We start from the raw sequence: 57,671 nt of genomic DNA, 5'->3' as shown, positions 1-57,671 counted from the left end.
TCCGCAGCATCGGCGTGCCTATGCCGTTCTTGAATTCGGGGTGCTGTCACGCGCGCCGATAACATTGCTGACGGGCGAGATCGGGTCCGGCAAGACCACCTTGCTGCAGAATCTTCTGGCCCAGATCGACGAGGACGTGACGATCGGCCTCGTGTCCAACGCACAGGGAAACCGGGGCGAGTTGCTGCAATGGGTTCTGAATGCCCTGGATGTTCCCATCGATGCCGATGCCACCTACGTTCAGGGCTTTCAGAAACTACAGGATTTCCTGATCACGGAATATGCGCAAGGACGGCGGGTCGTTCTCGTCTTTGACGAAGCGCAGAACATTTCGCGCGAAGGGCTGGAAGAACTCCGGATGCTCACCAATATCAATTCCAATAAGGACGAGCTGGTGCAGTTGATACTCGTCGGGCAGCCGGAGCTGCGGGACATGGTTCGCCACCCCAGCATGAGCCAGATCGCACAACGGGTCTCTGCGAGCTTTCATCTGAACCGCATGGACCTGGAAACCACGCAGGGCTACATCGGGCACAGAATGAAACTGGCCGGCGGAACGGGGGAAGAGTTTACTCCGGAAGCATGCCATCTGATCCACGACGTAACGGGCGGCGTTCCCCGTCTGGTCAATCAGATTTGCGACTTCGCGCTCCTCTATTGCTGGTCCGAGGAATCCGGCAAAACGGTAACCGCCTGCATGGTTCAATCCGTGGTCGACGACGGAGTTTTCTTCTATCAGCAGAGAATCGAGAAGGAGGCGCAAGCCTAGATGCCCAACGTCGGTTATTACCTGTCCCTGTTCATTCGGCGGCTGCCGGCATTCCTGCTGGTCGCGGCAAGCGTCGCGACGGTTTCCATCGTCGTCGCCTTCACCCTGCCGCCAGCCTATGAATCCCGGATGGTCCTGATCGTCGAGGCGCCGCAGATCCCGGATGCCCTCGCCCCGAGCACGGTGAGAATGCCGGGGCCGCAGCGGCTGCAGATCATAGAGCAAAGGCTTCTGACACGCGCGAATCTGCTGGATATCGCGCGCCGCCTTGACGTGTTGGAAGACCAGAGCAAAATGAACCCCGATGAAATCGTGCTTGGCATGCAGGCCAGGACAAGGGTCGAATCGACGCGCAGAACGACCGAAGCCAGTATCATGACCGTGACCTTCGAGGCGCGGACGCCGCGGCTGGCCGCCGGTGTCCTGAACGAATACCTGACGCTGATCCAGGCGGACGATGCGACGTTCCGCAAGGGCAGGGCCGGCCAGACGCTCGACTTCTTCGAGCAGGAGGTCGCCCGCCTGAACGCCGAACTGGAAGAACGCGCCGGGCTTATTCTGGAATTCAAGAATGCCAACGCCGGGGCCTTGCCGGATACGCTGGCATTCCGCCAGCAGCAGCAGGCGGAGCGCCAGCTGCGGCTGGAAGAGGTCGGACGCGAGATTTTCTCGCTCAAGTCCCAGCGGCAGCAGTTGATGGCGATGTTCGAAGCCACGGGCGGCGTGGGAGGAAGCCTGAGTCCCGCCCAGCAGGATCTGGCCGACGCAGAGAAGGAACTGGAAAACGCCCTCATCGTCTATTCGCCGAACAATCCGCGCGTGAAGGTGCTGCAGGGGCGCGTCGACCAGTTGCGGCAAATTGCTGAAGCGGAAGTGCCGCAAGAGAATGATGAGCCGCAGACAGGCACCGGAAACCTCGCCTTGGACTTTCAACTGGCGGGTATAGATAACCGGATCATCGCGCTGGAACGCCAGGAAGAGAAGCTGACGCAGGAGGTGGAACGGCTGGAAGAGGGCATTCTCAAGACGGCGAACAACGCGAATATTCTCGAAGATCTGCAGCGCGATTACGACAACACGCTGAGCCAGTACATGCCTGCGGTGCAGCGCCTCGCGGACGCGGATACCGGCGAACGGATCGAGCTGCTGTCGCGGGGCGAACGCATTTCGGTCATCGAACAGCCTGCGGTGCCAAGCGAGCCTACGAAACCCAATCGTATCATGATCGCGGGGGGCGGGACTGCGCTCGGCATCGGTCTCGGGGCCGCCCTCGTTTTCCTCATGGTTTTTTCGAGCGGAGCGCCCAGGCGTCCCGAGGATCTGATCAAGAAGCTCGATGTCTGGCCCATCGCGACGCTTCCCTATATTCGGACCCGGCGAGAAATGATCATCCAGCGCGGTATCAAGATCGCCATGATCGTCGTGATCCTGGTCGGCGTGCCGGTGGTGGTGTGGCTCGTCCACACATACTATCAGCCGCTGGATCTGATCGCCGATCGTGTCATGAACAAACTGGGCGTAAGATGGTGACAGACGTGATGAGAAACAGAAATCTTGTGAGGGCGCGGTGACCGATCGGCTGCAACAGGCAATCAGGAAAGCCCGGTCCGAACGGCTTGGCCGGCAAATGGTGTCCGCAGGAGAAGCGCCTGGCACGGTTCCGGAACGGGTGAAGAACGCGGCCCCCGTTCCCGGAAAGGTTCAGGCGGCGTGGAGCGCGCTTCCGCCCTTGACGGTCGATCCGAAAGCAGTGGTGCGCAACCGTCTGGTGGCGCAATCCAGCGGCGAAACCGCGATTCCCTTCGACATGCTTCGCACGAAAGTCCTGCAACAGGCCAAGAAGAACAACTGGCGCAGGATTGCCCTGGTATCTCCCCGCAGCGGATGCGGAAAGTCCACGATCGCGGCCAATCTCGGGTTCAGTTTCAGCCGGATGAACGAAATGCGCACCATTGTCATGGATTTCGATCTGCGCCGCATGGGGCTGGGACGGGTCCTGGGTCAGAAGCGCGAGAAAGGCATGCCCGATGTCCTGCGGCGCGAGGTCAGCTTTGCGGAGGCAGCGGTCTGTCTCAACGGAAATGTCGCATTCGGCCTCAATGCCCGGTCCGGTCAGAACCCTTCGGAAATTCTGCAAAGCCAGCAAACGGCCCAGGTTCTGGACGAGATCGAAGCCACCTATCAACCGAACGTGATGATCTTTGACATGCCGCCGCTCATGGCGAACGACGACAGCCACGGCTTCTTGCGGTCGGTGGACTGCGCCTTGCTGATCGTCGTCGCAGAACAAACCCCGATGGACCAGATCGACGTTGCCGAGCGGACTTTGGCGGAACTGACGAACGTCATGGGGATCGTCCTGAACCGATGCCGATACACCACCGGCGCGCATGGATATGAAAACGAATACTATTGAATCCCGTTTGGCGGCTGCGGTCATCATTCCGCATTACAACGATGTGACCCGGCTTGGCCGGTGTCTCGAGGAACTGACCCGCAACGACCTGGCCGACGTGGACGTCCTGATTGTCGACAACGGATCGACGGTGCCCTTGAATGGAATCCAGGCAAGGTTTCCGGATTTCCGCTTTGTCACCGAACCGGAAAAGGGGGCGGCGGCGGCGCGCAACCGCGGGATAGCGGAAACCGCAGCACCCCTGTTGCTGTTCATCGACGCGGATTGCGTTCCCGATCAGGACTGGGTCAGCGTGGCCCGCGAAATCGCACCGAAAGCGGATCTGACCGGCGGGCGGGTGTCGGTGTTCGACGAAACCCCGCCCCCCCGCAGCGGGGCGGAAGCCTTCGAAGCCGTTTTCGCCTTTGACTTCAAGACCTATGTCGAAAAGGGCGGGTTTTCCGGTGCCGGAAACCTGGTGACGCGCCGCGATGTGTTCGACGCGATCGGAGGATTCACGAACGGTGTATCCGAAGATCGGGAATGGACAATGCGGGCGGTGGCGCGCGGCTACAGCCTTGCCTACGAGGATCGGTTGCGGGTCAGTCATCCGTCACGACAGGATTGGCCCGCGCTACGCCAGAAGTGGCGCCGGATGACAAACGAGATGTATCAGTTGAACGGGACCGATTTCCGGGCCAGGGCGCGCTGGATCGCAAAAGCGCTCGCCATGCCGATCAGTGCCGTCGTGCATGTTCCCAAGGTGTTGCGGAGCGGGCGGCTGAACGGTCCCGGCGAACATCTGCGCGCGATCGGAACCCTGTTCCGGATCAGATTGCTCCGGATGGTCTGGATGCTGAAGCAGGCTGCCGGCTTGAGCATCTGACTGGCGATGAATCCGGTCAAGCACCCGGAAATGAAAAGGGGCCCGAAGGCCCCAAATCAAAGTCTCATGTCCTGAATTCAGGCTGCCTTGCGGCGGCGGCGGGCAATGCCCAAACCCCCCAGCGCTGTCAGCAGCAGGATACCCGCCGCCGGAACCGGGACCGGCGCGATATAACGCGCATTCCCGTCGATCTGGGAAGGGCTTGTGGTTTGCAGGTTGATCACATGCGTGATGGAATAGATGGTCGCGTTCACATTCCCGCCTGTGTTTTTCGACGTCGACTCGTTCAACGACGTAAGGTCGGAGAGCAGGATATCCTTGTCGAATTCCTGGGCGCCCGCTCCGATAGCGGCATAGGAAGTAACGTGGCCCAGACCTTCCAGCGTATTGAGCGTCTGAGTCAGGGATGCCGCCATCTGTCCGGGCTGAGTCACGGTGTTGTCGAACACATGCGAAACCTCAAGCGTGATGTTGCCCGCGGCTTCCGTCAGGAAGGCAGCGGAAAGCGACGCATTCAGGCGGTCCTTGGCGTTGGGCCCCGGATCACCGACAGAGGTTTCTGTCGCCAGCACCAAGGTCACATTAAACCCGCCGAACGCACCGATAAAGCTCTCGATCCCGTTGTTATCCCCGTCGGATTGAGTAATCGTCCCGCCGCCGTTGATGTTGTCCGTCAGCTTGAACGTCAGGGCGTTGGCGCCAAAGGCGGCGACGGAAAACGCCGCCGTCGCAGCGACCATCGCAAATTTCTTCATATTCATCATGATATAATCCTACTGTTACCTTGTTTCACCGCGAACTCCGAATCCACATTTGCGAGTCCTCAATCGAAACGATACCCGGAAACGAGAAATTTTCAAGTGTTTGTTCATAGTTTGTAAAGAATTACCCCGGATGATACAGGTTTCGGACGGGTGTTTGGCGAACGGTTTCCGGCTGCATTCGGGATTGCTCAGAAAACGTGCACAATCGGTCCGGGCGGTTCATCCAGCAGGTGAATCGTGGCGCGGAACAATCAACGTTGCGGCGAGCCAGCCGGTCAGAAAGCCGCCCAGATGCGCCTCCCATGCCAGTTGCCCATCCTGCGCCGCCCACATCAGGGCATTCAGGACGATCAGGCCAAGAACGTCGAGGATCAGCGCCCTGCGGCTGACGCCCTGAGCGGAATTGAAGAACCAGTCCTGCCATTTCCAGGCCCCGACCAGCCCGAACAGGGCACCGGACGCACCCACCATGGGCTGCGCACTGTCCGAAAGAAGGGCGAAGCCGATCCCGCCGCCGATTCCGGAAACTACATAGAGAAACAGGAACCAGCCCTGTCCGACCCGCACAACGAGTATGCGCGCGACCAGGTAGAGGACGACCATGTTGCCAAAAAGATGCGTGATGCTGGCGTGCAGGAACTGGTAGGTCAGGAACATCGTCCAGGGCTGCGCCGGATAGTTGGGCCGCCAGTTGTCCAGCAACCCGGTCCAGAAGGCACCGTTCTGATAGGCGAGCGCGCGCAGTCTCGGGGTTCCGATCATCCCGTGGTCCGCGGCCCATAGGGCCAGTTCCACGCCGCAGGTCAGAAGTATGACGATCGCCACGACCGGCGCTGGCCGCCAACTCCGTTCAGGCTGGGCCTCGGGGCGAATCGTGTTCTGGTCCTGCCTGTCCATCGCATTTGTTTGCCGCGCGGTCGCACAAACAACAAGGGGTTGGATTGAAAAGCGAAAGACGGAAATGCTGTCCCGGCTTGTTCCGCCCCGCAGAGATGTGGCAAGTCAGAAACGGCGATGAAGAGGGCAGGGGCGAATATGACCGGGGGCGGGCAAGATCAAGGGCATCCCGACCTATTCCAGCCCGGCGCTGTCCAGGGTGGCGCGCGGCGCATAGTGCGCTGGATGCGGCGGCTGCGCCCTGGTCGCTCCGGAAAGGATTGCGATGTCGGTGCAGCCGCCGGGGTATCTGCGACCGGTGCAATCCGGCCCTCTGAACGATGCCGAAGAGAACCGGATCGCCTCGATCTGCCCCGGATTGGGACAGAGCGCGGCCGCGGGCGAGGGCGAGGATCATCCGATGTGGGGGGCCTTTGTTGCTATGCGAACGGGCCACGCGACGGACGCGGGCCTGCGTTTCGCTGCGTCCTCGGGTGGGGCCTTGTCGGCCATTTTGACAAGCCTTCTGGACAGTGGGCGGATTGATGCGGTTCTGCACACCGGGGCTGATCCGGGCTTGCCGATCGGAAATGTCGCGGTCCTGTCCCGGACCGTATCCGGGATCAGGGCCGGAGCGGGATCGAGATACGCGCCATCCGCGCCGATGGAAGCGCTCGCGCCGCACCTGGACTCGGAAACCCGGTTCGTCTTTGTGGGAAAACCTTGCGACGTGGCCGCGCTGCGCACTTTGTCCAAGCTGGATGATCGCGTGGCGGAACGCGTCCCGGAGACGGCGGCTTTTCGATACCGTGGTCACGGATGGCCGGGCGCGGCGACTGCGACCCTTTCGGACGGTTCGACCCGGTCAGTCGAACCGCCGAAAGTCGCTTCTGGCGCGGCTGGCCGGTTTGGCGCTGTGCGGTCTCCCGATCCCGCGGTATTCGGGTTTGCATATTTTGCAGGTCGCGCGGCAAAACAGTGTGAAAAGCAACGCGATCAATTTCCTTGGCATGGTGCGCCGGGTCGTGCAGGGCAGGATTGGCTGATGTGATCGGGGCAGGGGGCAAATTTCCGAGCGGCGGAGGATCGTGGCGGCGTTGCGCAACCATCGCCGCAGCCTTGACGCTGTTGCCCCTTTCCGTTTGGGCCAGGGAGTTGACGATCGGGGAGAAGGATCTCCGCCGGATCGGAAACGGCCCGTTGATCGGACGGGACGTCAAGGGTTTGCCCGCCAACCCCGACCTGCCGACCGTCGATCCGGCCGAAACGGATCCGGCTACGCGGCAGTTGCAGGGCCTCGTGGCGCGCGGCATTTCCCAGGGCTTTGGCGGCATACTCTACGAGAACCGGGATCGCGGCCACTCGATCCTTCCGGAAACGCTGTTCCCGAACCTGACTTTCCTGAAATACGATGAAGCCCTGAAGAACCAGTGGCTCGACTACGGTCTGGCTGGCCCGATCCTCTATCCGGAACTGGTGTTCGGCAATTCATCCACCGCGCAGAAGCACGGCAAGGCGCCCAGGAGCCTTGCCCGCATCGCCATGACCACGCCAGGGGGCGCCGCGCGAGCCTACCGGGATTATGCCGCGAACAGCATCTATATCTATCCCGAACACAAGGATCACGACGAAGTCGATCTCTATCCGGCGAATTGGCCATACATGATCGTCAGCCAGGGATCGTCCTACACCGACATGCCGTTCATGAAGGCGGTGGCGCTGACCTTGGCGGCGTTTCCGCAGGACACGAGAGACGCACTGCTTGAAGCGGGGCTGATCGCGCCGACCATCCAGATGATCCTGAGGCGAAACCTCACCATGGTGCGCACCCGCGAGCATTACTTGTCCGCCGCGGCCCATCCGACTGTATTTTCATCGAAATGGCTTCAGGTGGGCCGTATGATCGGCCAGGCCGCCGCTCTGCGTCCCGAGGATATACCGCCTTTGGTGCGGCTTCGGGTGATCGAGGACGGATTTCTTCGAAGAGCCGGACTGGCAAATCGTGACGAACATCTGTTCACGACACCGTCATCGATTGCCCGGATCTGGCGAGACTTCGCCTGGGAACGGCAGATGGTCATCTCCACCGAACCGACCAGCGATCCGAATGGGCGGGATCTGACCTTCGACTGGGTTCTGCTGTGCGGCGACCCCGCGCGCGTCCGTATCGAACCATTGGACGCATCCGGGCGGTCCGCGCGCATCACCGTCAATTGGCACGATGCATTCGCGGTGCGGCCGCGCGATCCGGAAAGCGACATCCTGCGCAGTTCTTCGCGCGTAGATATCGGCGTTTTCGCGTGGAACGGGCGCACCGACAGCGCCCCGGCGATGGTGTCGATCAGTTTTCCGACACACCAGAAACGCGACTATGCGCCGGACCACGACGGGATCCGGCGTCTTGTGTCCGTGGATTATGACGCCGAAAAACGAGGTGCTGAATTCGACCCGCTTCTGCATTGGTCCGCCGGGTGGAGCGATCATTTTACCTATTCCGAGGCAGGGCGATTGTCAGGTTGGGAAAGGATCGCGGACGGTGGACGCAGTCAATTCTCTACGGATGGGCTGCGGAGTGACGGTATGAAAGTAAGCTATCAGCTTCTCGAATCGGATGGCGGAAAGCCGGTCCTTCAGGCGGCCCCGGCCGACCCAACAGATTAGAGGGCAGCCGGGTCGACGTGCTCCGCCGATCGAACAGCGAGATCGGCGGTTGGCGACAAGCGCCCTTGCCTGTCGAAAGGCAAGGGCGCTCATGTCTCACGCGGCGGCGGTCAACAGGTCAGGTGACATCAATGACTTCGATGTATCGAACCTTGAAACTGCCGACCCCGGTGCCCCGGACCCGCCCTTGTCGTCGGCATTTCCCGCCAGCATCGACCCCATGGAAAAGTCCGCGACACCGGAAGACAGGGTGTTCTCTATGTACACGTTGATCTGATACGAATGTCCTGTTTCCAACGCGATTGCCGGAGAGACCACCCCGCCCCATGCGGCCGTCGGTGTGATCGTCATGGTCCTGGAAGCCCCGTCGTAGCCTTTGGTTGCATCCTGCTGAGTGTAGCCGGCAGTCGTATCGGTGGCGAAATCGTCGCGCCATTCGCCGGAGGGCGAAGCGGCATCGGCGGTAATCGCGAATCCGCTTGCCGACCATGCGCCTTGCCCCACCGCGTTGACGGCCCGCGTTTGCACATGATGCAGCGTTGACCGCACGAGCCCTCCGATGCTTTGGGGGTCGCCGATACCGGATATTGTAGTCCATGCACCGCCATTTGGCTGCCAGCGCAGATCGTAGGATGTGATGGCCGAACCACCATCATCCGGTGCCGCTGCCCGATCGACGCTGATCGAGGTTTCGCCGCTTGTGGTGACGATCGGCGCGCTCATCGCGGAGGGAATGCTTTGCGCGTCCGCGAACCGCGGAATGGCGCGGACTTCGGTCACGTCGATCCACGATCCCAAGGGCGGCATCCCGCGGAACCGGACGGACAGATACATCGTGGGCGCGGCCGCCACTCCGGTGATCGTGAGCGTTCCGGTGAGTTGCCCCCCAAGTTCGTTCTCCGTGGTCGGATTCGCCCCGGTCAGCGTCGTTGTATCGCCCAATTGCCCGTCAATCGTGCCGACACCCACGTCGCGCGCTGAAATGACCGCCTGGAAGGTGTATTCCTGACCGATGATCAGGCCGTCGATGCGGTTCAATGCACCTGCAAAGGTATCCGCCTGGTTGGGATAGATCCGCAGCACGCCTTCGGTTTGACGCCATTCCGCTGCTCCGCCCCTCAATCCGACAATCGGGCTGGGGTCATTGGAATAGTCATTGATGACAGCGGAGGGGATCGGCATCGTGATCCAGTTCGTCGCTATGGACGTGGCGTTGCCGTTGCCGTCATCCGCGGTCACGACGCAGCAGATCTCGCGCGTCGCGGTGATGCTCGACAAGACTTCGTGTGTGCGGATGTATTCCTGTTTCGTTGCGCCCGGAATGTCGGTCGGTGCGCCGGCATTGGTCCGAACCTGCCATTGATAGGATATCCCGACGATCCCGTCGACCCACAGACCGGAACCCGCGATCAGTTTCGTCTGTTCCGGAACCATCGCGGAAGGCTGTTCGTCAAAGAGCCAGAATCCGGGCGTGGCATTGTCGCGGCCTTGTCCATAGCGGTATTTGTAGACTTTGGGTGCCTCTGCGTTGATCGGTGCTCCGACTGGAATTGTCCCGCCGGTGAAGATGTTGCGCAGATCGGCCGGCACCAGGTCGCGACCGTTGAGTTGCGGCCAGTTTCCGGACCAGGGCGACCAGCCTTCGCTGTTCCGGCGTCGCTCGCGTAGCCAGCGCTTGCAGGAAAAGGTCAGCGATCCGGTTACTCCGATATCGACGGGCGCGGCCCATTGAATTCCGTCGTGCGACAGGGAAATCTGTCGACCGCTGAGCGGCAAAATCGAGCCTGTGAAGGGCGATCCATCGTTCATGATCCTGGTGAAGTCAAAATCCACCCCGGTTGCGGAATTCGCGATGGCGTTGACACCGGCAAGCCCGAAATCTTCCTGATAGGCCGCAACCCGATTGCTGAACTCACCGGCGAATTGCATGGGAGGTTGCGGTGCTACAGGCACCGGCATTCCGCCTTCGGGCATGGTCGGACGATGCGCGTCCCACAATTGCCGGACCCAGTCCGGAGCGTCATCGACAGGGCGGATCTTCGACCCGTTGATCGTGTAGCCCTGTTCGATGACGCCCAGTGTCGCGAATTTGTTGTTGGTCTGATCCCAGGTGCTCTGAGGCCCCCAAAGCGCTTCCCAGCCACCCTCCGCGAGGCCGGTGACAACCGCGCCGATCAGGGCCATCTGATAGATCGAGGAACGGTACCGCGCCAGTATGTCGCTGTTGTTGATCGGCGATAGCCGTCCGTTCTTCGCGGCATTGCTTTCGACGACCCAATGCGGATAACCGACCATTTCTGGCAGAAGCGGTTGATGGTTGTGTTTGCCGGGGCCGACACTGGTCGCCAGGTTCGGAAAATCGCTGTCATGCCCGACATCGGCCGCATTCGGCCAAAGCGCCAGGTCATTGAGGTTGCTCAAACGTTGATGTGACGCCGTGCGCAGCGCTGCATTGGACGGGAAGATGGTCGAAACCACGGCCATGGCGAACTGGTCCACGCCAGTTTGCCCGGCACCGCCACCGGGGGCGGCGCCTGCGCTTTGGGTGCCGTAGGCATCAGTCGCCTTGCGCAGGAACCCTGCGATCAGAGCCTTGCGATCGGCTTCGCTGATGCTCGGATGATACAGATACAAGGCCGCAGGCGCCATGTAGGTCGACAGAATGTTGCGCGCGTAGTCCGAAGGTCCGACGCACAGGCCGCGACGGCGTTCGCCTTCGTAGATGTTGAAAAGCTGGTCGCTCGCCAGGTAGCTCTTGCAGGTGGAAATATCTGTCAGCCCGCTCGGCAGGACAAAGTCTCGAACGCCCGACAGCCGCATCCTCGGCGCTCAGGCCCAGGTCGACGCCCATGATCGGCGGTCTGACGCTTCCGATCGGCGGAGCCGCTGGAACCGCGTGAACGATCATGACCTTTTCCAGAACGGCGGCGTTTTCGTATTTCCCATTGCTCACCGGAAGGCTGGCGCGCCGCTTCACCTTGACCACGCTGCCAGTCCCGCCGGCGGTGGCCATCAACAGGCTGGCACCGGTGCTGGACGGGGCCTTGTTCAGGGCCGCACTGTAGCCGGTGCTGAATGTCGGCTTTATGAGCTTGGGCTGATCGCTCATCATTTCGTCCCAGCCCTGATGGATGGCGCTGGTATCTTCGATGATCCGGATATCGTCCGTATGCATCATGCCATGGGCGACATATCCATCGCCGGGCTGTGCCACGGACGCGGGGGAGTCCGCCGTGATGATCACGTCGCCTCCTACCGAAATCACGCCGAACGAACCATCGGCATACTGGAATACCTCGCGGGGTTCGCTCAGGGAAATGGTGTCCCCGTCACCAAAGTCGATCACGTTGGTCCGGACGGTCGGTATCGTGGCAGGGGGGGCTGCGGTTTCGACAGTCGCGTTGAAATTCGTGCTGGCGCTGCCGCTGCTGTTGGCGCCCGTGACCGTGATGGTGCCACTGGCGCTCGAACCGGTCGGGATGGTGACGACGCCGGTCGCCGTGTCGATCGAGACACCCGGGATGCCCGGCGCACTGACGCTGTAGGAAATGCCCGCACCGGTGCAATCCGACGTCGCATCGATGGGCTTGCTGCCGGAACCCGTCAGCGCGACTGAAACGAATTATAGCGCTTCGACCACAAGGTTGAATGCATGCGACACGGATCCGCCGCTGTTGGTCGCGGTCAGCCGGACGGTGGTGCCCGCGGTAAGATCCGTCGGATCGATGATCAAAGACTTCCCATCCAGCCGGGCACCGGCGTATCCGGAAACGCTGAAGGTCAATCCGTCGCCCGTGAAACGATTGCGGGCGTTCTGAATGATCGTTTTCTCGTCGCCGAGATACGTCAGGTTCTTGCTGGAAATACCCGACCCAGGAATGGGCGGGGCATGGCGAACGGTATAGGACGTGCTGTTCTGCTGGGCATAGATCTCCGAAGGCACCGCGACGGCATAGATGCTTTCCAGGTCGTCGCTCGCCTGTGGCGTGTAGGTCGCACCAGTGCCGATCGGACCGGAACTGTCGAGCCACTGCCAGGCAACCGATCCCGGCGCGTCCCCCGACCAGTTCACAGCCGTTGCAGTCAAGGGCACACCGATCTGGGCCGTCAGTCCGAAATCCGGATTTTCGGTCAACCCGGAAACCGAAACCTCGAAATGGCCGGTCCGATCCTTCGGCTTCTTGCCGCTGAACCGCCCGTCGCTAAATCGTCCTGCATTGAAACGTGTGTCATCCTTCATGATCAAATACCTCCGACTGCAAGCGAAGCAGACGTCGTGCAGATCGAAACCGCATCGGCCTCTACCCGATGGCGCGGAGAAAATGCGACAGGGACCGAAGGTCGCCGCCCCCCGACATGGGGCGAGGTTTCGGGTTCCGTCGCTTTGGAATTCGAGGCATTTGCCATTTCTGGCTCCTTTTCGGGTGGCATGCCTGATTTCAGATCAGGATCAGCCCACCAGATACCGCCAACGAAAAGAAGCTGAGGTAAATGCACCGTACGGTGCATCCTGCGGTTTTGTTTTCAAACAATATTGCAAGATCTCGACGCGGCGGGCCGAAATCAGGCGAACCCGCTATCTACGGTAGTAATCCCTGTACCAGGCGACAAATTCACGAATACCTTCGCGAAAATCGGTCTGCGGAGCATAGCCTGTCAGCCGTTTCAGCAGGTCTGCATTGGCCCAGGTCGCGGGCACATCGCCCTTCTGCATCCCGAGGTAGTTGCGTTCGGCTTTCATGCCCAGTGCGTCTTCTATGGCTTCGATGAAATCGAGAAGGCGGACCTTCTCGGAGTTGCCGATGTTGACGACGCGGTAAGGGGCGACCGGGGACAGGCTGTCACCTGGCAGGATGTCCTTGGCGGTTGCCGGACGCTCCGGAACGACGTCGATCAGAAGCCGGATACCCCGGACCAGGTCGCCCACATAGGTAAAATCCCGATACATGTCGCCATGATTGTAAACGTCGATCGGCCGACCATTCAGAATTGCGTCCGTAAATTTGAAAAAGGCCAGATCCGGCCGTCCCCAGGGTCCGTAGACGGTGAAGAACCGGAACATGGTGGTCGGCAGACCCCACAAATGTGCATAGGAATGTCCCATGCTTTCGTTGGCTTTCTTGGTCGCGGCGTAAATTGTCAGCTGCGCGTCGGCTTTGTCGGTTTCCCGGAAGGGCATGTCCTCATTTGCGCCGTAGATCGAAGAGGTCGATGCCATCAACAGGTGGTCGACCTGCAAGCGTCGCGCGGCCTCCATCACGTTGAAAGTGCCGATCACGTTGCTGTCGAGGTAGGATCGCGGGTTCTCCAGCGAATACCGGACGCCGGCCTGCCCGGCCAGATGCACAATCACATCCGGCTGAAACCGCTCAGCGACGGCCCAAAGTTTGTTTTCATCCTCCAGCATGCCCTCTGTCGCCGCAAAACCCTGTGTTTGCAACAGGATCTGGTGCCGACGCTGTTTCAGGGTGACGTCGTAATAGTCGGTCATCCCGTCATATCCGTGAACCTCGAAACCTTGCTTCAGCAAGAGCCGTGCAAGATGAAACCCGATGAAACCGGCAGTGCCCGTGATCAGGACGCGGCGTCTCGCAGGTTCAGGAGTCATGGCAAAGAACTTTCGGGTTTTGTATTTGAGGGTCTTGGATACCAGGCTTCGCCTACAGGCGCGAGATTGCGAAAGGAAGAATAACGAGGCTGGTCATTGTCCAGATATCCCGGTCTTCTACGTTTCATTGATGCAGCATGCGGCCAAACCCGGATGTATTGCCGGTGCCACTCCCTTTCGGTCACCGTCGGGTCTTTTCGGGCGGATCGTGCCGCGTCAGTTGATCACCGAGAACTCGATCCGCCGGTTCCTGGCCTTGTTGTCGCCGGACGTGTTGGCGACGAGCGGCTGCGCTTCGCCGTATCCGACGACTTTCATGCGTGCCGGCGGGATCCCCTTGGATTGCAGATACTCCGCGACAGAGGCGGCGCGGCGTTCACTCAGGCGCTGGTTGGCGACATCGCTACCGTCGGAATCAGTGTGACCACCGATTTCGATATCCAGGTCGGGACAGCGATCGACGACATCGTGAAGCTTGTCCAGCAGCGGCATGCTCTTCGCATCCAGCCGGGCACTGCCGGTATTGAAATAGATGTTGCCGGTGCGCGACAGGATCTCGAACCGCCCGACGCAGGCTTCACGATCCATGTTGCCCTTGGTTTCAAGGGCCGCATCGCCCGCCGCGGCGACGGCGGTCAGCATCGAGACGTCCGGCGGCGTGCCCGGACTGGATCGGTCGAAGGTGAAGTCGAAGCTCACGATGCCGAGCGGAGCTATATCCACATTCGCGGCTTCCTGCAGTTTGCCGCGTCCCTCTTCCAGGTTGTGTTCCGCCAGGGTCACGGCAATCGGGGTCGTCGCGGATACCGTGATGCGATCGTTGCTGATCAGTGTGACGGCGACTTCCGCAGACTTGTTCACCGTCACGCCATGCAGGCTCAACGTATAGTCCACAGTGACCATTTTGTGTCGCGTCTGATGCAGGTCGGTCAACTGTTCGGGGTCAAGCTGCACCGTGATGGTGGCTTCCGGGTGCAGAAAGGTTTCAAAGAACAGAAACCGCATCCTGACGTTCCGAAGGTCGACCTTCGTATCCACGGAATCCATCAGAATCCTGATCTGCGCCTTGCCGTCCTCGGTGATGAGACCGCTGATCGTTGCGAACCTGTTGGTTTCGGCCACGTTGCCTTTCTTGATTGACATGAACCGCAATTCGGACGTCGCCGGGTCCAGGGTCCATCCGTTTTCGAACGGGTCGATGGTTTGTGCCCGGGCCCCGGATACGGCGGACATCGCCATCCAGACACCTGCGATGGCCGAAACAAGAAGGTTGCGGGTCATGTGTTTCATCAGAACGATCCTCGTTTGTTCATGACGCTAAAGGTCACAAAGAAATTTTTTGTAAATGAAAGAGCATCATGATGGTCCGACACTAACAGGAAACTTGCGCCAATGAAGAAGAAAAGCGATAGTTGCATCGGAAATGCCGAATTGGGGCCAAAGGACTTTGCCACCGTTCCTTGAGGATGGCGGACGCAGCAAAAAAATGGCTGAACGGCACAATGAATGCAGGTATTTCGTGTGAAACTTATTCTCCGGCTTTGGTGTTTTCTTCTTTTGGTGGCTGCTCCGGTCTCTGCTCAGGACAGGTTGGCGCTGGTGATCGGAAACTCCGGCTACGGAACCGTGTCGCCACTGGATAACCCGTCTCACGATGCGCGTCTGATCGCCGGCACGCTCGAAGATCTGGGCTTCACGGTCATGTTGCTGCTGGACGGCACACAAAATGACATGAAACGCAGCATTTCACAATTCGGCCGCGACCTGCGTGATGCCGGCCCGGATGCGACGGGGTTGTTCTACTATGCCGGGCATGGGGTGCAGTCTTTTGGAACCAACTACCTGTTGCCCGTCGATGTCGCCCTGAGCAACGCGGCGGATCTCGATCTCGTCGCGGTCGAAGCCCAGTCTGTCTTGCGACAGATGTTTTCTGCGCGCAACAAGACCAATATCGTGATCCTCGATGCGTGCCGCAACAACCCCTTCAGCGACATCCTCGAATTCAATGACAATGGCCTGGCCGAGATGCAGGCCCCAACGGGTACGTTCCTGGCCTACGCGACCGCACCGGGCGGCGTCGCGTTGGACGGCACCGAAGGAAACAGCCCGTTCACCCGTTCCATGGCAACGCAGATGACCACGCCCGGTTTGCGGATCGAGCAGATGTTCAAGAATGTCAGGGTCGAGGTGATCGAGAAAACGAAAGGACAACAGACACCCTGGGATGCATCGTCCCTGACCAGCGACTTTGTCTTTGCAGAAGAAGAACCCATGTCGCCGGAACAATTGCAGGAACTCCAGCTTTGGAAATCGGTGCAGGCCTCGGGAGATCCGGTTCAGATCATGTTGTTTCTGCGCGGGTATCCAGAAGGCGCCTATGCGCAGGACGCCCGCGCCTTGCTGGCGGTGCTGATGGAAAAGGAACTGACGGATCCATCTGCTCCGAAACCTGTGCCAGTGGCCAAGGGCCCGTCAGAAGCAGAACGGAAGATGTTCGAAACGGCGCAGGCAGAGGCCAGCATCGCAGGATACGAAAGTTTTCTGAAGGCGTTTCCCGACGGCGTGTTCGCGGAATTCGCGGCCGGGGAAATCGTCGCGCTGCGCAAGAAGAACGGAACCGACCCGATCGGAGAAGGCGTAACGCCCGCGCCGGACACCGCGCTTGCCGCAACGCCGCCACTCACCGTGCAACCGGCAGAAACCGTCACTTTCACTTCGGCCATTTCTTCGGAACTCTCCGATCTATCCGGCAAATCCATCGCGGATATCATCAAGATGTCACCGCTTTTTCCCCCGGTCGATGGGCTTCCGGACGAATACTGGAAAGACAAGTCCTGTTCAAACTGCCATCAATGGACGCAGGATCGCCTGTGCACCCAGGCCAACTCCTATCTCAGTCTCAACATGCAGCGATCGCTGGACAAGAAACACCCCTTCGGTGGCGCTCTGAAGCGCAACCTGAAAATCTGGGCCGCCGGTGGCTGCCCCTAGGTCGCTGTCGTTACAACAAGGAAGTAGACCCATTCGCCCTTGAAGCCGGGGTCGCTCCGGCGGGCGCGGGCGACGCGATCTTTGAGCCATGCCAGATAATCCGCGGCAGGTTCCACCAGGGGGCGTGTTTCGTCATAAAGTAGGCTCGATGCCGCAAAGGCGACAACGATCTCCTGCCCATAGGGCGGCCCCACGAAGATCTGCAACCCCGTATCGTTTTCGTCTCTGGCACCCACCCGAAAAGGCGTTTCCGCTGGCACGAGGCTGATGGAGGACTGTTCGTTTGGTACGAGGTGCAGGACATTTCCGCCGGCGTCGAAATAGTCCACATACACATAGGCGTCGTAGTCCGGCGCTGTCAGGTCGAAGAACAGTCGGTCGTCCTTGACGAATGTCAGCACCCTGGCCTGCGCGTCCGCGCCGATGACCAGCGGGTTGGTGTTCTGATCCGTGGACTGGGCCAGCCCCACGTTCGAAATACCCGCGAGTGCGCCACATTGCGGCCTCGGAAGGATCCGGATACTGTCCGACAGGGCGATGTCCGTTCCCATCTGCGTTTGCAGGGCTGCCAGAACGGGGCCACGCAGGTCAGCGTCCGGAACATGCCCGTTCACTTGCAGGGTCGCGGAATCTGGATCGAACGAAACCTGGAGCCGTGAACACGGAACCTGCGACAGCAGGGCGCCGACCCCGTCGCGCAGCGTGTCGCCCTGAAGGCCGCTGTCCTCGGGGCGCGTGAAACTCTGGAAGGCCGCCAGCGATTTCGGATCGATCTGGTCCGATCCTTCGCCGGAAAACGCCAGGGCAGCGGTGAGGGAAACAGCATCCTGTTCCAGTGAGACGGCTGGCGTCAGGTCGGGATCGGACAGCGAAACGGTCTGACCCGGCGGCGGTGCTGCCTCGGTGCGCGAGGTCTCCGGTGTGGTCTGTTCGACCGTGGCGGCGTCCGCGACCGCCACGCGCGCCGGCCGGATTTCCGGCTGTGCCAAGGTCAGCCGCTCTCCCGCGCGATCGCTTGCCCCGACGTTCATGGGGTCCAGCCCCAAGGGCCGTTGCAAGGCGGTTTGTGGCCTGGCGGCCTTGGCGACATCCGGATTGACCGGCTTCGTCAATGCCGTCGGGACAGGCGCGATGGCCGCAGGCTCCGCCCGCGTGGCCGGTATCCCGCTTGACGCCGCAGCCGTCGTTTCCGCGTCCACGCGGGCGGCGGCCTCCGCGTCGGGCTGGTGCCGGCGGGCCTGACTGCGGTCCAGTTGATAGGCCTGCACGTCAAGTTCGCTGCGGGGCGGTTGTTGCTGCGTGATCGGGTCAGGTTTCAGAAGAACCGGCAACGCGCCTATGGCCGCGACATGGAGGGTCACGGATGCACCCAGCCCCGCAATCCATATGGCGGTGCGTCCCGTCATCCGGCATCCGGCCCGGCGGCGGGCGTGACCACCAGAACGACATCCGCAATGCCAATCGCTTCCGCCATCCCGACCAAGGGCAGAACGTGCCGCAACTCCGCATCCTTGTGCGCATTGATACGCAGGCGCAGGTTGGCGTCCCGGTCGAGCGCCCGGGACAGCGCAGCCTCCAGATCGGACCCGGCGATTTCCGTGCCGTCCAGAGCCAGGGCGCCATCGCGCGAGATGGACAGGGTCGCGCCGCCCGCGGGCATGTCACGCCCGCTGACAGCCAGCGGCGGCGTCACATCGAACGGCGCGGTCGCATCCATGCGTCCGATCAGCATGAAAAAGACCAGCAGGAAAAAGACGACATCGATCAGGGCAATAATCGTTTCGGAATGTGGATTGCGCCTGATCCTGTTCAGCTTCATGGGCGCGCCTCCAGCCGGATGACACGCAGTCGGGTCGCACCGGCGCGGGTGGCCGTATCCATGACGGAAATCAGGGATTGCGTCGTGGCCGCGCCGGACGGCAGGATCAGAACCTGTGTCAGCGGCGTCTCCGCCAGTTCCGCCGCCAGAAAAGCGGCGAGGGCACCGTCGGTCTGTGCAACGCCCCTCACCACGGGCACGCCATCAGAGGCCAATCTGATCAGCACCGTCCCGGCGGTCGCGTCCGATGCGCCGGACGTCGCGTCCCGCTGGCGCACGGCGGGGATCATGTCGAGGTCGAGATAGGTCGAAGTCACCATGAAGAACACGAGCAGGATCAGCATCACGTCGATCATCGGAACCAGCGAAATCAGCTGTCCCTGCGCGCGCGGTCTTCGAAGTGTCGGATATCCGGCCATTTGGCCCTGTCTCCCGTCCAGGTTCAGGCGTTCGGGTGGTCCTCGATCAGCAACAACCGGCCCACGGCGCTCTCGATCGTCTGCGCGGCATTGTCGATGCGGGCGGAAAACAGACCCGCCGCGACGGCCGCCGGAATGGCGACCAGCAGCCCCGCCGCGGTCGTCAGCAACGCCTGCCAGATCCCCCCGGCGAGAACCGACGCATTGGCTGCGCCCTGCGCCATCTCCAGTTCCTGGAACGACTGTATCATGCCCAGAACCGTCCCGAGCAGGCCCAGCAGGGGCGACACCATGGCGATCAGTTCCAGGATCCGGATCATACCGGTCAGCCGGGCGATCTCTTCGTTCCCGCGTCGGGCAAGTTCGGCCTCAAGAGCTGGTCCGCCAAGACCGCGTTGCAGAGCGCCCATCGCATAGGACGTTGTCCGGTCGGCCGGCGATCTTCCCTTTTCCAGAGCTGCCCTGGCGGCATCCTTCTCGCCCTTCCGCCATAGCCCGAATGCCTCCGTTCGAAGTTTGCCCCCGGACCGGCAGCGCCAGAGTTGAAGGATCTTGACCACGATCAGGACCCAGGAAAGAAGGGAAAGCAGGGCCAGCACCGCAATGATAGTTGCCCCCGCGCCAAGGTCCTGGAAAGTGACCGGCATCCGCTATTTGACCAGCTGAGCAGAAGCTCTGCTGGTCAGAGTCAGGATGGCGAAACAATCCATCTCGTCGGCGTTCTGGGGTTTGCACGAGGTCAGCTCGTGCAGCAGGATCTCCGAGATACGGGAACACTGCATGCCAGGGATCTCGAACAGTTTCAGCGTTGTGCGGGCCACCGGCAAGGGCGCGGCGTCCACCGACAGCAGCCGGTCGATGACGCCGTTGGAATCAAGGATCGCCAGCGACATCTCGAAGCCCTCAAAACTCATGCCCGTGTCATTGCGAAACAGGAAAAAGGCGCGGCAGTCCCCGCTGTCCATTTCCTCCACCTTGTTCAATTCGACGGTCAGGCGGCCGGTTTCCGCCGCGGCGGCGCCAGCAACGAAAAGTGCCATCGCCGCAAGGGCATGTTTCAGCGCGATCATGTCCATCTCCGATTCATGTGAGGGAATTTCCCCGCCGGATCACGCTGAAAGCGCGGCGCTGACTTTTTGCAGCGAGTCCAGCGCCGACCCGCGGATGTTGGTCTTGATGAACCCGTTGTTGTCGACCGCCTTGAAGAAGTCCGTATCCAGTACGCCTCGGTAGGTTTCGATGATCTTGCGGGCGCCGGCTTTCAATTCCTCGCGCTTGGCTTCGTCGGGCGTTTTCACGATCTGATCAAGCGTGGTTTCGAGACCGGAATCGATGTCGTCGATATGGTCCAGCAAGATGCCGGATTTCTTGGGAACGTCTTCGAAACCGTCGACGTTGGCTGTTGCCGTGTCGATGGCGGATTTCAGGTCCGTCATTTCCTGGCGCAGGTTCTTCCGGGTTTCGATCCAGGCGTCGCGGGATTGGACAAAGGGCGCGACATCTGCAGGTGTCGCCTTTCCGTCGTCGGCGGAGGCTGCCGGTGTGGCTGCTGTCAGCTTGCCGACAGCGGTTTCAATCTTGCCGAGGATCGTTGCGGCTGTGTCATGGTTGCGTTCGCGGATCTGTTTGACCGCGTCGGTCAGCGCCGCCATCAGCTTGTCTTTGGCGGGGGCCGCGATGCCTTCGATCGCGCCTTTCAGAGCCTGGGCGCGAACCGCCAGCGCCTTGAAATCCGCTTCGTCGTCCGCCGGCGTCGCCGGTTCGGCGGATTTCGCGCCTTCGCCGAGCCGCGCCACCGCGTTTTCAAGGGCTGTGACCGTCGCATCGGCCTGCTCCAGCGTGGCGGCCTTGATCTGAGCTACAGCGGCGGCCATGACCTTTCCCAGCTTCGCGGCTACGTCCGGCGCTGCCTCGGTAACGGCGGGTTTCAGCGCCTTCAGCCGTGCCGCGAGCGAAGCCGCGTCCAGTGTTCCGTCCTTCGCGTCGTCGTCCGCAGCTTCCGCGGCCTGATCGTCAGCGGCGGCGGGAGCGGGTGCCTCGACTTCGTCGTCAGCATCGTCCTGGATGGCCGCAGTGTCGGCATCATCCTCCATGCTGGGATCGGGTGCCAGATCCTCGACATCGCTGTCCACCGTGTTTCCCTCGGCATCCAGCACCACCACATTGATCGTGATCTTCTGGGTTTTTAGGTATTTTTTCAGAACCTTGGCCATTTGCGGCACGGTCCGCCCGCAGGTCATCTCCATCGTGCGGCCCTTGACCTCGAAGGTCCCGAACGCGACTTTCGGCGACGATCCTTCCTGCCGCGCCAATTTTCCAAGCATCTCCGGGCTCTTGCGGCGATCGATCAGCAGGGTGTGGTCGGCCTTCGGTCCGGGACAGAATCCGAACGACAGGCTGCGTTTCTTGCCCAGCTTCACCAACTGCTTGAGTTCGGCGCCTTCAACTTTCAAATCAGCCATGTCTGCCACTCTCTCGTCCACGGGAATTTATTTGACTTTAACATGACGATAAGGCTGACTTACGGTCAAGAAGTTGTTTTTTTGCGTTGTGTGAACTGCGTTACAGCATATGCCGCGGAAGTTGGGTTCAAGTGTGTTTGCGGTGCAAAAAAGCCGCTACGAAGGGAGACACGATGGACCCGCAAGTCCTGTTGCAGACAAAGAGCGACGACTCGCCCAGTGGCGAGAACATGGAATACGAACCGCTCTTTACCGAGATGGAACTGGCAGCCCAGCCCGTCGCGGAACAGCAGATCGGAGAGTCCGTCACCCAGGGTCATGATCCGGACTATTCCGACGTGGTTGAAAAGGCACTTGCCGTGCTGGAACAGAGCCATGATCTGCGCGCCGCCGTCTATCTGGCCGATGCGATCCTTCACACCGAAGGTCTGACCGGTTTTGCGGATGCCACGACCGTCATCCGGGGCGTTCTGGAGAATTATTGGGACAGCTGTCACCCGGAACTCGACGAAGACGACGACAACGACCCGACCATGCGGGTCAATGCGGTCCAGGGTCTGTGCGGGCAGCCTGGCGGGCTGGCGGGTCCGTCGCCGGTCTACCGGTCGCTGCGTCGGGCGGCGATGACGAACAGCCGTGGCTTCGGCCGGTTCTCGATCCGGGATATTGACGTGTCCGAGGGTCAGATCACGCTGCCGGACGGTGAAACCGGCCCCGACACGGCCACCATCGCGGCGGCGTTCAAGGATACGGACCCCGCCACCTTGACCGCGTCCCTGGCCGCTGTCCGGACTGCGGCCGAAAACGTCCGCGCCATTGCCGCGGTTTTTGATGAACAGACGCCGGGACAGGGGCCGGAACTCGATCCGCTGCTCAAGCTGCTCGGTCAGATGTCAAAGCGGCTGGCCGAACACGCAGGTGAGGAAGGTGCGCAGGAGGACGTGGAAGATAGCGGCGAAGATGCGCCGGAAGAACCCCGTGCAAAATCGGCGCCCGGAACGGTTCCGGGAGCGATCAGTTCCCGCACGGACGTCACGAATGCTTTGGAAAGGATTGTGACCTACTACAAGCAGAATGAGCCCTCCAGTCCGCTCCCGATCCTGCTTGAACGCGCCAAGCGGCTTGTTCACGCGGACTTTCTCACGATCATGCGGGACATGGCGCCCGAAGGGCTCGACAATGTGCGACTGGTGGGCGGGCTGGGCCGCGATGACGATGACGACGACGACGAAGATGATTGATCGGACTGGCCGGCATCTTGTCCGACCGGGACGTTAGAAGTGTAAAAACAGGGATACGAAGGAGCACTCAATGGCCGATAGTTCACAGAAATTCATAGCGCGAAATCGCGCGCCGAGGGTTCAGATCGAATATGACGTCGAACTCTACGGGGCCGAGAAGAAAGTCCAGTTGCCCTTCGTCATGGGCGTGATGAGCGATCTGGCCGGCAAGTCCGAAGTTCCTCAGCCAAGCGTCGCTGACCGGAAGTTTCTTGAAATCGACGTGGACAATTTCGATGACCGGATGAAATCGATGAAGCCGCGCGCCGCGTTCACGGTGCCGAATACGCTCACCGGCGAAGGCAATCTCGCGGTGGATATCACCTTCGAAAGCATGGACGATTTTTCGCCCGCCGCGATTGCGGCCAAGGTCGAACCGCTGCGGGAACTGCTCGAGGCGCGCAGCCAGCTTTCCAACCTGATGACCTACATGGACGGGAAGACCGGCGCCGAGGACCTGATCAGCAAGATCATCACCGACCCGGCCCTGCTGAAGACCCTTGCCGCCCAGCCGGCCCCCAAAGCCGACAGCGACGAAGAATAGGAGAGACAGATGGCCGAAGAACAAGCCCAGGCAGAAGCCGGCGGTGCAGCCACCGCCTTCGGATCCTCCGAATTCGCCGATCTGCTGCAAAAGGAATTCCGTCCCAAATCGGACCAGGCCAAGACAGCGGTCGAAACCGCGGTCAAGACCCTGGCCCAGCAGGCGCTCGCCAACACGGCACTCGTTTCGGACGATGCGTTGCGGTCGATCGAAAGCATCGTGGCGGAACTCGACAAGAAACTGACGGAACAGGTCAACCTGATCCTGCACCACGCCGAATTCCAGCAGATGGAAAGCGCCTGGCGTGGCCTGCACTACCTGGTGAACAACACCGAAACGGATGAAATGCTGAAAATCCGGGTGATGAACATCAGCAAGAAGGACATGCACAAGACCCTGCGCAAGTTCAAAGGCACCGCCTGGGACCAGTCGCCGATCTTCAAGAAGATCTACGAAGAGGAATTCGGCCAGTTCGGCGGTGAACCCTATGGCACGCTGGTCGCCGATTATCACTTCGATCACAGTCCGCCGGATGTAGAGTTGCTGACGGAGATGTCGAAGATCGCTGCCGCCGCCCATGCGCCGCTGATCACCGGCGCGCAGCCCAGCCTCTTCCAGATGGACAGCTGGAGCGAACTGGCGAACCCGCGCGATCTGACAAAGATCTTCCAGACGCCGGAATACGCCTCCTGGCGGTCGCTGCGCGAAAGCGAGGATTCCAAATACGTCGGCCTTGCGATGCCACGGTTCCTGGGCCGTCTGCCCTACGGGTCAAAGACCGACCCGGTCGAGGCCTTCGCCTTCGAGGAAGACACCGAGGGCGCGGACAGCAGCAAGTACGGCTGGGTCAACGCGGCCTATGGCATGGCGGTAAACATCAACCGGTCCTTCAAGGAATACGGCTGGTGTTCGCGCATTCGCGGCGTTGAAAGCGGCGGCGCGCTGGAAAACCTGCCCAGTCACACCTTTCCCACCGACGACGGTGGCGTGGATCAGAAATGCCCGACCGAGATCGCGATCTCGGACCGTCGCGAGGCGGAACTGGCCAAGAACGGGATGATGCCTCTGATTCACCGCAAGAATTCGGACCTGGCGGCCTTCATCGGCGCGCAATCGCTGCACAAGCCAGCCGAATATGACGACCCGGATGCGACGGCCAACGCCAACTTGGCGGCCCGCCTGCCGTATCTGTTCGCGACCTGCCGCTTCGCGCATTACATGAAATGCATGGTCCGCGACAAGATCGGGTCGTTCAAGAGCCGCAACGACATGCAGTCCTGGTTGCAGACCTGGATCAGCAACTACGTGGACACCAATGCAGACGTGTCCAACGAAAAGGTGAAGGCGCAAAAACCACTCGCGTCCGCCGAAGTCGTTGTCGAAGAAGTGGAGGGCAATCCCGGCTACTACTCGTCGAAATTCTACCTCCGCCCCCACTATCAGCTGGAAGGGCTTACCGTGTCCTTGCGGCTGGTGTCCAAACTGCCTTCGGAAAAGGGTTAATACTCTGACCCGCCGGAACAATTTTTCAAGACAGGCGCGTGGCGCCAAAACGTAAAAAGGAAAAAAGATGGAAAACGCATTTATCATGATCACCGGGGCCTCCGGTGAAAGTCTTGTCAAGCTCCCGGAAAAGGCCGGGGAAAAAGGCAAGAGCGGTTGGATTCCGCTCAAGTCGGTGTCGTTCAACGTCGAACGCACACTCGACATGTCCGACCTCGGAACAACTCAGCGCGGCTATGCCAACGCGAACTTCGGCAAGATCGCGGTGACGTCCGAACTGAGCCTGGCGTCGCCCAAGCTGATGCTGTCTGTGGCGGACGGAACCGTCAGAACCAAGACCGTCATCCACCTGTGCCGGTCGGGATCGGGTTCGACGGGGATGGAACCCTATCTGACCTTCACCCTGCACCATTCAGTCATCGACAAATACGAAGTGTCGGGCGGCGAAGAGCAGATCCCGGAAGAAAACTGGGAACTGGCCTATCGTCAGATCGAAGTCGCCTACCTGGCCGGTGATCCGAAGACCGGCGAATTGGGCAAGGATGGCAAGAAATCCGACTTTGCCTGGGACATCATGTCGAACGAGGCCGGTGTCTCGAAGTCATAATTGGCAAGTCCATGGCGCGACACCCCGACGTTCCGCGTCGGGGTGTCATGTCAGCCCCCTGAAATTCGGATACAGCTGATGACCCCAGAAGACCTTCTGAAATCCGGCGATCCGGATGCGGCGCTTGCGGCCCTGCAGGACAAGGTGCGCGCCGATCCGGCGAACCCGAAGCTCAGGATATTCCTGTTCCAGCTCCTTTGCGTTCTGGGGGACTGGAAACGCGCGATCAATCAGCTGAAGCTGAGCGCGGAAATGGACGAATCCGCCACGATGATGGCCAAGACCTACCGCGAGGCGATCATCTGTGAAGTCTATCGCGAAAAGGTCTTCCTCGGCGAGAAGGACCCGCTGATCTTCGGCGAACCCGCAGAATGGTTGGCGCTTCTCGTCGAAGCCCAGAAAACCCTGGCTTCCGGTGCTCCGGACAAGGCGGCGGATTTGCGGGCGCGGGCCTTTGACGCCGCCCCGTCCTGTTCGGGCCATATCAACGATGATCCGTTCGAATGGGTCGCCGATGCCGATATGCGCCTTGGTCCGGTTCTCGAGATCATCGTCAATGGCCGCTATTTCTGGCTGCCGTTCACGTCGATCGGCTCCTTGACGATGGACCCGCCTTCCGATCTTCGCGATGCGGTCTGGACGGCGGCGACCCTTTCGCTGCAGAACGGCGGCGAGGTCGCGGCCCTGATTCCCACCCGCTACGTCGGCACGACGGTCAATGGCGACGCAGCCGCCAAACTGGCCCGCGCGACGACCTGGACCGACCTGGGCGGCGAGACATTTGTCGGCGGTGGTCAGCGGCTTCTGACGACGGATCAGGCGGACTACGCCATTCTGGACATCCGAAGCCTGTCGATGGAGGGCGCCGCCATGGACGGAGGGGCGCCCGGCAATGGCTGACAAGACCATTGCCGAACGCTTGCAGCCGTCCTTGCTGGACAGGTTGACGGACAATGCGCCCGGCGATCTGAAAGAAACACGGGAATCCCGTGTCATCGACATCGGGCGATTGCGTGACATCATCCAGCGCGACCTGTCCTGGCTGCTGAACACGCACAACATCGAACGGTCCTTCGATGCCGAAGCCATGCCGAATGTCGCGCGATCCGTCGTGAACTACGGGCTGCGCGAGGTGTCCGGTGAATATTCCACCGCCATGCGTTCGGAAATGATCCGGAAATCGATCGAACAGGCGATCGCGACCCACGAGCCACGGATCATCAAGGGATCCGTCGACGTGAGCCTCAGCCCGGACGACAAGAGCGGGGGCATGACGGTGGCCCTGATCATCAGGGCGGACATGTGGGCGCAGCCGATGCCGCTGGAACTGTATCTTCGCAGCCAGGTCGATGTGATCACGGGTGAAGTTTCCGTGGAAAGGAGCCGGTAGTCGCCATGGATACGCGGCTGATGAAACATTATGAGGCAGAACTGATCTACCTGCGGGACATGGGGGCGGAATTCGCCGCGGCCTATCCCAAGATCGCCGGCCGTCTGGGCATGGAAGGTGTCGAAGTGCTCGACCCCTATGTCGAACGCCTGCTGGAAGGCGTGGCCTTTCTGTCCGCTCGGGTCCAGCTTGAACTGGAACTGCAGTATCCCGCCTTCACCAGCAATCTTCTCGAAATCGTCTACCCGCATTACCTGGCCCCGACCCCGTCGATGATGGTCGCGGCGTTTGAACCGGATGTCACCAATTCGGCGATCAAGAACGGCTACAAGCTGCATCGCCACACGGCGCTGCGCAGCCGGTTCATGGAAGGCGAAAGCACGCCTTGCGAATTCCTGACGGCAAACGAAATGACCCTCTGGCCGATCGAGATCGCAGAGGCGGAATATATCGACGGACGCGGCGAGCTGGTGGCGGCGGGCGTGGCCGGCGACGGCGAAGCCCGCGCGGGCATTCGCCTGCGCCTGCGCCGCACCGATGGCGAAGCGATCGCCGCCTTGCCGATGGACAACCTGACCCTCTATCTCGACAGCGGCGGCGGCAACAGCTGGGCGTTGCTGGAACTGCTCTGCACGCAGGTCGAAGGGCTGTCCGGCCGTTCGACCGACCGGCGCGACGACTGGGCCGAACTGCTGCCCGGCGGCGCGGTCGTGCAGCGCGGGTTCGATCGCGACGAAGCATTGCTGCCGACGCCCAAGCGGTCCTTTGACGGCTACCGGCTGTTGCAGGAATATTTTGCCATGCCGGAACGGTTCCTGTTCGTGGAACTTCGCGGATTGCGCCCGGCGCTCGCCAGTGCCACCGGGGTCGACGTCGATATCTACATCCTGCTGAAGGAAGGACGCCGCGACGTCGCGCCCATCGTGATACCCGAAGCGTTCACGCCCAATGCCGTGCCGGCGGTCAACCTGTTTCCAAAGCGATGCGACCGGGTGCAGGTAACGGCCCGCGATACGGAACAGCATGTCATCCCCAGTCGCACGGCGGCTCTGGATTTCGAGATCTATTCACTGGAAAGCGTCGTCGGCATCAGCGGAACGGGGGCGGATGACGTGGTCTTCCGGCCGTTCTATTCGGCGACCGATTTCACCGCCGCCGGCGAAACCCATCCCGCCTATTACACGCTGCGCCGGCGGATGCGGCAGAGATCGGAAAAAGAACGGCTGCGCGGCGTTCGCACCTCCTACCTGGGGTCCGAAGTCTATGTCAGTCTCGTGGATCGGGCGCAGGCGCCCTATGGCGCCGATCTGGGGCAGCTGGCTGTCACCGCCCTGTGCTCCAACCGGGATCTTCCGATGCTGCTGGCGACCGGCGACGCGGATGTATTCCAGATGCCCGAAGGCGGGCCGGTCAAGTCGATCCGGCTGCCGGTTTCCCCGACCCGACCGCATCCGACGCTGGCGCAGGGCGATACCGCCTGGCGGCTGATCAGCCACCTCAGCCTCAACTACCTGTCGATCGCGGAGTCGGGGCAGGGCGATTCCGCCGCTGCGCTGCGCGAACTGGTCGGTCTTTATGCGCCGCTCGGGGACCGGGTCACGGAAAAGCAACTCGAAGGCCTGGTGTCTGTGTCGAGCCGCCCCATCGTGCGGCGGATGAGCGACGAGGTGCTGTCCACCGCCGTGCGCGGGATCGAAGTGACAATCGGTTTTGACGAGAGCTTTTTCGAAGGCACCAGCGCCTATGTGCTGGGGGCGGTGCTGGAACGCTTCATGCGCCGCTACACCACGATCAACAGTTTTACCGAAACCGTTTTGAAAACGCAGAAACGCGGGGAAATTGCCAGATGGCGACCGGAAACCGGTCTGGGCCGGATGATTTGAGCCATCTTGAACGGCTCACGCGGGAACCGGAGAAACACCATGTTTTTCATGCGCTCCGGATCATCGAGGCCGCCTATTCGGATGCGCCCCGTCTCGGGGAAAGCCGGCGACCGCGGGAAGACAGGGTGCGCCTTGGACAGGAGGCGGAACTGGCATTCCCGCCATCGACCATTTCCGGTTTCAGGGCGGCGGCCGGCGGCAAGCCCGCGCGTCTGACCAATCGGTTCTTCGGATTGTTCGGCCCGCAGGGGCCGTTGCCGCTGCACATGACGGAATATGTCCGCGACAGGCTGCGCAATCACCGGGATACGACCATTCTGGCCTTTGCCGACATGATCACGCACCGGATGCTGAGCCTGCTTTACCGGGCCTGGGTCACCGGCCAACCCGCGCCGAGTTTTGACCGGACGGATGACCCGATGGCCCGCCGGGTGGCGGCCTTGTCCGGGTATCACGGCGCCCATCTTCGGGATCGCGATGCGATGCCCGATCTGGCCAAGCTGCATTTCGCCGGGCACCTGTCGCAGGCGTCGCGCAACCCGGAGGGGCTGGTTTCGATCCTCTCCGCGTTCTTCACCGTGCCCGTTCGGCTTCAGCAATTCGTCGGCAGCTGGCTGGAACTCGAACCGGACGACCGGTGGCGGCTGGGCGCACCTGCGGGGCTGGGCCGCAGCACCAGCATCGGCCAGAAGGTCTGGACCCGTGGCGCGAAGTTCCGCCTGCGCATCGGCCCGCTGTCGCTTGCGGATTACGAAAGGCTGCTGCCCGGAGGAGAGTCCCTCGCGCGCCTGCAATCGATCGTGCGCAACTACATCGGCGACAGCCTCGACTGGGACGTCAACCTGGTTCTGGCCGGGGACGAGGTGCCGCGCTCCAGCCTCGGTGGCACAACGCGTCTGGGCCACACCAGCTGGATCCGGTCCCGTCCGGAACCGGATGACGCCAGGAACGACGTGGACGATCTCTTTTTATATCCGGAGACAAACTCGGTGCCCGTGACGCCGGGATGACCAAAAGAACAGGGAAGGACACACAATGAGCGAAATCAGCCGCGTAGCGTTATTTGGAAAGCTCAACAAGCTGGGATACCAGGCGGTGGAAAGCGCCACGGTGTTCTGCAAGATGCGAGGCAACCCCTACGTAGAACTGGTGCACTGGCTGCACCAGATCCTGCAGGGTCAGGACAGCGACCTGCACCGGATCGTCGATCATTTCGATCTGGACGCGGGCAGGATCGCGGCCGAGATGACCCGGGCCCTGGACGCCCTGCCGCGCGGAGCATCGTCGATTTCCGACATCTCGGATCACGTCGAAGACGCGATGGAGCGCGGCTGGGTCTGGGGCTCGCTGCTGTTCAGTTCCAGCCAGGTCCGCACCGGGCATCTGTTGCTGGGGATGCTCAAGACCCCGGCCCTGCGCAATATCCTGGCCGGTATCTCGCCCGAACTGGCCCGCGTCAAGGCAGATGATCTTGCCGACCAGTTCGACAAGGCCACGGCGGGATCGCCGGAAGAGCGGATGGCGCCGCAGGATGGCAGCAGGACAGGGGGCGGGGTGGAGCCGGGCGAAGCCAGCGGCGCGCGATCCGCGCAGCTTGGCGGGACCGAGGCGCTCGACCAGTTCTGCACCGATCTGACGGAACAGGCCCGCAACGGGGAAATCGACCCGATCGTGGGGCGCGACGAGGAAATCCGCCAGATCGTCGACGTGCTGATGCGGCGGCGTCAGAACAACCCGATCCTGACCGGCGAGGCCGGTGTCGGCAAGACCGCGGTGGTCGAAGGCTTCGCGCTCAGGATTGCGCGCGGCGACGTGCCACCCGCGTTGCAGAACGTGCGCCTACTGGCGCTGGACGTGGGGCTGTTGCAAGCCGGGGCCAGCATGAAGGGCGAATTCGAGAACCGCTTGCGCCAGGTCATCGACGAGGTGCAGGCCAGCCCGACGCCGATCGTGATGTTCGTCGATGAAACCCATACGCTGGTCGGGGCGGGGGGCGCTGCCGGCACCGGCGATGCGGCCAACCTGCTGAAACCGGCGCTGGCGCGCGGCACCCTGCGCACCATCGGCGCGACGACCTGGGCGGAATACAAGAAATACATCGAGAAGGATCCGGCCCTGACCCGCCGCTTCCAGGTGGTGCAGGTAGATGAGCCTGGCATCGACAAGGCCATCCTGATGATGCGCGGCATCGCGTCTATGCTGGAAAAGCACCACCGGGTGCAGGTTCTGGACGAAGGCATAGAGGCGGCGGTGTCGCTCTCGGCCCGCTACATCCCGGCGCGTCAGTTGCCGGACAAGTCGGTCAGCCTGCTCGATACCGCCTGCGCCCGCGTGGCGGTCAGCCAGCACGCCGTGCCCGCCGAGGTCGATGACAGCCGCCGCCGGATCGAGGCGCTGGGCACCGAACTCGAGATCATCGAGCGCGACGAGACGGCGGGGTATGACGTCGGCGACCGGCGCGAGGCCGTGATGGCGGCCAAGACCGCCGAGGAGGAACGCCTTGCCGGGTTGGAATCCCGCTGGGAGGCAGAGAAGACCGTGGTGCAGGAGATCCTCGACCTGCGCGAGAAACTGCGCGAAGGCGGCGCGCCGGTCGAAGCCGAACCCGGCAGCGAAGAGGCCGAAGCCAGCCCGCTGTCGGACGAGGATCGGGCCCGGCTTCTGTCCGATCTCAAGGTCAAGAATGCGGAACTGACCGCGCTCCAGGGGGAAAGCCCGCTGATCCTGCCCATCGTCGATCACCAGGCCGTCGCCAGCGTCGTCGGCGACTGGACCGGCATTCCGGTCGGCCGCATGGTCAAGGACGAAATCGACACCATCCTGCATCTGGAGGACCACCTCGCCAAGCGGGTGATCGGCCAGGATCACGCGATGAAGATGATCGCCAAGCGCATCCAGACAAGCCGCGCGGGGCTCGACAACCCGTCAAAACCCATCGGCGTGTTCCTGTTGGCCGGGACATCAGGTGTCGGCAAGACCGAAACCGCGCTGGCGCTGGCCGAGGTGCTCTATGGGGGCGAACAGAACGTCATCACCATCAACATGAGCGAATACCAGGAGGCGCACACCGTCAGCAGCCTGAAAGGCGCACCGCCGGGATACGTGGGCTATGGCGAAGGCGGTGTGCTGACCGAGGCGGTGCGGCGCAAGCCCTATTCGGTGGTGCTTCTGGACGAAGTGGAAAAGGCCCACCCGGACGTGCACGAGATCTTCTTTCAGGTCTTCGACAAGGGCGTGATGGAAGACGGCGAAGGCCGGGTGATTGATTTCAAGAACACGCTGATCCTGCTGACGTCCAACGCCGGCAGCGACCTGATCATGGACCTGTGTTCCGATCCGGACCTCATGCCCGAACCCGAAGGCATCGCCAAGGCGCTGCGTGATCCGTTGCTCAAGATATTCCCGGCGGCGCTACTGGGGCGGTTGGTGACGATCCCGTATTATCCGCTGTCCCAGCACATGATCGCCGAGATCACAAAGCTGCAATTGGGACGGATCAAGAAACGCGTGGAAAGCAGCCACGGGGTGCCGTTCGAATATTCGCAGGCGGTCGTGGATACGATTGTCGAACGGTGCCAGGAACTGGAAAGCGGCGGGCGCATGATCGACGCCATCGTGACCAACACCATGCTGCCGGAAATCTCGGCAGAGTTCCTGCGCCGGATGATGGAAGGCGGCGCCGTCAACAGGGTGGCGATCGACTCTGACGGAGCTTCGTTTTCCTATACGTTCGACTGAGACGGGAACGGAAAGAGGGGTGACAAGAGGTGAACGTGGATCCAAACTTTGACGCCGGCCAACCGACGCTCCAGGACAAGGCGCGCGAGTTCGTGGAACGCGAGACTGTCAAGAACACCATCCTGGGGGTGATCATCTTCAACGCGGTGACGCTGGGCATGTCCACCTCCGATACGATCACGGCGCAGATAGGGCCAGCGCTGAAAGTCATAGACGAGGTGGTCCTGGCCATCTTCGTCGCGGAACTGGCGCTGAAGTTCTTTGCCTACGGTCTGAGGGGGTTCTTTTCCAACGCCTGGAATATCTTTGACCTCGTCGTGGTTTGCCTCGGCCTGCTGCCGGACAGGGGCGGATTGTCGGCTCTGCGGGGGCTGCGCGTCATCCGGGCCATGCGGCTCCTGTCGGTGGTGCCGCAGATGCGGGCCGTCGTGCAGGCCTTGCTCGATGCCTTGCCGGGCATGGGCGCGGTCATCATCATGTTGTCTATCGTCTATTACGTCTTCGCCGTCATGGCGACGCTGATGTACGGCCCCAACTTTGACGAATGGTTCGGCACGCTCGGGCGGTCGCTCTATTCGCTGTTCCAGATCATGACCCTGGAAAGCTGGTCGATGGGCATCGTGCGGCCGGTGATGAAGGTTTACCCCTACGCCTGGGCCTTCTTCGTGCCCTTCATCGTTATCACTGCCTTCTCGGTCCTGAACCTGTTCATCGGCCTTCTGGTCAACACGATGCAGGCGGCGGTGGAAGCGGACGAACAGGCCGAATTCGAGAACCTGCGCAGTCTCGTCAAGAGCGAGACCGACATCGTGGATCAGCGGGTCATCGAAATGACCGCCGAGATCAAGGCGATGCGCCGCGAAATCGCTGAACTGAAAGGTCTGGTCAAATGACCGGAGAATCGCAGAAATTCATCGCGAGGAACCGCGCGCCACGGGTCCAGATCGAATACGATGTAGAACTCTACGGTTCCGAAAAGAAGGTTCAGCTGCCGTTCGTGATGGGCGTCCTGTCCGACCTTTCGGGCAAGTCCAATGCTGCACAGCCAGCGATCGACGACCGCCGCTTCCTGGAAATCGACGTGGATACGTTCGATGACCGGATGAAGGCGATGCAGCCGCGGGTGGCGTTCTCGGTGCCGAACACGCTCACCGGCGAAGGCAACCTGAACGTCGATCTGACGTTCGAGAAGATGGACGATTTTTCGCCCGGCGCGATCGCGGCCAGAATCGAACCGTTACGCGTCCTGCTGGAGGCCCGCAGCCAGCTTTCCGACCTGATGGCCTATATGGACGGCAAAGCGGGAGCAGAGGCGCTGATCGAAAAGATCCTTGCCGACCCCTCCTTGCTCGGCGCGATTTCGGGGATGCAAACCGAAAGGCGCACCGCCGATGCGGCCCTGGACAGTCTTCGGGCGCTGGAAGTGGATGACAATGCGCCGCCTGACACCACCGGAGACGTTCTGGCTGCCCTGAGGTCTGCGTCTCCCGAGGCGACCGCCAAGGCAGACACCACAGCGGATGACGTTCTGGCGTCCCTGCCCAGGGGGGGCACGCCCGACCCGGAACCAGAGAATGACACTGCGGACATCCTGAACCAGATGCGCTTACAGGATACGTCAGCCGCGCCGGAGACGGACCCGCAATCCGATGTTCTGGACGGCTTGCGTGCGGCCGCCCCGCCCGACGATGACACGCCCGATACCGATGTCGCCGATACGCTGGCCGGGCTGGCCGCGCCCGAGACCGACCTGCCCGAGACCGATGACCGCGATGCGGTCCTGTCCGCGCTCGCCGGTGCGCAAACGCCCGAACGTCCTGATGAAACACCCGACTCTGTCCTGGCGGACCTTGCCGCATCCGGCGCGGACGTCGCGCCGCAGTCGCCGGAGTCCGTGGCCTCTGTGCTCGACACGCTGGCCAATACCGAACCCGAATCTGCCCCGGACTCCGAAACGTCTGCCGAAACAGTGCTGTCGGACCTCGCGGCGAGACCAGTCGAGGACCAGCCGGCCACGGACGATTCAGAGGATATTCTCGCAGGACTCGCGGAATTCGATGCGGACGACACGAAGACGGACCCGGCGGATGCCATTCTTTCCGATCTGGCCGATGCCTCCCGAGACGCCCCGGATGGGGACCAGGGGGTGACCACTGGTCTGAATGCCGAAGCCGCCGATAAGCTTTCCGATGGCGATTTCGATCTGGACGACCTGCTGCCGGAACCGGAAGAACCGGAGCCGGAGCCCGCTCCGGCCCCCGAAGCTGCGCCAGAACCAGCGTCCGACGATTTCGATCTCGACGACCTATTGTCGGAACCCGACGTGCCGGAAGCGGAACCGGCACAGGCTCCCGAGGCTTCAACAGAGCCTGCGCTCGACGATTTCGATCTCGACGGCCTGCAGAACGAACCAGATGCATCGAAGCCGGAACCTGTTGCGGCTACCGACTCCGCGGTGGAACCTGTGTCCGACCAGTTCGATCTTGATGATCTTTTGTCAGACCCGGATTCGCCGGATCCAGTTCCTGTTTCCGGGTCCGTGGTGGCTGACCCATCCGACGATTTCGATCTGGATGACCTGCTGACTGAATCCGACGCGCTGGAGCCGGAGCCCGCGCCGGCCCAAGAAGCTGCGACAGAACCTGCGTCCGACGATTTCAACCTCGACGATTTCGACCTTGATGATCTTCTTTCGGAACCGGAGCAGGACACGCCTTCCGCCAGCGACGATCTGGATGATCTTCTGGGAGACCTGGGTGCCGGTGAACCTGAACCGGTCGCCGGACAAGGCGAAGCGCATCTGTCGGGCGATGCGGAGATCGCTTTTGGAACCTTATCCGCCGAACGTCCAGGCCGTGAAGCTTTGAAACGCAAGCGATTCCGCCTTGCCATTCTCGGTGATTTCTCCGGTCGTGCGGCGCGCGGTGTGCTGGAAACCGGCGATGCCCTGGCCAACCGCAGGGCCATCCTGCTCGATCCCGATACGGTCGAGGACGTGATCGAAGGTTTCGCCACCCGCTTGGTGCTGCCCATCGGGCAGGACGGCGCCGGGGTCGAGATCGCGCTGAACGGGCTGGACGATCTTCACCCGGACGAGCTTTACGAGAATGTCGAGATCTTCGCCGAACTCGCCGGTCTGCGCGCGCGGCTTGGCAGCGGCGGCACCGCTGAAAACGCGATGCGCGACCTGCGGGCCTGGGGCGAAGCCCATGGGACGCCGGTGTCGTCCCCGCGCCGGACCTCGTCGGGCAATGCCGTTCCCGCGGGGCTGAAGCTGACCGACTTCCAGAAACTCATCGGCGACACGACCGCGAAACTGACCCAGGCTTCGCCGCTGGACGACATGCTGGCGCGGATCGTCGGACCCCATGTGCGCGCGGTTCCGGACGCGGATGCGGTCGCGATGCAATCGGCGGTGGACGCCGCGCTGTCATCGGCGATGCGGATGATACTGCACCATCCGGAATTCCAGTCGATCGAGTCGCAATGGCGGTCCATCGACCTGATCGCGCGCAGCGTCGAAACCGACGATACGCTCGAGGTCATGCTCTATGACGTTTCGGCCGAAGAAATCGCCGCCGATCTCGCGTCCGCCGCCGATCTTGGACAGAGCGGTCTGGCCCGGATGCTGACCGGCGCGCCGCTGGACGAAGAAACCGGGCGCGGCGGGTATTCGGCCCTGATCGGCCTTTACACGTTCGAGGAAACGCCGCCCCATGCGGAGATCCTGGGCCGGATCGCGCGCGTCGCGGCGCATGTGGATGCACCGTTCGTTTCCGGGTTGTCGCCGGGGTTCCTGGACATCGCGAAAGAGGATCGCCATCCGCTCGTCGCGGCGTCCTGGGACGGCCTGCGCGCCCTGCCGGAAGCCGGGTATCTGGGCCTGGTGTCGCCGCGGTTCCTGCTGCGCCGCCCCTACGGCGCAAAATCCGAACCGATCTATGCCTTCAAGTTCGAGGAATTCACGATGGCGGAGGGGCTGGGCGGCATGCTTTGGGCCAACCCCTGTGTTCTCGTCGCCATCCTGCTGGCGCGGTCGTTCCGCAAGAACGGCGCCAGCATGGGGCTTGGTTCGGTCATGTCGCTTGGGGGCATGCCCTATCATTTCGTCACCGACCGGCATGGCGATCAGGTTGCCTTGCCCTGCACCGAACGCAACCTGACGCTGGAGAAGGTGGAAAAGGTCATGACCCGCGGCGTGATGCCGGTCGTGTCGATCAAGGGGCGCGACGAGATCCGGCTCGCGTCCTTCCAATCGCTTGCCGGCGGCGACATTCTCGGGCCATGGTCCGGGGTCGAACCGCCGCCGCCATCGGCACCCAAGCCGCAACCCGCGGCAGCGCCGGAGGACGATCTCGGTCTGGACGACCTTCTGGCGGGGTTCGACGACTCCGATACCTCGGGTCCGGACGATGCGGCACCGGGCGATATCGATGCCGATCTGGCGGCGTTGCTGGAGGATTTATGATGACCGATAGATTTTCGATTTCCACCCGGCGCAACCGTCCGGTCCGCTTTGAAAGGACAGTTCATGGCTGAATATACTTTCCCGAACGCCCGAACCTGGCTGTCCGGCGATTTCACCGGCGCCGGTTTCAAGAAAGACGAAACCTTTCTGCGCAAGGCTTCGATCCATGAAGGGCTGAGTCAACTCACCGAAACCGAAGTGCTTGTCTTCTCGAAGGCTGACGATGTCGATCTCGGCAAGCTTGTCGGTCAGCGGACGAATATCCACATGGAGGATGAAAACAAGAAGCAGCGCATGTTCACGGGGATCTGCGTTTCCGCGGAGGCGGCCGGGTTCTGGAACGGGTGGCACAACTACATTCTCGAGATCCGCCCGTGGTTCTGGGTGTTCACGCGCCGGCAGAATAACCGCGTCTTTCAGGACAAGACGACGGTCGAGATCATCGAGGATGTTCTGCGGGATGGCGGATTTTCCGATTTCGACACCAAGAAGCTGACCTACAAGAACTACAAGAAACGCAACTACTGCGTGCAGTATCGCGAAACGGACTACGATTTCCTTTGCCGGCTGATGGAAGAGGAAGGCATCTACTTCTTCTTTCAATATGCGACCGATGCGACGACGGCGGAGAAACTGGTGCTCGGCGATGCAAGCTCTGCGCATTCGGCGATTCCCGGCCACGCGGAAATCGTCTTCCGGAACGAAGGCGAATATTTTGCCGGAGAGGAACATGCCGAAAACTGGATGAGGATGGAGAAACTGACCAGCGGGAAGGTGTCCCTGACGGATTTCGACTTCATGAAACCGGACGCGAACATGCTTCGGGATTTCGACAATCCCCACAAGACGCACGCCCATGCCAAATCCGAGGTCTATGATTACCCGGCCCACCATCGCATCGAGAACGACTACGAGGGTTCCAAGATGCAGGGCGATCAATTCGCCAAGGTCCGGTTGCAGTCCCTGGCGGTCGAACGCGAGGTCTACATGGGGGACAGCAACATCCGGGCGCTGGCCGCAGGGCACACTTTCGCGCTGAAGGGGCATGAAACCGCGTCTTTCAACAAGAAATACCTGGTGGTGACGGCAACGCATTTCGTGCAGGAGGACAACATCGTCCGGGATGGAAGCAAAGTGACGGATACCACCGCCTTGCGGCGGGATTTTCCAAGTCGGATGAGCGACGATGCCTATGGGTGCATGCTGTCGGCGATTCCTTCGGACATCGAGTTTCGCGCGCCACAGGTCACGAAATGGCCCGAAATTTCCGGCCTGCACACGGCGACCGTGGTCGGCAAGAAGGGCGAGGAAATCTGGACCGACGCCCAAGGCCGTATCAAGGTTCAGTTCCATTGGGACCGCAAGGGCAAGCAGGATGAGAATTCGTCCTGCTGGGTCCGGGTCGTGACGCCCTGGTCCGGCAACGGCTATGGCATGGTCGCCTTGCCCCGGATGGGGCAGGAGGTCGTGATCCAGTTCGAGGAGGGCAATCCAGACCGGCCGATCTGCACTGGCATGCTGTATAACGAGCCGAAGAAACCGGCCTATGAATTCCCGGCGCATCAGACGCAGCTTGGCATTCGCACCAAGTCGTCAAAAAAGGGCAAGGAGAATGAATATAACGAACTGATGTTCGACGATCTCAAGGGATCGGAACTGATGCGCATCCAGGCGCAGAAGGACCACCAGGAACTGATCAAGAACAAGTCCGCCGTGACCATCGGTCTGGACAAGCACGAGCTTGTGGACGCTGAGGGAAAGATCAAGGCCGACGTCAAGGACGGCAGCCTGAGCGAAGTCATCAAGCAGAACGTCACCCGTGTCATCAAGGAAGGCGACCACGACTTCTCGATCAAGAAGGGCGACGAAACGGTCAAGATCGAGACCGGCAGTCAGACGCTCGAGATCAAGAAGGACAAGACCCAAACCATCGAGGGCAAACACACCAAGACGATCACCGGAAACGACGCGACGACGGTGAAGACCGGCAACATGACGACGACCGTCAAGACCGGAAACATGTCGGTGGATGTCAGCGCCGGCAAGATCACCATGACCGCGGCACAAAAGATCGAACTCAAGGTCGGTGGATCGACCGTCACGATCGACCCTGTCAGCGTCACCATCAAGACCACGATGCTGAAGTTCGAGGCCAAGGCGATGGCCGAGGTCAAGGCGGCGATGACCACGGTCAAGGGCGATGCCATGCTCACCCTCAAGGGTGGGTTGACCATGATCAACTAGGTGAAATGATGACTGAGAAATTCAAAGATCTGGTCAAACTGCCGCCCGATCCGGCCGCCAAGTTGCTGGCGCAGGCCAATGTCCTGCTGAAGACTCCGCTGGATGCGCCGGCCAGCGCTCCGGCCAGCGAAGTGCTTGCGGAACTGCATGCCAAATCCGCCTGGCTCGACATGCTGCACCTCCTGGCGGTGCTTTTGCCGCCACGCGAACGGGTGTGGTGGGCCTGTCTGGCCGCGCGGGACTACATCGGGCCGAAATCGGACCGCGATCCTCTGTCCCTGACCACCTCCGAGGCCTGGGTCTTCAAGCCCACGGACGAGAACCGCGAAGCGGCGCGGGCATCCCTGGACCATGCCTATGTCGATGACGATACGGTGAATTGCGCCATTTCCGTGCTCTACGCGGACGGCACGCTCGGGCCGGGGGATCTGGCGCAATATCCGGCGCCCGCCGGAGCGTCGGAGGCGGCGGCTTTCGCGATGAATGTGGTAGCACTGGGGGAACTATCTGATAAGTTTGACGAACACTTGCAGTTGCTGATCGATCGGGCTCTGGATATCGCAAAAGGCGGAAACGGCCGGGTGTCCGTGTCCGGGCCGGAAAAGGAGGCAAGCACATGACCAAACCGCAGGCCCGGATCACCGACAATGTGCTGTGCGCCCTGTTCGCGCCGTCTCCCGCCGGCCCGGTTCCGGGAACGTCCATGATCATTCCGCCTTGCGCGCCGACCGTTCTGGTCGGAAAGCTGCCGGCTGCACGGATCGGTGATCTGCATCCGTCGGGCCTTGGTCCGCATCCCAACGCGATGGGGTCGGCCACGGTGATCATCTCGGGGATGCCGGCATCCCGGCTGGGCGATGCCACGGGTTGCGGCGGGATGATCCTCAAGGGCGAGTTCACGGTATTGGTAGGAGGATAGGGCGCCCGATGCCGGTTACGATCAGATACCAGTCGTCCGGAACCGTGCCGGGAAACGCCGGTCCGGTCCGGATGCAGGGCGGCAGTCTGACCCTCGGGCGCGGGCCATCCAACGACGTGGTGCTGCCCGACCCTGACCGGCTGTTGTCGAAGAACCACTGCGTGATCGAAGATCACAACGGAAACGTGGTCATCGTGGACCTGTCGACCAACGGAACCTTCCTGAACTACAGCAAGATCCCGCTGGGAAAGACCCCGACGCCTCTGAACAATGGCGACGTGCTGGCCCTTGGGTCCTATGAACTGGTTGTCGAGATCGGATCGGATCTGCCGGAACTCGACGACCGGATCGCGCCGCCGATGGCGCAGGACCCGCTGTCGCATGGCAATGCGGACAAGGCGCCGGATCCGCTGGACCTGTTGAACGATCCGGAGCCAGGCGGCGATTTTCTCGACGATCTTCTCGGGGCCGAAGCCGGTCCGACCGGCCCGTCGCAACTGAACCCGGTGGACCCGATCGACGATCTTCTGCCGCCTCTGGGCGAAGACGAGGATCCGTTTTTTCACAAGCCATCCGACGGACGGGAGGGCGAGGGTGCCAGCCAGCCCATGCACAGCCCATCCGCGCAGGACAGTTTCCGTCCACAGGATTCTTCGGGCGTGCCGCTGATCCCCGACGACTGGGACGACGATTTCCTGTCCCCTGAACCACCGGCGCCGGCCAGGCAGCCCGATCCTCCGGAGGCGGAACCTGCTCCGCCCGCAAAAGCCGAAGAGCCCGCGCCGATGGCGGTATCCCAACCTGTCGCGGCAAGGCCGGACATGGACACCGGTTCGGACGGCGGTGCCGGGCCGCCGGAAAGCCAGGGCGACGCCGCGCGGGCCTTTCTCGCGGCGGTCGGCGCGGACGAGGTCGCGATTGCGGACGCTGATCTGCCGGTGACGATGGCGCGCATGGGCCGGGTGATGAAGACGCTGGTGACGGGGTTGCGTGAAATCCTGATGACCCGCACCTCGATCAAGAGCGAATTCCGCATCGAACAGACCATGATCAGCGCCGGCGGCAACAATCCCCTGAAGTTCTCGATCAGCCCCGAACAGGCGATCGAGGCGATGGTGAAGCCCGGCGCGCGCGGCTATCTCAGCGCGGAATCCGCCGCCGAACAGGCGCTGAGTGACATCAAGGCGCATGAGGTGGCTATGGTGACCGGGATGGAGGCGGCGCTCAAGGGCGTGCTGTCCCGGCTCGATCCGAAGGTATTGGCCAGCCAGATCGAAACCAGCGGCGGTATCGGTGGCCTGCTGAAGGGCAAGAAGGCGCGATACTGGGAAGTCTATGAAAAACTCTATTCCGACATATCCGACCAGGCCGAGAACGATTTTCACGACCTGTTCAGCCGCGAATTTGCGCGGGCCTACAAGCAACAGCTGGACAAGCTGAAAGACGGGTCCGACTGAAAGGGGAGAACTACGTGTCCTGGGACAGCAAGGTGCTTTGGACGGAGGGATTGTTCCTGCAACCCCACCATTTCCAGCAATCAGACAGGTACACAGAGGCGCTGGTCAGCGGGCTGGCCCGCCGGCTGCGCCCCTACGGATGGGGTGTCAGCGCGCTTGAAATCGACCACGAGGTTCTCAAGGTCGGACAGTTCGCCCTCAAGTCCTGTGCCGGCCTGACACAGGACGGCACCGTGTTCCGCGTTCCGATGGCCGAAGATCACCCGCCCGCTTTGGAAGTGCCGACGACGATCAAGGATTGCGTCGTTTACCTGACGGTTCCCCAGAGGCGGCAAGGCGCGACAGAGGTCGACCTGTCCGGGGCCGAGATGTCCGCCAGCCGCCTGCGTCCCGGCGAGGTCGAAGTGACAGACACGATGGGGCAGCAGAAAAAGCCGGTGATGCTGGGGGTTGGCAAGCTGCGGTTGCAGTTCGCGCTGGCGGTCGATGACATGGCCGACCGGCTGGCGATTCCGGTCGCCCGCATCATCGAAGTCCGCCCGGACAAGGAAATCATTCTCGATCAGGCGTTCATCCCCAGCTGTCTCGACGTGCGCGCCGCCGGTCCGCTGAACGCCTTCGTGCGTGAACTCGAAGGGCTGCTGTCGCATCGCATGCAGGCGCTGGCCGGCCGCCTGTCCGAAGGCGGCGCCGCGCGCGGCGTGGCAGAGGTGTCCGATTTCCTGCTGCTGACGGTCATCAACCGCGCCATCCCGGTGATCCGTCATCTTGCGCAGATCGAGAACCTCCACCCGGAGGATTTTTACCGCGTCTGCGCCGGGTTGGCGGGGGAACTGTCGGTGTTCATGACCACCGAAAAGGTTCCTCCGGATTTCCCGCCCTACAAGCATGACGCGCTGACCGGAAGTTTTGCCCCGGTGATCCGGACCCTGCGCCAGTATCTCAGTTCCGTGCTGGAACAGACCGCGATTCCGATCAGGCTCGAGGAACGCAAATACGGGATCAGCGTCGGGGTCATCGCCGACCGCAAGTTGCTTGGCAATGCCGGTTTCGTGCTCGCCGTGAATGCGGACATTCCCGCCGAAGATGTGCGGCGGCATTTCGCGGGGCAGGCCAAGATCGGTCCGGTGGAAGAGATCCGCCAGCTGGTGAACTCGGCACTGCCCGGCATCACGCTGCGCCCGATGCCGGTCGCGCCGCGCCAGATCCCCTATCATTCCGGCGTGGTCTATTTCGAACTGGACGCGGCCAGCCCCTACTGGTCCAAGATGACCACATCGGGCGGCATCGCGGTGCATGTGTCCGGGCAGTATCCGGGCCTCAAGATGGAACTTTGGGCGATCCGTAACAACTGATGACCGCGAAGCGGCGATAACTGGAAACACAGATGTCCGACGAAGACCCCTTTGCAGAACCCGACGACACCGACAAGACGGTGATCCGGCCCAATCCCGGCGGTCGGCGGACGCAAGCGCAGGCGGCCCCGGCCCAGCCCACGGCGGGCACAGCGCCCGCCGACGCCTTCGGGGTGCCGACCCGTGCCGCGACACCCGAACCGGCCAGAACCGGTTCGGCCCGGCAGGGTCCGGTCCTGACCGGGATGAACCCGCTGATCGCCTGCGCCAGCACGCTGTTTTCGCTGATCAGTCGGATCCGCAACCGGGCGCAGCACATGGACCCGGACAAGCTGCGCCAGAGCGTCGTCGCCGAGGTGCGTGAATTCGAGAACCGCGCCCTCCAGTCCGGCATTTCGGCCCAGAACGTGAAGGTCGCCCGCTATGCGCTTTGCGCGACGCTGGACGACGTGGTGCTGAACACCCCCTGGGGCGGGCAGTCCAGCTGGGGCCTGCAATCCATGGTCGGTACCTTTCACCGCGAAACCGTTGGCGGCGACCGGTTCTACGACCTGTTGGCGCGGCTGGAAAAGGAACCCGGCGCCAATATCGACATGCTTGAATTCCTCTACATGTGCATGTCGCTCGGGTTTGAAGGTCGCCTGCGGGTCGAACAGGGCGGTCCCGAGAAGCACCACAAGATCAGGGGCGCGCTGGCGCGGATCATCCGGGCGCAGCGCGGCCCGCTGGAACATGATCTGTCGCCGCACTGGGAGGGGGTGCAGAAACCGTTCAAGCCCCGTTCCGTCTGGCGCGTGGTCTGGATCGCCATCGGCATCACGGCAGGTCTGCTGGCGCTTCAGTTCGTTGGCCTGTCCTGGGCCTTGTCCACCGCGACGGAACGCGTCGTCGGACAGTTGTCGGTGATCGACAGCGGCCCGGTGGCCGAGTTGCAGCGGCGCGCGCCGCCGCCGCCGCCCGCGCCGCTGGCCCCGACCGCCGAAGAACAGCTCCGGAAGGTCGAAGGCTTCCTGCAGCAGGAAATCGACGATGGCATCGTCGAGGTCTTCCAGAAGGGCAACACGCTGATCGTTCGGATCAAGGGGTCCGGCATGTTCGGGTCCGGCTCCGACACTCTGTCCGAAGCGTTCCGGGCACCGGTGGACCGCGTCGCCGAGGCCCTGAACGACGAGAAAGGGCCGGTGATCATCGCCGGCCATTCCGACAACGTGCCGATCCGGTCTTCGCGCTTTCCGTCCAACATGGCGCTGTCGCTGGCGCGGGCGAAATCGGTCATGGTCAGGATGTCGGAAGCACTTGCCGATCCGTCCCGTCTGTCTGCCGAGGGCCGCGCCGACAAGGAACCGATCGCCGACAACGCGACCCGCGAGGGCCGCGCCCGGAACCGCCGGATCGAAGTCCTGCTTGTGCGGGAGGACGGCACATGATCCGGCGCATCTTCAGGGTGCTGTTCGGCACCATCTATTCCGTCCTGGTGATCGTGGCCATTATCCTGTCGCTCTGCGTCTGGTATTTCGCCCCGTTTATCGGCGGCGAGACCTGGCGTCCGTTCGACGGCGTGCTGAGCCGCGTCCTGACCATTGCCGGTCTCTGGGTGTTCTTCCTCTTGCTGATGGGCCTGATCTTCTGGCTGCGCCGGCGCAAGGCCCGCAACATGGGCGAGGAGATCGCCGAAACCGTCGATACGGGACCCGAGGATGTCAGCAGCGAGGAACTCGGCGAATTGCGCGGCAAGTTCAAGTCGGCCATCGCCGAACTGCGCAAGTCCAAGAACGGTCGGCGGCATCTCAGCGAATTGCCGTGGTACGTGATGATCGGCCCCCCGGGGGCTGGCAAGACCACCGCCATCGTCAATTCGGGACTGCAATTCCCGCTCGCGGACAAGACCGGCAAGGCGGCGGTGGGCGGCGTTGGCGGCACGCGCAACTGCGACTGGTGGTTCACCAACCAGGCTGTCCTGATCGATACCGCCGGGCGGTACACGACGCAGGAAAGCGACGCGACGGCGGACAACGCGGCCTGGCTCGGCTTCCTGGGGTTGCTCAAGAAATACCGCAAGCGCCAGCCGATCAACGGGGCGATGATCGCGATCAGCCTGTCGGACCTGTCCTTGCAGGATGAAATCACCCAGAAGAGCCATGCCCAGGCCGTGCGGCGGCGGCTGAACGAATTGCGCGACAAGCTCGGCGTCCGTTTTCCGGTCTATGTGCTGTTCACCAAGGCCGACCTGATCGCGGGTTTCAGCGAATTCCACGACAACCTCGGAAAGGAAGAGCGCGAACAGGTCTGGGGCTTCACCCTGCCGCTGGATCAGGGCCGGGCCGAAGAATCGCCGATGGCCGGCTTTGACGATGAATTCGCGCTGCTGCTGGGGCAGATCAACGCCCAGTCGCTGGAACGGATGCAGGCGGAAACCGACCACCAGCGCCGCGCGCTGATCGCCGGGTTTCCCGGACAGGTGGCGTCGATGCGGGGCGTGGCCCGCGACTTCCTGAACGAGGTGTTCCAGGACAATCGGTATGAATTGCGCCACATGCTGCGTGGGGTGTATTTCACCTCCGGCACGCAGGAAGGCACGCCGATCGACCGTCTGATGCTGAACATGGCCCAGACTTTCGGAATCGGGCGTCAGGCCATCGGCTCCGGGCAGGGGACGGGCCGGTCCTTCTTCCTGACCCGCCTGTTCGAACAGGTGGTGTTCCCCGAAGCCGGTCTCGTGTCATCCGATGACAAGGTGGAACGCCGGTATCGCTGGGCACGGCGTGTCGCCGTTGCCGCGACCGTCCTGATCGCCCTGACCACCGGCATACTTTGGGTGCGCAGCTACCTGGGCAATGTGGAAATCATTCGCCAGGCCGAGGACCATGTGAGCGCCTACCAGACCGCCGCCGCTGCCCTGCCGCCCAGCCCTGTCGGCGATACCGATCTGCCGCCCGTCGTCGAGGCGCTGAACGTCCTGCGCGACATGCCCGGAAACCCCGTGCTGTCCGATCCCGATCCGGAACGCCGTGTGACCTACGGTCTCTACCAGGGAGAGGTGATCGGCACCCAGGCCGCCCAGACATACCGGTCCGCCCTGAACCAGCGGCTTCTGCCGCGTCTGCTGTTGCGGCTCGAAGAACAGATGTCCGCCAACATGAACAACCCGGATCTGCTCTACGAGGCGCTGAAGATTTACCTGATGCTGGGGCTTCAGGGGCCGATGAACGCCGACCTTGTGCGGGAATGGATGCAGATCGACTGGTCGCTGGCCTATGCCGGCCCCGCCCGCGAACCGTTGCGCAACGACCTGGCCGACCATCTCGACGCGCTGCTGTCGCAGCCGATGGAAACCATCGCGCTGAACGGTCCGCTGGTGGACCAGGTTCAGGGGTTGCTGTCGGAAATGCCGCTCGCCCAGCGGGTCTATAACGGGATCATCAACAGCCCGCAGGCCGTCGCCTTGCCGATGTGGAGGATCACCGATGCGGGAGGTCCGGCGGTGCAGCGGGTGCTGGTCCGATCCTCCGGCAAGCCGCTCAACGAAGGTGTCGAAGGCATCTTTACCTATACCGGGTTCAACGATGTGTTCCTGCCCGAAGCTGTCAGCGTCGCGGAAAGGGTGGCCCGCGAAAGCTGGGTCCTGGGCGAACGCGGCGAGGCGGAACAGACCGAAGCAGCGCTTCTGGCGCTTAGCCGGGACGTGCTGGATCTTTACTACAACGACTATATCGCGCGTTATGATGCGGTTCTCGGCGACATCGACATCATCCCGATGGAAAGCCTGTCCCACGCGGTCGAAGTGACCAACGTGCTGTCCGGCCCGACATCGCCCATCGTCAATATCCTGACGGAGATTTCTAGGGAAACCCGCCTGACCGAAAGCCGGTCGGTTCTGGATACCAGTTCGCTTTCCGAAGGGGCGGGCGCGGTCGCCAGTATCGAAGCCCGCTCCAGCCTGTCGGCGCAGTCGCAGATCCTGCTGAACGCGCTGACAAGCGCCGCCATCACCAACACCGGGGAACCGCCCAAGGCGCCGGGGGCCTATGTGGAAGAGCGGTTTGCCTGGCTGCACCGTTTGGTCGAACGGCCCGATGGCCAGCCTTCGCAACTGGATCAGTTGATGGGCGTTCTGACCGAAGTTTATCAGGAACTGAACAAGATGTCCTTCAGCGGCGTCGCCAGCAGCGCAGAGGGCGGTGCCGCGATCCTGCAGTTCCAGCAGGCCGCCAGCCGGATCGACGGACCGGTGCAGCGCTGGGCGTCGCAGATCAGCACCGGATCGTCCGGCATCACGGCAGATGGCACGCGCGCCTCGATCAACGCGAGCTGGCAGGCCAATGTGCTGCCGTTCTGCGAACAGGCGCTGACCGACCGGTATCCGTTCAATCGCCGGTCCCGCGCGGATGTGGCGATGCAGGATTTCGCGAAACTCTTCTCCCCCGGGGGACTGGTTGACGCCTTCTTTACGGAAAACCTGTTGAAATACGTCGATACCCGAAGCCGCCCCTGGACATGGAAGCGGGTCAATGACGTCGATCTGGGGATTTCCCAAGCCGTGCTCGAACAGATGCAATACGCCGCCGAGATCCGCGATGCCTTCTTTGCATCCGGCCCCAATCCCGCGGTTCAGTTCCAGATCACCCCCGAAGCGCTGGATCCCAAGGCCAAGTCCGTGGTTCTGGACATCGATGGCCAGCAGGTCGGTTTCGAACACCGCAGCGGCCAGACCAATCCGGTGGCCGTGACCTGGCCGGGATCCGTCGGCCTGGCGCGGGTCCATTTCGAACCGGACCGGAAGAGTACCGAAAGCACTCTCTCGCGCGATGGCCCCTGGGGCTGGTTCCGCCTGCTTGACGCGGCGGAAGTGCGCCGCACCAACGTGTCCGACCGCAAACGGGTCATCTTCAACGTGGGCGGGCGCATCGCGATCTTCCAGCTGCAATCGGGGTCGGTGATCAACCCATTTGCCTTGCCCGCGCTGACCAAGTTCAGCTGCCCGAAGTCGATGTGATGGATATGGGGTTCGGGGCCTTCGGCAAGATGCCCTCTGTCGGAGATTTCTTTCGCCTTGGCGCGCCGCCGGGTTTCGTCGCCATCTGGGACGACTGGATCCAGAAAGCGATGCTCGTGGCGCAGTCGGCTTTTGGCCCGGATTGGGACAGCCGGTACATGTCGGCGCCGATCTGGCGTTTTGGCCTGTCCGCCGGGCTGGCCGGTCCGGCCAAGATCGTCGGGGTCGTCATGCCGTCGGTCGACCGGGTCGGGCGGCGGTTTCCGCTGACCCTGATGGCGCCGGTCCCGGCGGCGGGGCCGATCCTGCGCGATCATTTCGGCAACGAACCGCTTTTCGAAACGCTGGAGGATCTGGTGCTGGATGCGCTCGACGACGGCATGAGCCGCGATATGCTGGAACAGCGGCTGAAAGACATTCCGCCACCGGAAAATGGGGAGGCAGCCCCGCTCCGCCGGGTCGGCGGCGGCCTGGTTCTCGCCTGCGCCGGTCGCGCCGGTCCGCTGCCGGATCTGGCGGCGGCATTGCTGGCAGAGCGTCATGCGCGCCCCAGTATCTGGTCGGCCAATGTCCGTGACTCCCACCGCCTGCTGATCTGCGACGGTTTGCCGGGGGAAATGCACATGCAGGCGCTGTTTCATCCCGAGGCGTCGATCTGGCATCACGGGCAGCCGGCATGACCGAGCGCCCCGATATCCGCTACAACGCCAAGACCCATGTCGGGCTGAAGCGCAAGGTCAACGAAGATGCTGTCCTGGCGCTGCCGGATCAATCCATCTGGATGGTGTCGGACGGCATGGGCGGGCACGAGGCGGGCGATTTCGCCAGCCGCCTTATCGCCGATTCCATCGCCATGATCCCGCCGGGGCTGGACCCGGCGGACCGGATGCATGCATTGCGGGATGCGATCCGGTCGGCGCACCGGATCATTCTCGGAGAGGCCAAATCGCGCGGCCGCGGCGTGATCGGCGCGACGGTCGCCGCGCTGATCCTTGCCAACGGCCATTTCGTCGCGCTGTGGGCCGGGGACAGCCGGATCTACCGGCTTCGCGATGGTGCGATCGAAATGCTGACCACGGACCACTCCGCCGTCGCCGAACTGGTTCTGGCGGGCCAGATGACCTGGGACGAGGCCGAACAACACCCGCAGTCCAACGCCATCACCCGCGCGGTCGGCGTCGGGGACAGCGTCGAACTGGACAAGGTGCGGGGAGATGTTCGGGCCGGCGACCGTTTCCTGATCTGTTCGGACGGGCTGACGAAATACGCGACCTTCAAGATCCTGCGCGATGCGCTGACAGCCTTTCCGATCGAAACGGTCTCCGACCAGTTGATCCAGATGGCTCTTTCCGGCGGCGGTGCCGACAATATCACCGTGATCGTGCTCGACGTGCTCTGACTCGGCGGCGGCCGAGGGCCGTCAGGGGGGGGCGGTGACGAGGATCCGGCTGTCCAGGGACAGAATGCTGTCGCGATCGGATTCCACATGGTCCTGCAACGCGCGCGCGTAGCCGACCGCCGATTCCGAAGTGGGGCGCAAACCGTCGAACAACGGCTTTGCGGAATGCAGCACGATCACCTTGCTCTTGCCCAGGGCGCTGTCATCGACCCGGAAGGCCAGCAACCCGTTCTGCGCAGCTTCTTGCAGATCATAGGCGACCCGCACCGGCACATCGCCGCTGCGTCCGGCGCGCAGGGACGCGACCGAATTGTCCTGCCGGTTTAGGTTGGGCAGCAGGTGGAACACGTTGCCGGAGACATCAAGGATCGAGACGGTCAGATATCCGTCCACCACATTCGCGGGCAGGACGATGTCGATGACCGGATTTTCCCCGACGAAGAACCGCCCGGAGGGGTTCGGTTCATTCCGGTCTCCGACGGTGTATTCGACACCGATACCGCCGGCCGGGGCGCTCGGCAAGTGAGTCTCGATCAGGCACAGGGTCGGGTTCAGCACCTCGACATCCAGAACCACATTGCGCGGCCCGGCGATCTCCCGCAGCGCGTCGAACAGTTCAACGCGAGTCACCGTGTCGGCCACGCGTCCCGTCACGACGATATCGCTGTCCGGCCCGAACCCGACAGGCGTCGCGCCGGGCAGGGCCAGCGGTCCGCAATCCGCCATCCGGTCCAGGACCGGAGCGACTTCCGCCGTTGCGAGGAAAAGCTGGCGCAGCGTGATCTCGGCGGTGCCGTCCAGCGCGCCGGGCAGGCCGCTCGCGAAGGCGCTGCTCAGGCGGTCATGAAGTGCGGCGTCCGTGGTAGTGCCGGTGATCCATGCGCTGTTGCCGTCAAGCAAGAGCCGCCATTCCTCCAAGGGTGCCAGCTGGTCCAGGGTGGCCAGAACGTCGGCGCCCCAACTGTCGGAAATGTCACCGGACGCCAGGGTAAGCCGTGACGTGCCCGACTGGCTGGACATCAGGCCGCTCAGAGCCGCTTCGACCTGTTCGGACGGCACGCTACCGGTTGCGGAGGGGGCGGAGTCCGCCGTCTTTTCGATCACCAGGCTGTAGGGTTCGGCGACCGGGTAGCGCGGACCCAGAAACCTGTCGAACGCGCCCGTGAAATAGCCGCCCACTCCGCCAAGAACGACCACCAGGCCGATCAGCGCCGCGACCATGCCGCCGCGCGACCGTCCGACGGTGTCCGTCGGCGGCGCAACCGGGGCGGGCGCGGCGGGCGGTTTTGAGGGGGTCGGTTCCGGGCCGATATCCGGTCTGGCTTCGGGTTTGCGCGGGGGCGGAACGATCAGCGTGGCGTCCGGGTCGATGTCGGGCGCCGCATCGGTCGGCTTGCTCAGAAAGGCGAGAACTTCGGCCGCGGTCTGAAACCGATCGTCCGGAACCGGAGCCGTCATCCGGTCGATCAGCGACTTAAGCGGCTCCGGAACGTCTTCGGTGTCCAGCGGTTCGCCTTTCTTTCGCACCACTTCCATCGGGTTCTTGCCGACATCCGGCGGCGCTCCGCGGAAGTTGGCCAGCAGCAGCGCCCCGAGCGAATAGATATCGGATCGCGCATCGGTCTGCCCGCTCAGTTGCTCGGGCGCGGCATAGGCGTATTTCCCCGCGAATTCGTTGCCCACGATGGTTTCGGCGCCGGGATTGGTATCCTTGGCGATGCCGAAATCGATGATCACGGCCTGCGCCGGATCGTTGCCGCGCAGGATGATGTTGTCCGGGCTCAGATCGCGATGCACGATGTTGCGGCGATGGGCGGCGTCCAGCCCTTCGGTGACGCGGCGGCAGATGGTCAGCAGGTCGCTCGCCGGCATCGGCCCCTGTTTCAGCTTCTTGTCGAGTCCCGGTCCCTCGACATAGTCCATGACCAGATAGACCAGCCCGTCGGAGGTGCGGTGATTTTCAGAGTAGCGCACCACGGCGTCATGCCGGATTTCGCGAATTTCCTCTTCGCGGGTGAGCAGAACGAGATAGTCGTCGTTGCCGGAAAATTCCGATTTCAGCACCTTCAGCGCGGCCAGCCGGCCCGAGATTTCGCTGCGGGCCTTGTAGACATCGGACGTTCCCCCCCGTCCCAGCAGGGCTTCGATCCGGTAGGTGTTGTTCAACACGTCGCCGGGTTGAAACGCATCATTGGGGCGCGATTCGATCATGCCGCGCCCCTCGCGTCACCAGCTGTGCAAAGGGTGGACAGCGACCCTATCCCAGCGCCTGGAATTCGACCCGCCGGTTCACTTCCGACCGGGGGTTCTCGGTGTCGTAGGGGACATTCTCGCCCATGCCGATCGCTTCCAGCCGGCTGTCTTCGATCCCGCAATCGGACACGAGAAAGTGCTTGACCTCCTCTGCGCGCAGCAGCGACAGCCGTTCGTTGTAGTCGGCGGATCCCGAACTGTCGGTATGACCGACGATCTGGAACACCGCGACATCGACGGTCTTCATCACTTCGCACAGCGTCGCCAGCTTGGGTTTCTGGTCGTTGCGCAAGGCGGCGCTGTCGAAATCGAACGAGATCTGGACGTTGACCTGATCCTCGCGTTCGACGGCGCTGTATTCCTTGGCCGCCGTCGGGGCGACGGTGGCGGTTTCGGCGCTGCTGTCTTGCGGCGCAACGGGCACGATGACCAGGCCACGGGTCTTCTGTTTCTGAAAGGCTTCGGTGATTTCCTCGGCGCTCATTTCGCCGGACGAAGACTGCGCCGCGATAGCCGACGGAACGGCAAAGGCAAGTCCCGCGATCAATGTCGTGGTAAAATATCGGGAGAGACGGACCATGGTTCGTCCTTTGCTAGGAGTTCAGATGTTTGTGTCGCCATGTTATACGACGCGTGGGGCGCCGACAACGGTTTTACAACTTTGCCGCAGGCGGATTTCTTCTGTTTCTTCGTAGGTTTGTGTTAAGAAATCCTTTACTCGTGACCTCCAAGCAGGCTGAATTGGCGGACAATCCAAAAGGGGGGCGGATGCGCTTTCTTCCAGCTATCATCATCGCCGTCGCGCTGGTCCTGGCCCCGGTTCTCTGGGTCGGTCTGAACTACCTGCTGTCGGAGGAGGATTTCCAGGGGTCCGCCGTGGATTCCGGGGCGCGGATCGAGATCGAGATGCTGCGCCAGCAGGTCGAGGACCTGCAAATTCGACTCGATGCCCTGGAAAACGAAGTCGCCCGGCTGTCGTCCGGCGCGGGCTCGACGCAGATGGCGCCTCCCAGCCCGGAAGACGAGGATGCGGTATTCCGCAGCAGCGGTCCGAACGATATCATCGATGCCTACGCGCAGGTGGTCCTGATCGCCGACCGGCGCAACGTGAACCGCGGGCTGAATGTCGCGGGTCCAAAGTATCTCGAGGAAAAGCTGGGCCGCCCGCGCGAATCCCTGAGCGACGATTGCGAGCCGATGACCAATCCAGAGCTGAAGAGCAGGCTGGTTCTGGAAGACGTCGGGCCGATCCGGGTGAACATGCTGCGTCCTGCGGTCGACTCGCTCAAGCGTGTTTTCGAGGCGGTGCGCAGTGCGGACCCCGATCTCTACGACCGGATTGCCACGTCCGGCTCGCTTTGCGTGCGCCGTATCCGCGGCACTGTGAACAGCCTGTCCACCCATGCCTACGGACTGGCTGTCGATCTCAACATCGACGGACATCTCGACAACTTTACCGACGGCAAGACCCAGCTTGGCCTGACTATCCTCGCCGATTTCTTCCATGCCGAAGGATGGGTCTGGGGCGCAGGGTTCAACCGCGAAGACAGCATGCATTTCGAGATCAGCCGCCGCCAGCTCGAGGAATGGCTTGAACAGGGATTGCTCTGATCGGTCCGGACGGCCGCGCGGCTATTCCTTCAGGCCATAAGCCAGCCGGATCGACTTGATCGTGTTCGGACCGAATTCACCGTCGATCGCGCCGTCGTAGAAGTCGAATTTCTTCAGGGTGGACTGCAAGGCGCGGCGGGTCTGCGGGCTGAACATCTTGGGCCGGGCGCTGAGCAGGTCCAGAACGTCCCGGCTTCCGGAACGCAGCGCCGCATAGAGGTAATCCGCCGCGTCCGCCGGTCCCTTGGACGCGATCAACCCGTCGTCGATCAGCGCTGCGAAGTTGAACAGCGCCTGCGGATGGCGCAGGTCGGCGGCGCGTTCGAACAGGTCCAGCGCCTTTTCCGGATCCGACGGCAGGCCAAGCCCGCCCTGGTAGTAGAGAAAACCGAGATCATTGATCGCATCCGCGAAATCCTGATCGGCGGCGGCCCGGTAGAGTTCCAGCGCGCGGGGCTCGTCCACGGGCACGCCGGTGCCGCGTTCATAGATCTTGGCCAGTTCGAACTGTGCCTCCGGAGAGCCCGCCGCCGATGCCTTTTCCAGAAAGGCCACTGCCTGCACCGGGTCGAACCGGCCTTCGTTCGGATTGAGCCGCATGTAGGCCAGCCCGAGCATCGACCGGGTGTCGCCCAGATCGGCCAGCGCCAGGAGCTGCTCTTCCTGGTCCGGGCGGATCGACGCCCAGGCGGCCTGGCCGACGCCGCCGGAAATGTCCTTCTGCCCTTCGGCCGCGCCGGCCAGATAGAACGGCACCCCGGTCAGCGACCCGTAGGTATGCGGTTCCTGAAGGTTGTTGGTCTCCTGGAGGACCTTGTCGCGGACCTGGCGGAACATCAGGCTGATTTCAAGTCCGGGCTCCACCATCTTCTCGATCAGCGCGCGGGCGTAGGGGCTGTTTTCCCCGGTGCCGTCCAGCGCGACCTGGCCATCCTTGGCGGCAAAGGCGACCAGTGTGCCCCGGTCGGGCTTCGCTGCGGCAAGACCGCCGCCGCCCCGCGTGCCGCCGGCCTCGGATTGGGCGCCATTGGACAACGATTGGGCCAGGTCGATCGAATCCCCCAGCGGGTTGTCGCGGCAACTGTCCAGGATGACGATCCGCATCTTGCGGGCCCGTTCGACCGAGGCGAGAACCTGTTTCAGCGAGATCGATTGCCGCTGGATATCCCGGTTCGACGTGATCTTCGCATCGATGGGAATGAGAAAATTCTCGCCCTGCGCTTCGACCCCGTGTCCGGCGAAATAGATCAGCGCAAGGTCTGCGACTTCGGAACGGAACGAGAAATCGTCAAGCAACTGGCGCAATTCCTCACCGGTGGCATCCAGCGACAGGGTCACGTCAAAACCGATACCTTCCAACGACTCCGCGATCGCGCGGGCGTCGTTGCGGGTATTGTCGAGCTGTTCGATGGTCTGATAGGCGCCCAGGCCGAGCACCAATGCGACCCGTTCCGTCGCGGCCAGAACGGCTCCCGACCACAGGCAGAAGATACTCAGCAACAGGATCCGGACCGCAACGCGCATCTCAGTCTTTCCAACTGGTTAATTTCTTGGCTCACCATAGCCGACGCCGACGGAATTGACAGGTCAGATATTCGTTACCGATCGGGCCTGCGCTGCCGTCAGCCGGCGCTTGCGGACACTTTCGGTTCCGGCGTCGCCAGGCCGCCCAGGGCGCGGACGTGATCGACGATGGCCGCCACGCCATCCCTGGCCTTGAGATCGGCAAAGACGAAGGGGCGCGCCCCGCGCATCTGCGTCGCGTCCCGCTCCATCACCCGGAGCGAGGCGCCGACATGTGGGGCCAGATTGGTCTTGTTGATGATCGGCAGGTCGGACCTGGTGATCGCCGCGACCGGGAATTCGGGGTCCAGCCGCACGACGCCGATGGCGTCGGGCCGGCGCGCGTAGCCATGATTAGGTCCGCGCGATGAGGCCGGGAGCGGTCATGGCCGCCCCCGGTCGGGGTTCAGACCCAGAACACGTCGTTGAAGACGTAGCGCGCGATCTCGTCGCGGCGCAGGCCGCGCTCGGCCAGTTCGGCATCGCTCAGCGCGTTCAGCGCTTCGATCTGCCGCATCCGCGAATCCGATTGCGCCATCATCACGAATGCACTGCCGATGGTGGAAAAGACGTTCTGAATCGCGCCGAAGATAGAGAAATGCGCGTCGTTATGAGTGGATGTATGTGCCATCTGAAACCTTGCCTATGAGATTCTGTTTTCTGTCATGGACAAGGTATGCTGCACGTGCAGCATAAACCAGCGCGGCCGCAGAATATCCGCTGTGCGTCTGGTGCAAGGCTGGCTGAACATCGATTGCGAGTATTTCTTTCAGAACAGGAAATAGCGTTGTGCCATTGGCAGGGCCTCCGCAGGCCGACAGGTCAGAAGTTCGCCATCGGCGCGGGCGATAGGGGGGATGGGACAGTCCTTGGATCATAAAGTGTTTCAGAAAATCGGAAGCCGGAGGCGGACAAAGTTCTTCCGATGGCGGATTCACCGGGAGGTCGTAGTTGCTATACAACTGATTTGTAATCAGTAGGTCGGGTAATCGGAGAAGAAAAGAACCACAAAGAACCGAAAGATGTGACTATTGGAAAGGATGTCCCGCCGCTCCCCGATTCGCGGCAAACCAAAGGAGGACATCCAATGGCACTTATCGAGTTTTGGCTGACCATCATTGCAATAGTCATTCCGCCTGCAATCGAGCTTGTTCTGGCTATTGGCAAAATGCGGGGCTGGTTTTGCTATCGCCCGTCCAGAATCGGCTTGGAACCCGATGCGCTAATCAGGCGCCCCGCCCGGCGGCACCGCCGGGCAGCCCCCGACCGCTCCGTGGGCGGGGGCTGCCCTCGGCGTGATGCATTCAAAGTGTCGTCACGCCCGAAACGCCTCGTCCACCGGCGTCTGCAGACCGGTGACCAGCGCGTTGGTCTGGGTCGCCATGCCGATCACGGCGAGCAACTCGCCATGCATCTCGGGCGTCATCCCCTTGGCGCGCGCCGCCGCTGTGTGCGAATGCACGCAATAGGAACAGCCATTGGCGGTCGAGACCGCGACATAGATCATTTCCTTGACCAGCGGGTCCAGCGCACCGGGCGCCATCACCACCTTGAGACGGTCCCAAGTGGCGCGCAGCAGTGCTGGGTCATGCGCCAGCGCACGCCAGAAATTGTTGATGAAATCCGTCCGCCGCAGCGCGCGGATTTCCTCGAAGACGGCCAGCGCCTCGGCGCTGACCTCCTCGTCCGACAAGAGCGGAACCGTTCCCATCAGATCATCCCGAAGATGCGGGCCGGCCCGCCCGATCCGCCGCGGTGGGCAGGCGCGCCCACCACCAGTGTCGCGCCGGTCGCCGGCATCTGGTCCAGGCCCTTCAGGCATTCGATGCCATAGCGGTTTGTCGGCAGCCAGGCGTAATGGGTGGCGAAATCGGCTGACGGCCCATGGTCCAGCGACAGCGTGTCGACGGCGATCGCGACCGCGCCGGTGTCCTCGATCAGCATCTGCGCCGCCTCGACGTGGAAACCGGGGAAATGCATCTTTCCTTCGGTGTCGGCGTTGCGGAACCCTTCTCCGACGGCCTTGTGGTCCCAGCCTGAATGCATCGCCACGCAGGCTCCGTCGGGAATGTCCCCGTTGGTGGCGATCCAGGCCTTCAGGTCGTCGGGCGTGACCTGGGTATCGGCGTCCTCTGCCGCACGGGCGGCAATGTCGATCACCGCCAGCGGACAGACCAGATTGCTCACCGGAATTTCGTCCACCGACATCCCGTCGGCGGAAAAATGCAGCGGCGCGTCCACATGGGTTCCCGTGTGTTCGTTCACCATCACCTTGAAAAGGTTGAAGCCGTTGTCGGCGAAATTGAACTGCTGTTCCATCTCGATCCCCGGCACCCCGAAATAGGTCGGGAAAGCGGCATCATAGTTGTGGGTCATGTCCACCACGCCGCCATGCCCCGCGGCCATCGCGGGGCTGGTGCGCCCGAGCGTTGCCGCCGTTCCCGCCACAGCCGCTGCTGCGCCGGCGGTAAAAAAGGACCGGCGCGACAGCATCCTGTCTTTCACCGCATTCATCACGCAAATGTCACACATCTTGTTTCTCCCTGGTCTGGATTTCCGGCTTCGGGCGGAGACGCCCTGGATCAGCCTAGCACGATCGCAAAAATCTCAATCCAGTTTTCCCATGACCTCCTGCTCGAACCCGAACACCCTCCGGGCGCCGGTCAGCGGGATCAGCCGCACCTTGCGCCGCTGGCCAGGTCCTGGCCGCCGATGGCGGGTTCGAGGCGACAGGCATCGGCCTGCCCAGCCTGCGCCTCTAGCTGGGCTCCGTGTGACTTGGGGCTCCGCCCCAAACCCCGGAGTATTTCCGGC

General features: G+C 62.3%; 49 protein-coding genes and 2 pseudogenes (1 of these 51 running past the window's edge). 31 read left to right on the top strand and 20 right to left on the bottom strand.

Annotation, left to right across the window (positions count from 1 at the left end; translation table 11 throughout):
* The 4 genes in view from QO034_RS17240 to QO034_RS17225 are tightly spaced (at most 37 nt apart) and all read left to right on the top strand, a layout consistent with a single transcriptional unit that may run on beyond the window.
* On the top strand, positions 1-769 hold the 3' portion of the coding sequence (locus tag QO034_RS17240; RefSeq protein ID WP_284486771.1) for an ExeA family protein. The gene continues 89 nt to the left of window position 1, outside the view; 769 of the gene's 858 nt are visible here — the last part of the coding sequence; its start codon lies beyond the left edge, outside the window; it ends in the stop codon at positions 767-769.
* The gene (locus QO034_RS17235; protein ID WP_284486770.1) at positions 770-2,299 is read left to right on the top strand and encodes a GumC family protein; all 1,530 of its coding nucleotides are present in this window, start codon (positions 770-772) and stop codon (positions 2,297-2,299) included.
* Between the two features lie 37 nt (positions 2,300-2,336).
* Complete coding sequence (locus QO034_RS17230; RefSeq protein ID WP_284486769.1) at positions 2,337-3,185, top strand: CpsD/CapB family tyrosine-protein kinase; 849 nt, start codon at positions 2,337-2,339, stop codon at positions 3,183-3,185.
* A complete protein-coding gene (locus tag QO034_RS17225) occupies positions 3,166-4,050 on the top strand; it encodes a glycosyltransferase family 2 protein (protein ID WP_284486768.1) in 885 nt (294 codons plus the stop codon). Before QO034_RS17230 ends, QO034_RS17225 begins: the two co-directional genes overlap by 20 nt.
* 77 nt (positions 4,051-4,127) lie before the next feature.
* Here QO034_RS17225 and QO034_RS17220 read toward each other — a convergent pair whose 3' ends face one another.
* Complete coding sequence (locus tag QO034_RS17220) at positions 4,128-4,814, bottom strand: VPLPA-CTERM sorting domain-containing protein (RefSeq protein ID WP_284486767.1); 687 nt, start codon at positions 4,812-4,814, stop codon at positions 4,128-4,130.
* Between the two features lie 219 nt (positions 4,815-5,033).
* The gene (locus tag QO034_RS17215; protein WP_284486766.1) at positions 5,034-5,711 is read right to left on the bottom strand and encodes a rhomboid family intramembrane serine protease; all 678 of its coding nucleotides are present in this window, start codon (positions 5,709-5,711) and stop codon (positions 5,034-5,036) included.
* Positions 5,712-5,976: 265 nt separating this feature from the next.
* On the opposite strand from QO034_RS17215, the gene QO034_RS23380 reads away from it, so the two are divergent.
* Both QO034_RS23380 and QO034_RS17210 read left to right on the top strand, forming a co-directional pair.
* Entirely contained in the window at positions 5,977-6,741 is a 765-nt protein-coding gene (locus tag QO034_RS23380; protein ID WP_407696781.1) for a coenzyme F420 hydrogenase/dehydrogenase beta subunit N-terminal domain-containing protein, read from the top strand.
* Between the two features lie 149 nt (positions 6,742-6,890).
* Entirely contained in the window at positions 6,891-8,351 is a 1,461-nt protein-coding gene (locus QO034_RS17210; protein WP_284486765.1) for a hypothetical protein, read from the top strand.
* A 96-nt stretch (positions 8,352-8,447) separates the two neighbouring features.
* On the opposite strand, the gene QO034_RS17205 is transcribed toward QO034_RS17210, so the two are convergent.
* Positions 8,448-11,171: a fibronectin type III domain-containing protein gene (locus tag QO034_RS17205; protein ID WP_284486764.1), complete on the bottom strand. Its 2,724-nt coding sequence runs from the start codon at positions 11,169-11,171 to the stop codon at positions 8,448-8,450.
* 86 nt (positions 11,172-11,257) lie between these two features.
* Between QO034_RS17205 and QO034_RS17200 the strand changes: the two genes are divergently transcribed.
* The gene (locus QO034_RS17200) at positions 11,258-11,416 is read left to right on the top strand and encodes a hypothetical protein (RefSeq protein WP_284486763.1); all 159 of its coding nucleotides are present in this window, start codon (positions 11,258-11,260) and stop codon (positions 11,414-11,416) included.
* Between the two features lie 171 nt (positions 11,417-11,587).
* Positions 11,588-11,896, top strand: a complete 309-nt coding sequence (locus QO034_RS17195) for a hypothetical protein (RefSeq protein WP_284486762.1) — start codon at positions 11,588-11,590, stop codon at positions 11,894-11,896.
* A 77-nt stretch (positions 11,897-11,973) separates the two neighbouring features.
* Here the strand turns inward: QO034_RS17195 and QO034_RS17190 are convergent, their stop codons facing one another.
* The 3 genes from QO034_RS17190 to QO034_RS17180 all read right to left on the bottom strand — a co-directional run bounded on the left by QO034_RS17190 (position 11,974) and on the right by QO034_RS17180 (position 15,249).
* The gene (locus tag QO034_RS17190; protein WP_284486761.1) at positions 11,974-12,591 is read right to left on the bottom strand and encodes a hypothetical protein; all 618 of its coding nucleotides are present in this window, start codon (positions 12,589-12,591) and stop codon (positions 11,974-11,976) included.
* A gap of 336 nt (positions 12,592-12,927) precedes the next feature.
* A complete protein-coding gene (locus QO034_RS17185) occupies positions 12,928-13,959 on the bottom strand; it encodes an NAD-dependent epimerase/dehydratase family protein (protein ID WP_284486760.1) in 1,032 nt (343 codons plus the stop codon).
* Between the two features lie 216 nt (positions 13,960-14,175).
* Positions 14,176-15,249 (bottom strand): OmpA family protein, encoded by a 1,074-nt coding sequence (locus QO034_RS17180; RefSeq protein ID WP_284486759.1) that lies wholly within the window; start codon positions 15,247-15,249, stop codon positions 14,176-14,178.
* A gap of 309 nt (positions 15,250-15,558) precedes the next feature.
* Here QO034_RS17180 and QO034_RS17175 point away from each other — a divergent pair, with 309 nt between their 5' ends.
* Positions 15,559-16,950, top strand: coding sequence for a caspase family protein (locus QO034_RS17175; RefSeq protein WP_284486758.1), 1,392 nt, complete (start codon positions 15,559-15,561; stop codon positions 16,948-16,950).
* Here QO034_RS17175 and QO034_RS17170 read toward each other — a convergent pair.
* Genes QO034_RS17170 through QO034_RS17145 form a run of 6 tightly spaced genes read right to left on the bottom strand, consistent with a single transcriptional unit; the run spans position 16,947 to position 21,650 of the window.
* Positions 16,947-18,356, bottom strand: coding sequence for a DUF4384 domain-containing protein (locus QO034_RS17170; protein WP_284486757.1), 1,410 nt, complete (start codon positions 18,354-18,356; stop codon positions 16,947-16,949). The two genes, QO034_RS17175 and QO034_RS17170, sit on opposite strands and share 4 nt — an antisense overlap.
* Entirely contained in the window at positions 18,353-18,769 is a 417-nt protein-coding gene (locus tag QO034_RS17165; protein WP_284486756.1) for an ExbD/TolR family protein, read from the bottom strand. Before QO034_RS17165 ends, QO034_RS17170 begins: the two co-directional genes overlap by 4 nt.
* Entirely contained in the window at positions 18,766-19,188 is a 423-nt protein-coding gene (locus tag QO034_RS17160; protein ID WP_284486755.1) for an ExbD/TolR family protein, read from the bottom strand. The genes QO034_RS17165 and QO034_RS17160 overlap by 4 nt, the downstream gene beginning before the upstream one ends.
* Before the next feature lie 23 nt (positions 19,189-19,211).
* Entirely contained in the window at positions 19,212-19,835 is a 624-nt protein-coding gene (locus QO034_RS17155) for a MotA/TolQ/ExbB proton channel family protein (protein WP_284486754.1), read from the bottom strand.
* A gap of 3 nt (positions 19,836-19,838) precedes the next feature.
* Positions 19,839-20,258: a hypothetical protein gene (locus QO034_RS17150; RefSeq protein ID WP_407696780.1), complete on the bottom strand. Its 420-nt coding sequence runs from the start codon at positions 20,256-20,258 to the stop codon at positions 19,839-19,841.
* Positions 20,259-20,297: 39 nt separating this feature from the next.
* Positions 20,298-21,650 (bottom strand): hypothetical protein, encoded by a 1,353-nt coding sequence (locus tag QO034_RS17145; protein WP_284486752.1) that lies wholly within the window; start codon positions 21,648-21,650, stop codon positions 20,298-20,300.
* 173 nt (positions 21,651-21,823) lie between these two features.
* Between QO034_RS17145 and tssA the strand changes: the two genes are divergently transcribed.
* The 21 genes and pseudogenes from tssA to QO034_RS17040 all read left to right on the top strand — a co-directional run bounded on the left by tssA (position 21,824) and on the right by QO034_RS17040 (position 49,430).
* Positions 21,824-22,891 carry a type VI secretion system protein TssA gene (gene tssA, locus QO034_RS17140; protein ID WP_284486751.1) on the top strand — a complete coding sequence of 356 codons (1,068 nt, stop codon included), beginning with the start codon at positions 21,824-21,826 and terminating at the stop codon, positions 22,889-22,891.
* A 70-nt stretch (positions 22,892-22,961) separates the two neighbouring features.
* Positions 22,962-23,474, top strand: a complete 513-nt coding sequence (gene tssB / locus QO034_RS17135; protein ID WP_284486750.1) for a type VI secretion system contractile sheath small subunit — start codon at positions 22,962-22,964, stop codon at positions 23,472-23,474.
* Positions 23,475-23,483: 9 nt separating this feature from the next.
* The gene (gene tssC / locus QO034_RS17130) at positions 23,484-24,977 is read left to right on the top strand and encodes a type VI secretion system contractile sheath large subunit (protein ID WP_284486749.1); all 1,494 of its coding nucleotides are present in this window, start codon (positions 23,484-23,486) and stop codon (positions 24,975-24,977) included.
* A 67-nt stretch (positions 24,978-25,044) separates the two neighbouring features.
* Positions 25,045-25,584: an Hcp family type VI secretion system effector gene (locus QO034_RS17125; RefSeq protein ID WP_284486748.1), complete on the top strand. Its 540-nt coding sequence runs from the start codon at positions 25,045-25,047 to the stop codon at positions 25,582-25,584.
* Between the two features lie 78 nt (positions 25,585-25,662).
* Complete coding sequence (locus QO034_RS17120; RefSeq protein WP_284486747.1) at positions 25,663-26,484, top strand: type VI secretion system accessory protein TagJ; 822 nt, start codon at positions 25,663-25,665, stop codon at positions 26,482-26,484.
* Positions 26,477-26,974 carry a type VI secretion system baseplate subunit TssE gene (gene tssE, locus QO034_RS17115; RefSeq protein WP_284486746.1) on the top strand — a complete coding sequence of 166 codons (498 nt, stop codon included), beginning with the start codon at positions 26,477-26,479 and terminating at the stop codon, positions 26,972-26,974. The genes QO034_RS17120 and tssE overlap by 8 nt, the downstream gene beginning before the upstream one ends.
* Positions 26,975-26,979: 5 nt before the next feature.
* Positions 26,980-28,857, top strand: a complete 1,878-nt coding sequence (tssF, locus tag QO034_RS17110) for a type VI secretion system baseplate subunit TssF (RefSeq protein WP_284486745.1) — start codon at positions 26,980-26,982, stop codon at positions 28,855-28,857.
* Positions 28,821-29,867 (top strand): type VI secretion system baseplate subunit TssG, encoded by a 1,047-nt coding sequence (gene tssG / locus QO034_RS17105; protein WP_284486744.1) that lies wholly within the window; start codon positions 28,821-28,823, stop codon positions 29,865-29,867. Before tssF ends, tssG begins: the two co-directional genes overlap by 37 nt.
* Before the next feature lie 25 nt (positions 29,868-29,892).
* Positions 29,893-32,595 (top strand): type VI secretion system ATPase TssH, encoded by a 2,703-nt coding sequence (gene tssH, locus QO034_RS17100; protein WP_284486743.1) that lies wholly within the window; start codon positions 29,893-29,895, stop codon positions 32,593-32,595.
* A gap of 35 nt (positions 32,596-32,630) precedes the next feature.
* Entirely contained in the window at positions 32,631-33,488 is an 858-nt protein-coding gene (locus tag QO034_RS17095) for an ion transporter (protein ID WP_284486742.1), read from the top strand.
* Positions 33,485-33,958, top strand: a pseudogene (tssB, locus tag QO034_RS17090) (type VI secretion system contractile sheath small subunit); the annotation flags it as partial. The gene QO034_RS17095 and the pseudogene tssB (QO034_RS17090), both read left to right, overlap by 4 nt.
* A gap of 3 nt (positions 33,959-33,961) precedes the next feature.
* Positions 33,962-37,063, top strand: a complete 3,102-nt coding sequence (locus QO034_RS17085; protein WP_321170022.1) for a type VI secretion system contractile sheath domain-containing protein — start codon at positions 33,962-33,964, stop codon at positions 37,061-37,063.
* Between the two features lie 63 nt (positions 37,064-37,126).
* The gene (locus QO034_RS17080; RefSeq protein ID WP_284486741.1) at positions 37,127-39,307 is read left to right on the top strand and encodes a type VI secretion system Vgr family protein; all 2,181 of its coding nucleotides are present in this window, start codon (positions 37,127-37,129) and stop codon (positions 39,305-39,307) included.
* Positions 39,308-39,315: 8 nt separating this feature from the next.
* Complete coding sequence (locus QO034_RS17075) at positions 39,316-39,927, top strand: DUF6931 family protein (RefSeq protein ID WP_284486740.1); 612 nt, start codon at positions 39,316-39,318, stop codon at positions 39,925-39,927.
* A complete protein-coding gene (locus QO034_RS17070; protein WP_284486739.1) occupies positions 39,924-40,226 on the top strand; it encodes a PAAR domain-containing protein in 303 nt (100 codons plus the stop codon). The genes QO034_RS17075 and QO034_RS17070 overlap by 4 nt, the downstream gene beginning before the upstream one ends.
* A gap of 8 nt (positions 40,227-40,234) precedes the next feature.
* Positions 40,235-41,683, top strand: coding sequence for a type VI secretion system-associated FHA domain protein TagH (gene tagH / locus QO034_RS17065; protein WP_284486738.1), 1,449 nt, complete (start codon positions 40,235-40,237; stop codon positions 41,681-41,683).
* A 14-nt stretch (positions 41,684-41,697) separates the two neighbouring features.
* The gene (gene tssK, locus QO034_RS17060) at positions 41,698-43,038 is read left to right on the top strand and encodes a type VI secretion system baseplate subunit TssK (protein WP_284486737.1); all 1,341 of its coding nucleotides are present in this window, start codon (positions 41,698-41,700) and stop codon (positions 43,036-43,038) included.
* A 32-nt stretch (positions 43,039-43,070) separates the two neighbouring features.
* Positions 43,071-44,465, top strand: a complete 1,395-nt coding sequence (tssL, locus tag QO034_RS17055) for a type VI secretion system protein TssL, long form (protein ID WP_284486736.1) — start codon at positions 43,071-43,073, stop codon at positions 44,463-44,465.
* The gene (gene tssM / locus QO034_RS17050) at positions 44,462-48,031 is read left to right on the top strand and encodes a type VI secretion system membrane subunit TssM (protein ID WP_284486735.1); all 3,570 of its coding nucleotides are present in this window, start codon (positions 44,462-44,464) and stop codon (positions 48,029-48,031) included. The genes tssL and tssM overlap by 4 nt, the downstream gene beginning before the upstream one ends.
* On the top strand, positions 48,031-48,711 hold the full coding sequence (tagF, locus tag QO034_RS17045) for a type VI secretion system-associated protein TagF (protein WP_284486734.1): 681 nt from the start codon (positions 48,031-48,033) through the stop codon (positions 48,709-48,711). Before tssM ends, tagF begins: the two co-directional genes overlap by 1 nt.
* Positions 48,708-49,430 (top strand): PP2C family protein-serine/threonine phosphatase, encoded by a 723-nt coding sequence (locus QO034_RS17040; RefSeq protein ID WP_284486733.1) that lies wholly within the window; start codon positions 48,708-48,710, stop codon positions 49,428-49,430. Before tagF ends, QO034_RS17040 begins: the two co-directional genes overlap by 4 nt.
* 21 nt (positions 49,431-49,451) lie before the next feature.
* Here QO034_RS17040 and QO034_RS17035 read toward each other — a convergent pair whose 3' ends face one another.
* Both QO034_RS17035 and QO034_RS17030 read right to left on the bottom strand, forming a co-directional pair.
* Complete coding sequence (locus QO034_RS17035) at positions 49,452-51,641, bottom strand: serine/threonine protein kinase (protein WP_284486732.1); 2,190 nt, start codon at positions 51,639-51,641, stop codon at positions 49,452-49,454.
* Positions 51,642-51,687: 46 nt separating this feature from the next.
* Positions 51,688-52,263 carry an OmpA family protein gene (locus tag QO034_RS17030; RefSeq protein WP_284486731.1) on the bottom strand — a complete coding sequence of 192 codons (576 nt, stop codon included), beginning with the start codon at positions 52,261-52,263 and terminating at the stop codon, positions 51,688-51,690.
* A gap of 188 nt (positions 52,264-52,451) precedes the next feature.
* Here QO034_RS17030 and QO034_RS17025 point away from each other — a divergent pair, with 188 nt between their 5' ends.
* Positions 52,452-53,294 carry a M15 family metallopeptidase gene (locus QO034_RS17025; RefSeq protein WP_284486730.1) on the top strand — a complete coding sequence of 281 codons (843 nt, stop codon included), beginning with the start codon at positions 52,452-52,454 and terminating at the stop codon, positions 53,292-53,294.
* Positions 53,295-53,315: 21 nt separating this feature from the next.
* Here QO034_RS17025 and QO034_RS17020 read toward each other — a convergent pair whose 3' ends face one another.
* The 6 genes and pseudogenes from QO034_RS17020 to ureB form a co-directional block, all read right to left on the bottom strand.
* Entirely contained in the window at positions 53,316-54,818 is a 1,503-nt protein-coding gene (locus QO034_RS17020; protein ID WP_284486729.1) for a caspase family protein, read from the bottom strand.
* Positions 54,819-54,916: 98 nt separating this feature from the next.
* Positions 54,917-55,174: a P-loop NTPase family protein gene (locus QO034_RS17015; protein WP_407696779.1), complete on the bottom strand. Its 258-nt coding sequence runs from the start codon at positions 55,172-55,174 to the stop codon at positions 54,917-54,919.
* 89 nt (positions 55,175-55,263) lie between these two features.
* The gene (locus QO034_RS17010; RefSeq protein WP_284486728.1) at positions 55,264-55,488 is read right to left on the bottom strand and encodes a DUF1127 domain-containing protein; all 225 of its coding nucleotides are present in this window, start codon (positions 55,486-55,488) and stop codon (positions 55,264-55,266) included.
* A 684-nt stretch (positions 55,489-56,172) separates the two neighbouring features.
* Entirely contained in the window at positions 56,173-56,568 is a 396-nt protein-coding gene (locus QO034_RS17005) for a carboxymuconolactone decarboxylase family protein (protein ID WP_284486727.1), read from the bottom strand.
* Positions 56,568-57,389, bottom strand: a complete 822-nt coding sequence (locus tag QO034_RS17000) for a cyclase family protein (protein ID WP_284486726.1) — start codon at positions 57,387-57,389, stop codon at positions 56,568-56,570. The genes QO034_RS17005 and QO034_RS17000 overlap by 1 nt, the downstream gene beginning before the upstream one ends.
* 75 nt (positions 57,390-57,464) lie before the next feature.
* Positions 57,465-57,557, bottom strand: a pseudogene (gene ureB, locus QO034_RS16995) (urease subunit beta); the annotation flags it as partial.
* Between the last annotated feature and the right edge of the window lie 114 nt (positions 57,558-57,671).

It is taken from the genome of Sedimentitalea xiamensis (assembly GCF_030164465.1).
Lineage (GTDB): Bacteria > Pseudomonadota > Alphaproteobacteria > Rhodobacterales > Rhodobacteraceae > Sedimentitalea > Sedimentitalea xiamensis.
Note: the sequence above shows the minus strand (reverse complement) of the source record. Positions and strands in the feature narration are given on the sequence as shown.

Excerpts from the sequence above, each read along its gene's own strand:
- QO034_RS17235 (WP_284486770.1), top strand. The coding sequence starts at position 770 with ATGCCCAACGTCGGTTATTACCTGTCCCTGTTCATTCGGCGGCTGCCG.
- QO034_RS17225 (WP_284486768.1), top strand. The coding sequence starts at position 3,166 with ATGAAAACGAATACTATTGAATCCCGTTTGGCGGCTGCGGTCATCATT.
- QO034_RS17220 (WP_284486767.1), bottom strand. The coding sequence starts at position 4,814 with ATGATGAATATGAAGAAATTTGCGATGGTCGCTGCGACGGCGGCGTTT.
- QO034_RS17215 (WP_284486766.1), bottom strand. The coding sequence starts at position 5,711 with ATGGACAGGCAGGACCAGAACACGATTCGCCCCGAGGCCCAGCCTGAA.
- QO034_RS23380 (WP_407696781.1), top strand. The coding sequence starts at position 5,977 with ATGTCGGTGCAGCCGCCGGGGTATCTGCGACCGGTGCAATCCGGCCCT.
- QO034_RS17205 (WP_284486764.1), bottom strand. The coding sequence starts at position 11,171 with ATGCGGCTGTCGGGCGTTCGAGACTTTGTCCTGCCGAGCGGGCTGACA.
- QO034_RS17200 (WP_284486763.1), top strand. The coding sequence starts at position 11,258 with ATGACCTTTTCCAGAACGGCGGCGTTTTCGTATTTCCCATTGCTCACC.
- QO034_RS17195 (WP_284486762.1), top strand. The coding sequence starts at position 11,588 with ATGATCACGTCGCCTCCTACCGAAATCACGCCGAACGAACCATCGGCA.
- QO034_RS17190 (WP_284486761.1), bottom strand. The coding sequence starts at position 12,591 with ATGAAGGATGACACACGTTTCAATGCAGGACGATTTAGCGACGGGCGG.
- QO034_RS17185 (WP_284486760.1), bottom strand. The coding sequence starts at position 13,959 with ATGACTCCTGAACCTGCGAGACGCCGCGTCCTGATCACGGGCACTGCC.
- QO034_RS17180 (WP_284486759.1), bottom strand. The coding sequence starts at position 15,249 with ATGAAACACATGACCCGCAACCTTCTTGTTTCGGCCATCGCAGGTGTC.
- QO034_RS17170 (WP_284486757.1), bottom strand. The coding sequence starts at position 18,356 with ATGACGGGACGCACCGCCATATGGATTGCGGGGCTGGGTGCATCCGTG.
- QO034_RS17165 (WP_284486756.1), bottom strand. The coding sequence starts at position 18,769 with ATGAAGCTGAACAGGATCAGGCGCAATCCACATTCCGAAACGATTATT.
- QO034_RS17160 (WP_284486755.1), bottom strand. The coding sequence starts at position 19,188 with ATGGCCGGATATCCGACACTTCGAAGACCGCGCGCGCAGGGACAGCTG.
- QO034_RS17155 (WP_284486754.1), bottom strand. The coding sequence starts at position 19,835 with ATGCCGGTCACTTTCCAGGACCTTGGCGCGGGGGCAACTATCATTGCG.
- QO034_RS17150 (WP_407696780.1), bottom strand. The coding sequence starts at position 20,258 with ATGATCGCGCTGAAACATGCCCTTGCGGCGATGGCACTTTTCGTTGCT.
- QO034_RS17145 (WP_284486752.1), bottom strand. The coding sequence starts at position 21,650 with ATGGCTGATTTGAAAGTTGAAGGCGCCGAACTCAAGCAGTTGGTGAAG.
- tssA (WP_284486751.1), top strand. The coding sequence starts at position 21,824 with ATGGACCCGCAAGTCCTGTTGCAGACAAAGAGCGACGACTCGCCCAGT.
- tssB (WP_284486750.1), top strand. The coding sequence starts at position 22,962 with ATGGCCGATAGTTCACAGAAATTCATAGCGCGAAATCGCGCGCCGAGG.
- tssC (WP_284486749.1), top strand. The coding sequence starts at position 23,484 with ATGGCCGAAGAACAAGCCCAGGCAGAAGCCGGCGGTGCAGCCACCGCC.
- QO034_RS17125 (WP_284486748.1), top strand. The coding sequence starts at position 25,045 with ATGGAAAACGCATTTATCATGATCACCGGGGCCTCCGGTGAAAGTCTT.
- QO034_RS17120 (WP_284486747.1), top strand. The coding sequence starts at position 25,663 with ATGACCCCAGAAGACCTTCTGAAATCCGGCGATCCGGATGCGGCGCTT.
- tssE (WP_284486746.1), top strand. The coding sequence starts at position 26,477 with ATGGCTGACAAGACCATTGCCGAACGCTTGCAGCCGTCCTTGCTGGAC.
- tssF (WP_284486745.1), top strand. The coding sequence starts at position 26,980 with ATGGATACGCGGCTGATGAAACATTATGAGGCAGAACTGATCTACCTG.
- tssG (WP_284486744.1), top strand. The coding sequence starts at position 28,821 with ATGGCGACCGGAAACCGGTCTGGGCCGGATGATTTGAGCCATCTTGAA.
- tssH (WP_284486743.1), top strand. The coding sequence starts at position 29,893 with ATGAGCGAAATCAGCCGCGTAGCGTTATTTGGAAAGCTCAACAAGCTG.
- QO034_RS17085 (WP_321170022.1), top strand. The coding sequence starts at position 33,962 with ATGCAAACCGAAAGGCGCACCGCCGATGCGGCCCTGGACAGTCTTCGG.
- QO034_RS17080 (WP_284486741.1), top strand. The coding sequence starts at position 37,127 with ATGGCTGAATATACTTTCCCGAACGCCCGAACCTGGCTGTCCGGCGAT.
- QO034_RS17075 (WP_284486740.1), top strand. The coding sequence starts at position 39,316 with ATGACTGAGAAATTCAAAGATCTGGTCAAACTGCCGCCCGATCCGGCC.
- QO034_RS17070 (WP_284486739.1), top strand. The coding sequence starts at position 39,924 with ATGACCAAACCGCAGGCCCGGATCACCGACAATGTGCTGTGCGCCCTG.
- tagH (WP_284486738.1), top strand. The coding sequence starts at position 40,235 with ATGCCGGTTACGATCAGATACCAGTCGTCCGGAACCGTGCCGGGAAAC.
- tssL (WP_284486736.1), top strand. The coding sequence starts at position 43,071 with ATGTCCGACGAAGACCCCTTTGCAGAACCCGACGACACCGACAAGACG.
- tssM (WP_284486735.1), top strand. The coding sequence starts at position 44,462 with ATGATCCGGCGCATCTTCAGGGTGCTGTTCGGCACCATCTATTCCGTC.
- tagF (WP_284486734.1), top strand. The coding sequence starts at position 48,031 with ATGGATATGGGGTTCGGGGCCTTCGGCAAGATGCCCTCTGTCGGAGAT.
- QO034_RS17040 (WP_284486733.1), top strand. The coding sequence starts at position 48,708 with ATGACCGAGCGCCCCGATATCCGCTACAACGCCAAGACCCATGTCGGG.
- QO034_RS17035 (WP_284486732.1), bottom strand. The coding sequence starts at position 51,641 with ATGATCGAATCGCGCCCCAATGATGCGTTTCAACCCGGCGACGTGTTG.
- QO034_RS17030 (WP_284486731.1), bottom strand. The coding sequence starts at position 52,263 with ATGGTCCGTCTCTCCCGATATTTTACCACGACATTGATCGCGGGACTT.
- QO034_RS17025 (WP_284486730.1), top strand. The coding sequence starts at position 52,452 with ATGCGCTTTCTTCCAGCTATCATCATCGCCGTCGCGCTGGTCCTGGCC.
- QO034_RS17020 (WP_284486729.1), bottom strand. The coding sequence starts at position 54,818 with ATGCGCGTTGCGGTCCGGATCCTGTTGCTGAGTATCTTCTGCCTGTGG.
- QO034_RS17010 (WP_284486728.1), bottom strand. The coding sequence starts at position 55,488 with ATGGCACATACATCCACTCATAACGACGCGCATTTCTCTATCTTCGGC.
- QO034_RS17005 (WP_284486727.1), bottom strand. The coding sequence starts at position 56,568 with ATGGGAACGGTTCCGCTCTTGTCGGACGAGGAGGTCAGCGCCGAGGCG.
- QO034_RS17000 (WP_284486726.1), bottom strand. The coding sequence starts at position 57,389 with ATGTGTGACATTTGCGTGATGAATGCGGTGAAAGACAGGATGCTGTCG.